We start from the raw sequence: 57,671 nt of genomic DNA, 5'->3' as shown, positions 1-57,671 counted from the left end.
AATAGCATACGCCAAAAAGAAAGCTGTAAAAATCCATTTTTGTTCGTTTATGTCTAATTTTAATTTATATAAATCTTCAATCAGGAAGCTTCCCGCTTTTTGATACATATAAACAAATGCAACTAGCATAAATAAAGAACCCGCAAGTGTATAGATAAAGAATTTAACGACAGCTTTTTTGCGTTCTTCGGCATCTCCATTACCCCAAATTAATGCGATAAAGTAAATAGGAATCAATGATAATTCCCAAAAAATGTAATATAAAAGACCGTCGCTGGCAAGGAAAGTCCCTGTCATTGCAAATGACATAAACAATATAAGAGCATAAATTGCTTTTGCATTTTTGAATTCATTATCAAATGATGATAAAATGATAATAGCAGTCAAGACAGTTGTCAATAAAATCATAGCCAATGACAATCCATCAGCCTGCAATGCGAAAGAAACCTTAGGCAATGTTATCCATTGGCTGCTATAGCTAATGTTTTCGCCCAAATTAAAATGATTTAACAAAACTATTGTGCAACCCGTAGCTGCTAACCCGAAAAATAATGCCACTTTTGAAGCGAGCTTGTCGCCAGCTAGATAAGTTGCAAATGAGCCAACTAAAAGGATGATTAATATTAGAGATATATTCATAATATAGTAAAATTATTGAGCTAGAAATAAATAAGAAATGATGGCACACATACCTAAAACAAAACCAAAGAGATAAAGTCCAACACTTCCATTCTGTAATTTTTTACCTTGGTAACTAAGTTCATTGGCTGCTTTTCCTAATCCAAAAACTAGGGAAGAAATTCCTGTTTCTACATAGTCCCTAAATAATTTCGACAAACTGTTTATTGGTGCAACAAACAATGAATCATAAAGTTCATCAATATAGTATTTGTTGTAAAGTACTTTTGAAACGCCTGTAATTTCGGCATCTTCGCTTGGTACAGTGTTTTGTTTGATGTATTTGGCGTAAGCAATTCCTATTCCAATAAATCCTCCAACAACGGCAATAGCCATCAGCATATATTCAGTAGTTCCCAAATGGTGTTCTTCTGTTCCCGCTTTCGCGAAAAGAGGAGCCAAGTATTCGTTCAGCCAGCTATTTCCAGGTAAACTAATTAATCCTCCGACAGCAGCCAAAATTGCCAAAACAATCAAAGGGAATGTGATTAAAGCTGGACTTTCGTGTAAATGATGTTTTTGTTCTTCAGTTCCTCTGAAATCATTAAAGAAAGTCAGGAACATTAATCTAAACATATAGAAAGCAGTCATAATAGAAGCAACAGATCCAACAACCCAAAGAGGAATGTTATGATGGAAAGCGGTCATCAAAATTTCATCTTTAGAAAAGAATCCTGAAAATACAGGAACTCCCGAAATCGCTAATGATGAAATAAGCATTGTCCAAAAAGTAATTGGCATCGCTTTTTTCAATCCGCCCATTTTACGCATATCCTGTTCGCCGTGTAATCCGTGAATAACCGATCCAGATCCTAAGAATAAACAAGCTTTGAAGAAAGCGTGAGTGATTACGTGGAATATAGCCACTTCATAAGCACCAAAACCTAAAGCCAAAAACATTAATCCTAATTGGGAAACGGTAGAGTAGGCAAGTACTTTTTTAATATCGTTTTGAACCAGACCAATAGTTGCGGCAACTAATGAAGTCACACCTCCGATTACGGCAATAATTGTTTGTATTTCGGGTGTTAAGTCAAATAAGAAATGCATTCTGGACACCATAAAAATACCAGCGGTAACCATCGTAGCTGCGTGTATCAATGCAGATACAGGTGTAGGTCCTGCCATCGCATCAGGCAGCCAAGTATATAAAGGAATTTGTGCTGATTTTCCGCAAGCTCCGATAAACAATGCTAAAGCAGCAATACTTAACCAAAAAGTATCAACACCTTTTGCAGCAGCAATAGCGGTTTGTAATGATGCGAAATCCAATGTAGAGAATAAACTTCCTAAGATAAATATCCCGATCAAAAGACCTAGATCCCCAATACGGTTCATGATAAAAGCTTTTTTGGCAGCATCGTTGTAGCTTTGGTTTTTATACCAAAACCCAATTAATAAGTAAGAACAAAGTCCAACTCCTTCCCATCCAATGAACATTACCAATAAGTTGCTTCCAACTACAAGGGTAATCATGAAAAAGATGAAAAGATTTAAATAAGCGAAAAAAGAATGCATTTTCTCGTCATCATGCATATAGCTGATGGAGTATAAATGAATCAGAGAACCGATTCCAGTTACAAACAATAACCACAAAACAGATAACTGATCTAGCAAAAATCCAAAACTCACATTGAATTTGCTGATTTGAATCCAATCAAATAACTGAATGTTTATTGCTTGTTTGGTTTCATTAATCTGAAGAAAAAACGACACGGCAACAATAAACGAAACCACTACAGAAAGTGTTCCGATGATTCCTGAAGCTGATTTTCCTAACGATTTTCCAAAGAAAACATTAATTAAAAACCCTAAAAAAGGAGTTAACAGTAAGACTAAAGCTAAATTGGTATCCATTGCCATTTATCCTTTTAAGTTTTTTAAATTATCGATGCTGATTGATCCAATATTTCTAAATATTGAAACTAATATGGCCAGTCCTACCGCAACTTCCGCCGCTGCTACTGCCATGGAGAAAAATACGAATACTTGTCCTTGCGTGTCTTGGTGGTAAGTAGAGAAAGCCACAAACAATAAGTTAACAGCATTCAGCATGATTTCGATAGACATGAATACAATAATTGCATTTCGTCTGTACAAAACCCCAAAAATCCCGATACAAAAAAGTGTTACACACAGGAAGATATAGTTCTCTATACCAATTTGAGTCAAAATATTATTCATTATTTTTCTAATTTTTCTTTTTTAGACAATAACACCGTTCCAATCATCGCAACCAATAATAGGATAGAAGCAAATTCAAAAGGTACCATATATTCATTCAGCAATGCTTTTCCAAGTACTTTTATCGATTGGTAATCTTCTCCCGTATAATCATACTCTACGATTGGTTTAGAGTTGATAAAGATTTTTATCAAAACCAAACAAACCAAACAAAAGGAAACAATAGCACCCAATCTCGTGAATCGAGGTTTGTGTACTTCATCGGCTTCATTAAGATTCATAAGCATTATCGTGAAGAGTAATAAAATCATAATCGCTCCCGAATAAACAATGATATGTACAATGGCCAAAAACTGGGCATTCAATAATAAATAATGTCCTGCGATAGAGAAAAAACAAATCACTAAATAAATAGCGCTGTGTATTGGATTTCTGCTAAAAATGGTTAAAAATGCTGTTAGCAATGTGATTGCAGACAATACGCAAAATAAAATAAGTACTGTAGACATTAGTTAGCGTTATTAAGTTGAGTGTTTTTCAAAGCCATTTCAAGTGGCATAACCAGTTTGTCTTTTCCGAAAATGAAATCTTCTCTGTTATAACTAGCAGGTACTAGTTCTTTAGAAATAGTCAAGTAAATAGCATCTTTTGGACAAGCTTCCTCGCACAGTCCGCAAAAAATACATCTCAACATATTGATCTCATATATTTCGGCATATTTTTCTTCTCTGTACAAATGTTTTTCATCCGCTTTGCGCTCTCCCGCTTTCATTGTAATCGCTTCAGCAGGACAAGACAAAGCACATAATCCACAAGCGGTACAATTCTCACGTCCTTGTTCGTCACGTTTCAGCATGTGCTGCCCACGATACACAGGACTCATTACACGAACCTGCTCAGGATATTGAATTGTTGCTTTTTTTCTAAAAAAGTGTTTTATCGTAATGGCCAAACCTTTTACAATCGCAATCAGATACATGCGTTCTAAAAAGGTCATCTCTTTATTTGAGACCACTTTTTTTCTTCCCGATAAAGATATAGTTTCTATTGACATTTTATATTTTTTATTTGTAGCTAATCCTGCTATCCGCTGTATCTTTTATTTTTTAAAGAAAAAAATAAAAGGATGCCGCTTCTATCAGGGCTAGTCCCGTTAACTATTGGGATTTGGTGTTATTAGAATCCTAAATAAACAGCAATTTCACTTCTCAAAATAACCACTCCGGTTATCATAATATTTACAATCGCAAGAGGAATTAAAATTCTCCATCCCAAGTGCATCAATTGGTCATATCTAAATCTTGGAATTGTCCATCTGATCCACATGATAAAGAAAATAAAACCACATATCTTAATAAACAAAGCAGCCATTCCAATTACGTTAGCAATATTTACTCCTAAATTCTCTACTGCCCAGCTCATTCCAGGATAATTGTAACCTCCGAAAAATAAAACAGCCATAATAGTTGAGGAAATAAACATATTCGCGTATTCTGCAAATAAATAGAATCCCATTTTCATCGAAGAATATTCTGTATGATAACCACCAATCAATTCCGATTCACATTCTGCTAAGTCGAAAGGAGTTCTGTTTAATTCTGCAAAAGAACATATCAGGAAAATCAGGAAAGTCAATGGCTGGTACAAAACGTTCCAGTGCCATTCTGATTGTTGTATTGAGATTTCTTTTAGACTTAAAGTTCCTGTCATCATAGTCAAAGCGATTATAGATAATCCCATTGCTACTTCATAAGAAACCATTTGTGATGCTGCTCTAATAGCCCCCATTAAAGAGAACTTATTATTTGAAGCCCATCCTCCAATCATGATACCATAAACACCAAGAGAAACTACCCCAAAAACATATAATACAGCGATATTAACGTCTGTTGCCTGCAATAAAATATCTCTTCCAAACAAGTGTAATTTGTCTCCCCAAGGAATAACAGCACTTGTCATCAAGGCAGTACTCATTGCAATTGCTGGTCCTACTACAAATAAAAACCTATTAGGAGTGTTTGGGAAAAATTCTTCTTTTGCAAATAATTTACCTCCGTCAGCAAGTGGCTGTAGTAATCCTCCCCATCCTGCACGGTTTGGTCCAACTCTATCTTGCAGAAAGGCAGCTACTTTACGTTCAGCCCATGTAGAATACATTGCCATCAGCATAGTAAGAGCAAAAATTACTACTATAAAAACACCTTTTTCTATAACAAATGTACTATCCATTTTTAAGAGTTTTGAGTGTTAATGTCCAATGGATTTGAAGCCATACTTATTTTTTTACGATCTTGATCTCTACCCAAAAGAATGTTTTTCTCAGTAGCGATTTCTACTTTTTCAAGTTTTTGAGTATAGTTATTTTGATTAATAACTGAATCTTTTTCAAATTCACGTGGCCCTTCAATTACCCAGTCAGTAAGTTCTTTTTTGTCAAAACGACAAGTGTTGCAAATGAATTCTTCTACTTCATGAAACTCGTCTTTACGACCAGTGACACGTTGAATTTCGTTTCCAAACATCCAAACTGTAGTTTTTCCGCAGCATCCTGGAGTGGTACATTCTCTATGTGCATTGTAAGGTTTGTTGAACCAAACTCTTGATTTGAATCTAAAAGTTTTATCAGTCAAAGCACCAACCGGACATACATCAATCATGTTTCCAGAAAACTCATTGGTTATGGCTTTTGAAATACAAGTCGAAATGTTAGCGTGATCGCCACGATCCATTACTCCATGAACTCTGTCGTCTGTCAATTGATCGGCAACTTGTACACATCTTTGACATAAAATACAACGATTCATGTGCAATTGAATATTTGGACCAATATCTTCTGGCTCAAAAGTTCTTTTTTCTTCAATATAACGAGATGCTGATTTTCCGTGTTCGAAACTTAAATTCTGCAAATCACATTCTCCCGCCTGATCACAAATTGGGCAATCTAATGGGTGATTGATTAACAAAAATTCTGTTACTGATTTTCTTGCTTCCTGAACTCTTGGGGATGCTTTACTTGCGATTTCCATTCCGTCCTGACAGCCTGTAACACATGATGCCATTAATTTTGGCATTGGTCTTGGGTCAGCGTCACTGCCTTTGGTTACATCAACTAAACAACAACGGCATTTACCACCGCTCCCTTTCAGTTTAGAATAATAGCACATCGCTGGCGGAACAACATCTCCACCAATCATACGTGCAGCCTGCAAGATCGTCGTTCCTGCTTCTACTTCAATTTCTTGACCGTCTATCGTTACTTTCATATTATTAGTTGTTAGTTGTTGGTTGTCGGTTGTTCGTTTCTGGAATTCCATCAACTATCAACTATCAACCATCAACTTTTATACTGTTTGTTTTGTTACTAAATGCTTTACTTTTTCAAAAGGTTCAGCAACAAAATGGTCTCTGTTTTTTATTTTTTCAGGGAAACGAATGTGGTATTCAAATTCATCTCTAAAGTGACGAATCGCCGCCGCTACCGGCCAAGCTGCCGCATCACCAAGAGGACAAATTGTGTTTCCTTCGATTTTACTTTGAATGCTCACTAGCAAATCAATATCTTCTTCACGTCCGTGACCGTTTTCAATACGGTGTAATACTTTTTCCATCCATCCTGTACCTTCTCGGCAAGGCGTACATTGACCGCAGCTTTCATGGTGGTAAAAACGGGAGAAATTCCAGGTATTACGAACAATACATGAAGTATCATTATATACGATAAAACCTCCGGAACCTAACATAGATCCGGTAGCAAAGCCACCATCGCTTAAGGATTCGTAAGACATCAAACGATCTTCGCCTGCTGCAGTTTTGTAAATTAAATGTGCTGGTAAAACAGGAACTGAACTTCCTCCAGGTACAAATGCTTTTAATGGACGGTCAGAACTCATTCCGCCAAGATATTCGTCAGAATTCATGAATTCGTAAACGCTTAATCCTAATTCGATTTCATAAACACCTGGATTTTTAATATGTCCCGAAGCTGAAATTAATTTAGTACCTGTAGATCTTCCGATACCGATTTTAGCATAATCTGCTCCCGAATTATTTACAATCCAAGGCACAGCTGCAATAGTTTCTACATTGTTTACAACTGTTGGATTAGCCCAAAGTCCAGAAACAGCAGGGAATGGTGGTTTGATACGAGGATTTCCTCTTTTTCCTTCCAATGATTCAATCAAAGCAGTTTCTTCACCACAAATGTAGGCTCCACCACCGATTTGAACATACAAATCCAAATCAAATCCTGAACCTAATATGTTTTTTCCTAACCAGCCTGCAGCTTTAGCTTCGGCGATGGCTCTTTCTAATATTTTATAAACCCACATATATTCCCCACGAATGTAGATATAGGAACGGTTAGCACCCAATGCATAACTGGAAGTAATCATTCCTTCAATCAATAAGTGAGGGATATATTCCATCAAATAGCGGTCTTTGAATGTTCCTGGCTCAGATTCATCCGCATTACAAACTAAATGTCTTGGCTTTCCAGATTTTTTGTCAATAAAACTCCATTTCATACCTGCTGGGAAACCAGCTCCACCACGACCACGTAATCCAGAAGTTTTAACTTCTTCAACTACTTCATCCGGCGTTAAGGTTTTCAAGGCTTTTTCTACAGAAGCATAACCACCGTTTTGGCGATATACTTCGTAGGTTTTAATTCCTGGAATATTGATTTTGTCTAATAATATTTTTTGTGACATATTATTTATCGTGTAATATTATTTTATCGTCTTTGCAGTCAGCGATTAACTGATCTACTTTTTCTTTTGTCAAATGTTCTTTGTAAAAATCACCCAATTGCATCATCGGAGCATAACCACAAGCACCTAAACATTCAACCCCTCTTACTTCAAAAAGACCGTCAGCGGTTGTTTCTCCAATTCCAACGCCTAGTTTTTCACAGGTGTAATCCATTAAATCCTCTACTCCATTCAAGCAACAAGGTGAAGTCTGACAAAATTCAAACATGTATTTACCAATTGGTCTTTGGTTGAACATCGTGTAAAAAGTTACTACTTCATACACTTCTACAGGTTTAATAAGTAAAATTTCGGCAACTTTATCTTGTAATTCAATACTCAGCCAATTATCGTGAGCATCCTGAACTTCATGTAAAACGGGAAGTAAAGCTGATTTTCTTTTGTCTTCAGGGTAATGACTGATTAATTCATTGATGCGGGACATCAAAGCTTCGGTCATATTTATTTCTTGTTTGTAATGTGTTCTTTCCATTTTAATTATTTTAAATTTTGAATTATAAATTTTAAATGTTTTGAAATAATTTATAATTTAAAATTCATCATTTATAATTTTATTAAGCGTCTAATTCTCCTGCAATAACATTTAAACTTGATAAAATAACAATTGCATCAGATAACATTGCACCTTTAATCATTTCTGGATAAGCCTGATAAAAGATAAAGCAAGGTCTTCTGAAGTGCAGTCTATAAGGAGTTCTGCTTCCATCTGTTACTAAATAGAATCCGATTTCTCCATTTGCTCCTTCTACCGGATGGTAAACTTCGCCAACTGGAACAGGAACTTCGCCCATTACAATTTTGAAATGATAAATCAAGGATTCCATACTGTTGTAAACATCTTCTTTTGGAGGAAGATAATATTCAGGAACGTCAGCATGGTAATCATTTCCTTCCGGCATTTTGTTTAATGCCTGACGGATAATGCTTAAACTTTCCCAAACTTCTGCGTTTCTAACGCAAAAACGGTCATAAGTATCTCCCGATTTTCCTACTGGAACGATGAAATCAAAATCTTCGTAAGAGCTGTATGGCTGTGCAACACGCACATCATAATCTACTCCTGCAGCACGTAAATTAGGACCTGTAAATCCATAAGCCAAAGCTTTTTCAGCAGTTATAGCTCCAACATTAACCGTTCTGTCAATGAAAATTCGGTTTCTAACAAATAGATTTTCAAATTCTTTCCATACAGCTGGAAATTCTTCTAAAAAGGCATCTAGTTTTCTAAAAGCTTCTGGAGACCAGTCCCTTTCAAAACCGCCCATTCTGCCCATATTAGTTGTCAGACGAGCTCCGCAGATTTCTTCGTAGATTTCGTAGATTTTCTCTCTAAACTGCATTACATATAGAAAGCCCGTATATGCACCAGTATCAACCCCAAGTATCGAATTACAGATTAGGTGATCTGAGATTCTGGCCAACTCCATTACAATAACACGAAGATATTGTGCACGTTTTGGCACTTCAATCCCTAAGGTTTTCTCAATTGTCATCCACCATCCCATATTATTGATAGGAGATGAACAATAATTCATACGATCTGTTAAAGGTGTGATTTGATAAAAAGGACGATTCTCGGCAATTTTTTCGAATGCTCTATGAATGTAACCAATTGTTGGTTCAGCTTCAAGAATTCTTTCACCATCCATCAGCAAGATATTTTGGAAAATACCGTGTGTAGCTGGGTGAGTAGGACCTAAATTCAGAATAGAAAGCTCGCTTCCGTCTTCATTGTGTCGCTCTTTGATTATTTTAGCATAGCGATGCTCTGGTGGTAATAATAGTTCTGACATTTATCGAATGTGAAAAATTATATTTATTTTACTATTGGCTGATTGGTTGTTGTTCTTCCAAAATACCTGTCATCCTTATCCGTTCTTCCGCTGTCTTCCATTGGGAATTCTTTGCGCATTGGAAAAGAAATCATTTCATCCATGTTCAGAATACGTTTCAATTGAGGGTGTCCTGTGAAGTTTATTCCGAAAAAATCATAAGTTTCTCTTTCCATCCAATTGGCGGACAGGAAAATGTTTGATAAACTTTTAATTTCCGGGTTGGAACCGTTTAGGAAAGATTTAATTCGGATGCGTTTGTTTTCGTACCAATTGTGTAAATGATAAACGACGGCAAATTGTCTGTTTTCTTCGTTGTCTGGATAATGTATCCCGCATAAATCGGTTAAAAAATGAAAACGAAATATTGAATCATTTTTTAAAAATAAGATAACGGCTGTATTGATGTCCGAATCTACTTCAAAAGTGAAAATATCTTTGGATTGATCAAAATTTGAAATTTTTGATCCAAAATTTTCTATTAATCGCTCTTGAATTTCTGTTGTCTCTAATGCCATTTTTTATTGAATGTTATAAGATGCCAATAATTCTTTGTACTCAGGGGAACTTCTTCTTCTTACAGATTCGTTTTTAACTAATTCCTGCAGTTGCATAACACCATCTACTATTTGTTCTGGACGTGGAGGACAGCCAGGAACATAAACGTCTACAGGGATTACTTTGTCGATTCCCTGCAATACAGAGTAAGTGTCAAAAATTCCTCCAGATGTAGCGCAAGCACCAACGGCAATCACCCATTTGGGTTCTGCCATTTGTTCATATACCTGACGTAAGATTGGAGCCATTTTTTTTGATATGGTTCCCATTACTAATAGCATATCGGCCTGGCGAGGAGAGAAACTCACTCTTTCAGAACCAAAACGTGCCAAATCATAATGTGAAGCCATTGTTGCCATAAATTCAATACCGCAACACGAAGTTGCAAAAGGTAAAGGCCAAAGGGAATTGGCTCGTGCTAATCCCACAACATCATTCAGTTTTGTAGCGAAGAACCCTTCTCCAGTAACACCTTCTGGCGGGGCAACCATATTTACTTTTGAATCACTCATTTTGTGTTTTTATTTTGAATGTTGAGTTTTAAATTTTTGAAATGTTTTACATTAACTTGTAATTCAACATTTATAATTTAAAGTTATTTTATTCCCATTCTAAGGCTTTCTTTTTGATGATGTAGAAAAAGCCAACTAAAAGCAACATCATAAAGATAACCATTTTTATCATTCCTTCAACTCCTAAGTCTTTGAAATTCACTGCCCAAGGATATAAGAATATTACCTCTACATCGAATAATACAAATAAGATGGCTACAATGAAATATTTTACTGAAAAAGGTATCCTTGCGTTTCCTACTGATTCAATTCCGCATTCGAAATTCTTGTCTTTGTTCTCAGACAGTCTTTTCGGTCCCAATTTACCAGAAATAATGATCATACCTACAACAAATCCTACAGCTAAAACGAGCTGCATAAAGACTGGGATATAGTTTATTTGTTCGGATTGCATAATTATCAATTTTTGCTTTATATTAAGTTACAAAGATAGGTTTAGTGTAATTAAAACACAAGTTTTGTGTCAAATTTAGTAGAAACATTAACTCAATACAGTTCTAATTTTTATTGATTATAAATAGCGACTAAAAGCCCAATTTTTGGCATAAGAACAAAAAAAAACGTTCCGATTATATCGGAACGTTTTTTAGACGTTTTTGCAATAAAACAGTAAGCGATTTATATGCTTAAAGTACTGCTACTTTAGCAGCAACTTTACCTTTTCTTCCTTCTTCTTCTTCATAGCTAACTCTGTCACCTTCGCGTAATTCTTCCGCGCTGATGCCTGATGCATGAACAAAAATGTCTTTTCCTGTTTCTTCGTCTGTAATGAATCCGTAACCTTTAGATTCATTGAAAAATTTAACTGTACCTGTACGCATTGTAATAGTAATAATAATTTATAATATCGCAAATGTAATCTTTAATATAATACGAAAATCATTATGACATTATTTTTTTTGTAAAATTATTGATATTCAAGTGTTTTTACCTAATTGTTTGAATTTAATTTAATATGTAATTCGTTTAACTGCGATTCATCAATTACGGATGGAGCATCGATCATTACGTCTCTTCCAGAGTTATTTTTTGGGAAAGCAATAAAATCACGAATTGTCTCCTGGCCTCCTAAAATGGCTACCAAACGATCCAATCCAAAAGCTAATCCTCCGTGTGGCGGAGCTCCAAATTGGAAAGCATCCATTAAGAACCCAAATTGCGCTTTTGCTTCTTCTTCTGTAAAGCCTAAATATTTAAACATTAATTGCTGTGTTGCTTTATCATGGATACGGATTGATCCTCCGCCAATTTCGTTTCCGTTCAAAACCATATCGTAGGCATTGGCACGTACTTTACCAGGATTGGTCTCCAGTAAGTGCATGTCTTCCGGTTTTGGGGAAGTGAACGGGTGGTGCATCGCGTGGTAACGGCCGCTTTCTTCATCAAATTCTAATAATGGGAAATCCACAACCCAAAGCGGTGCAAATTCGGCTGGATTTCTCAATCCAAGACGAGTGGCTAATTCCATACGCAAAGCGCTCAATTGTGCTCTTGTTTTATCGGCTGGTCCAGAAAGTACAAAAATCATGTCGCCTGGTTTTGCTTCAGTTGTTTTTGCCCAATTGGCTAAATCATCCTGATCGTAGAATTTATCTACAGATGATTTGAAAGTTCCGTCTTCGTTGCATTTTGCATAAACCATTCCACTTGCTCCAACCTGAGGGCGTTTTACCCAGTCAATTAAAGCGTCAATTTCTTTTCGGGTGTAATTTCCAGCTCCGGGAACTGCTATTCCCACAACTAATTCGGCTGAATTGAAAACCGGGAACTCTTTGTGCTGAGCAAATTCGTTCAATTCACCAAATTTCATTCCGAAACGAATATCTGGTTTGTCGTTACCGTAAGTTTTCATCGCGTACTCGTAAGTGATACGCGGAAATTTATCAACTTCGATACCTTTTATTTCTTTTAGCAGATGACGGGTCAGACCTTCAAAAACATTCAAAATGTCTTCCTGCTCGACAAAAGCCATTTCGCAGTCAATTTGTGTAAACTCCGGTTGACGGTCTGCACGTAAATCTTCGTCACGGAAACATTTCACGATTTGGAAATATTTATCCATTCCGCCCACCATCAATAATTGTTTGAAAGTCTGCGGTGATTGCGGTAAAGCATAGAATTGTCCTTCGTTCATTCTTGACGGAACAACGAAATCTCTTGCGCCTTCTGGAGTCGATTTTATTAAATAAGGAGTTTCCACTTCGCAGAAATCCAAATCCGAAAGGTATTTACGTACTTCCATTGCCACTTTGTGACGGAAAAGCAAGCTGTTTTTTACAGGATTTCTTCGAATGTCCAAATAACGGTATTTCATTCGGATGTCTTCACCACCGTCGGTTTCGTCTTCGATGGTAAATGGTGGAGTCAAAGCAGAATTTAAAATATTCAGTTCTGAAACTAAAATCTCAATTTCGCCGGTTGGAATGTTTTTGTTTTTGGCTTCACGCTCAATAACGGTTCCTTTTACCTGAATCACGTATTCGCGTCCAAGGGTTTTGGCTAATTCAAAAACTTCTTTTACGGTACGGCTTTCGTCAAAAATCAATTGTGTAATTCCGTAACGGTCGCGTAAATCAACCCAATTCATAAATCCTTTATCGCGTGATTTTTGAACCCAACCCGCTAGTGTAACTTCGGTATTAATATTTGAGGCGTTTAGTTCGCCGCAATTATGACTTCTATACATGATCAAAATTTTAGACTGCAAAAGTAACACAAAATTCAAATTAATATAGAAAAGTATGCAAGTTGATGCATATTAAAATAGAATGTTTTGTTAATGGGTAAGATTTCACATAGAATTTCTTTAGATTTGAACTACTCAAAATGATAAAACTCTAGTTATGAAAAAAATTTTTATTTTAAGCATGCTCAGTCTCTTGGGGTTTAGAGGCATTTCTCAAGGTACTAATCAAATAAAATTTACAGCTAAAATTACCAATAGAAACAGCGATACAATTGTTATTAAAGGAGCTAATAATTTTAAGCAGGTTATTCCAATTAATAAACAGGAAGTTTTTGATACTGCTTTTGAAGCTCAAAAGGGATTTTACCGTTTTTCTGACGGAGTAGAATCATCAACTATATATTTAAAACCAGGTTCTGAGGTAAATCTGACAATGAATGCTAAAGAATTTGATGAAACTATTATTTATAAAGGAAAGGGTACTAATGAGAGTAATTTTTTAGCGCAGCAGGCTTTAAAGGATGAAAAATTTCAAAATGAAGCTTTCACAAAAGATGAGGCTGAGTTCTCATCATTGTTAAAGGAAAAGAATAAATCTGATTTAGCAAATCTGGAAAAAGGAGATTTCGATCCTGAATTTAAGGATGCTCTGAAAAAATCCTTTGAGCAGTTTAATGAATATGCTGTTCAGGAATATAAAAATGCGTCTAAGATGAATAGCTTTGTTGGAAAAGCTTCTCCTGATTTTGATTTTGAAAATTATGCTGGAGGGAAAACGAAACTGTCAGATCTAAAAGGAAAGTATGTTTATATTGATATTTGGGCAACTTGGTGCGGTCCGTGCAGAGCAGAAATTCCTTTTCTGCAAAAGACAGAAGAGAAGTATCATGGGAAAAATATTCATTTTGTGAGTCTTTCTATTGATAAAGCTAATGATCATGAAAAGTGGAAAAAATTTGTTTTGGATAAAAAATTAGGCGGGATTCAATTATTCGCCGATAAGGACTGGCAGTCAGATTTTGTAGTAAATTATGGAGTGACCGGAATTCCTAGGTTTATATTAATTGATCCAAATGGAAATATTTTAGACGCTGATGCAGACAGACCGTCTTCTGCTGAATTACAGGCTAAATTAGATACATTACTAAAGTAATTTTTATATTTTTTGTCATTATCGCAATTTTTGCTGTTTTGGCAAAAACACCAGTAAAACCAATGCTTAAGCGTTGGTTTTTTTGTTTCCAATGTTAAGCTTTTGTCTATGTTACGAAATTGTTACCAAAATGTTTTTTTAATGTAAAATTTGTTTCTAATTTTGATACAAGTAAGGTACAAACAATTAAAAACTAACGATATGAAAAAGATAATGATTTTGGCAGCGGTATTATTTTCTGGAGCAATTTTTGCCCAAGATGCAAAACCTGTTTTGGAGCCATTTGGTAAAAAACTTAAAGCTACCTATTTTTATGAAAATGGGCAAGTGCAGCAAGAAGGATATTTTGAAAACGGTAAATTGGAAGGAATTTGGGTTTCTTACAATGAAGCGGGTGACAAAATTGCCTCAGGCGAATACGTTGCGGGAGTAAAAACTGGTAAATGGTTTTTCTGGTCTCAAAATACTGAGAAAAGCAGCCTTTGCGAAGTAGATTTTTCAAACAATAAAGTTTCTAAAATAAAAAATTGGAGACAGGATGCTTTTGCTACTTCCAATTAAAAGTACAGTTTATAGTTAATTTTGAGAAAAGGAGAAAGTCTGCAGTGATTTTCTCCTTTTTTTATTTCTTTGCTACTTCGAGAGCTTAAAAAAGCAACGGCTTTTAACTATATTTTCTAAAAATTATTTGGTCTAATACAAAAAAAAACCACTCTATTCTAAAATGCTGAAAGAGTGGTTTTATATTTTGATGGGTTTAAATTTATTCTTTGACTGTGATTTGGTCTTTGCTTCTATCCCTCAGCCAATACTTTGTTCTTTTAACGAGGTAGAACATAACTGGTACCATTACTAAGGTCAATACCGTAGCATAAGTCAATCCAAAGATGATGGTCCAAGCCAATGGTCCCCAGAAGATCACGTTGTCACCTCCCATAAAAATATGAGGATTCAAATCGGTTATTAAAGAGAAGAAGTCAAAATTAAGCCCGATTGCCAATGGAATTAATCCCAATACGGCTGTCAAAGCTGTTAGTAATACCGGGCGCAATCTTGATTTTCCAGATTCGATGATAACTTCTTTAATTTCTTCCAGCGTTAAATCGTCATGACTTTCTAGATGATTATCTTCGACTTTTTTGTCCAATAACAAAACAAAGAAATCCATTAACACGATACCATTCTTCACTACAATACCAGCCAGTGAAATGATTCCCATCATCGTCATCAGGATTACAAAATCCATGTTGGCTATGACATAACCATAAAATACTCCGCTAAAGCTAAGAATTACAGTAAACAGAATTACCATTGTTTTCGAAACTGAGTTAAACTGCAATACAATAATAATCGTAATTCCAGCCAATGCTAAAAACAGCGCATACATTAGGAAGCTTTGATTTTTGCCTTGCTCTTCCTGTACACCAGAGAAGGAATACGTAATGGTTTTTGGCAAAACATATCCTTTTAAATCAGCTTCGATCTGCTTGGTGATTTCGTCACCATTATAACCTGTCAAGACGTTTGAATAAACAGTCATGATACGTTTTTGGTTCTTTCTTTTAATTTGGTTATAAGTGGTGGTTTTCTCTGTTTGAGAAACAGCAGAAATAGGCACCTGCATCATCTGCCCGCTTGCCTGATTACGGAAAGTTAATGATTGATTGAATAGAATATTTTCATTCTTGCGCTGATCATCCTGCATACGCATAGTAATGTTGTAATCGTCATCTCCTTCTTTATAAGTAGAAATTTCCTGACCATATACCGAACGGCGAAGATTGAATCCCAATTGTCCTGTCGAAACACCTAAACTACCAGCACTCACACGATCTACTTTTACTTCAAGCTCTGGGCTTTCCTTGTTGACATCAATACTTAATCTTTCAATTCCAGGAATGTTTTTAGTATTAATGAAGGCAATCATTTTATCAGCTTCTTTCAGCATGTCATCATAATCAATTCCTGTTAATTGAATACTGATAGGATAACCAGCCGGCGGACCATTGGCATCTTTTTCTACAGTTACTGTTGCACCTGCAATTGCTTTTACTTTGCTTCTGATTTCCTCTAAAATATCGGCAGTGTTGATTCCTCTTCTAAATTTAAATTCGGAGAAATTTACTGTTACTTTTCCTTTAAAAGGAGTTTCCGATGCTGAACCTGCATCGACATTTGGATTTCCGGCGCCAACACCCACTTGTGACACGATAGATTCGGCCAAGTAGTTTTTATCTGTTTTTGGATCTACATATTTGCTTAAAACTTCGATAACCTGTTTTTCTACAAAAAGCGTTGCTTTGTTAGTCTTTTCGATATCTGTTCCTTGTGGGTATTCGATATAGGTGATTACCTGATTTGGAATATTATCCGGAAAGAATAATACTTTTCTAGGGAATATTTTTAAAAGAATAAATGAGAAAAACAGCATTCCAATGATTCCTACTAAGGCATACCAAGCTCTTCTTTTGGTTAAAATTTTAGCTAAAAAGGATTTGTACCTGTCCTCCATTCTTGGGAAAAAACTGTGCTGGAAATCCTGCGTCCATTGGTATAGTTTCAATTTATATAACCACATTAATCCAAGTGAAATGATGGCTAAGTGTCCAATAGCTTTTGCTAGTTTAGAATCATATATATTTCCCAGAAGGACAAAAATTACAGCAATAACAGTAAAAATTATTGAATAGGTCTTGGCTGATTTTTTGGTAACATTTCTATCTTCAATATCCATTGATCCGCCAGTCATTGCCGCATTGACCACCATCGCAACAAACAATGAAGCGGTAAGTGTCACGGTTAATGTCATTGGGAAATATTTCATGAATTTACCCATGGTTCCAGGCCATAAGGCAAATGGCAGGAAAGCCATTAAGGTTGTTGCTGTGGAGGAAATAACCGGCCAAGCAATTTCACCAATACCTATTTTGGATGCATCTACACGATTCATGCCTTTTTTCATGTTGGCAAATACGTTATCGACTACTACAATACCATCATCAACAAGCATACCTAATCCCATAACCAGTCCAAAAAGCACCATAGTATTTAGTGTCAGTCCAAAAGCGGAAAGAATACTAAACGCCATAAGCATTGATAATGGAATCGCTGCTCCTACAAATAGTGAATTTCGCAATCCCATTGTAAACATAAGTACAATCATTACCAGCACAATTCCGAAGATGATGTGATTTGAAAGTTCGTCGACCTGATGTTCAACACGGGATGACTGATCGTTGGTCAATTCAATTTTTAAATTGGAGGGCAAATAGGAAGTTTTGGCTTCCTCAATTTTTTCCTTTACTTGTTCAATGGCCGAAATCATGTTTTGATTGGAACGCTTTTTTACGTTTAGCATCACAACTTCAGTTCCTTTCTCACGGGCATAGGTTGTTTTTTCTTTTTCTTTAAAGCTGACTACAGCAATGTCTTTTAAATAAACAGTTCCTCCATTGTGTTTTACAATGATATCTTCAAGTTCTTTTGGATCAGTTATTTCTCCAACAATTCGGATGTTGTTTCTAGAACCCTGTGAAATCAAATTTCCTCCAGACAAAGTCATGTTTTCATATTTGACAGCATTTTGAATGTCATCAAATGATACTTGCGCAGCTGTCATTTTGAAGATGTCGACTGCGATTTCTACTTCTTTGTCATCAACTCCAAGGATGTCTACTTTTTTTACTTCTGGGATTTCTTCGATATCATCCTGAAGCAGTTCTCCATATTTTTTAAGCTGCTGTGTGGTATAATTCCCTTGCAGATTGATGTTCAGGATAGGCACTTCTTCCGAAATATTCAATTCAAATACGCTTGGTTCCACTTTGCTGCCGTTGTCAAGATTAGGCCAATCGGTATCTGCTTTTACAACATCAACTTTGTCTTTTATCTTCGTTTTGGCCTGATCAATTGTAACCTCGTCAGCAAATTCGACAATGATCATTCCGTAATCCTGAAAGGAGCTGGAAGTGATTTTGTCGACACCGCTAATGTTCTTGATTTCTTTTTCGAGCGGTTTAATAATTAACTTTTCTACATCTTCTGCTGAGTTCCCTGGGAATACAGAAGAAATGTAAACTTTGTTTTCTATGATTTCTGGAAAATCTTCGCGGGGCATTGTAACATAAGCAATAACGCCAGTGATTACAATCAATAAAGTCAAGATATATACTGTAACGCGATTTTTGACAGCCCAACTTGATATTCCGAATTCTTTACTTTGATGTGACATATTTTTAAAAGTTTATTGTTGATGGTTGTTGGTTGATAGTTCTTAGATTACCATAAACTATCAACCACAAACCATCAACTTTTTTTAGAAGTTAAGTTTCATCCCGTCCGAAATTGTATTGGCTCCTTCGGTAACTATTATAGCATCGGAATCTAAACCGCTTAAAATTTCGGTTACATTATCAGAGGATTTCCCCAATTGAACAATTGATTTTTTAGCAATACCGGTTTTCCCATTTGAGTTGGCTACCGTATACACAAAATTGTTTTTCTGAGCGTCCTGCTGGATTACATTCGACGGAACTACTACAGCATTTTTGCTGACATAATCAATTACTTTTAACTTAGCTACCTGGTTTGGACGCAGTAAATTATCAGGATTAGGAACACTCACTTCAATCCCGAAACTTCTGTTGTTTGGATTGATGAAGTTACCAATCTGGCGAACTTTTCCTTTGTATGTTTTGTCTAATGAAGTTAGATAAACATCTACTTCAGTTCCTATTTTTAGTTTTCCGATATAGGTTTCCGGAATAGAGGTAGAAACGTACATGTTTCCTAAATTAACTATTCGCATTAATCCCTTTGGACTGGCAGAAACGACTTCTCCTTTTTCTACATACACTTCGTCAATAGTTCCTGAAAATGGTGCTTTGATTACTGTTTTGGCTATTTGGGCTTTGATTTGCGCAACGCCTTTTTGAGCCGAAATCATTTGAGTCTGTGCCTGAAGATATTGTATTTCGGAACCAATTTTTTGACTCCATAGATTCTTTTGACGTTCGAAAGTTGTTTTAGCCAAAGCGTATTGATTTTCGGCACTTGCCAGCTGCTGGCTCATACCGCCATCGTCTGTGCGTCCCAATACTTGCCCTTTGGATACTTTTTGGCCGGCTTTTACATTCAATGCAACTAAGTTTCCTGGGAATTCCGGCTGTACCAATACATTTTCATTTGTGTTGATGCTTCCCTGTATTTCAAGATAGTGATTGAAGGTAGTGTCTTTTAATTTTACTGCGGTTACCAAGGCTACAACTTCTTTGTTTACATCCAAAGCGGCTAAGGCTTCATCGATTTGAGTAAGCTGTGACTGCAGTTCTGTTTTTTTTGCAGTTATTGCTTTAATATCTTTGGATGCTATGATTGAATCAACTGACTGATTTTTATCTGATGAGCCACAGGCTGTCAAAAGAATGGAAAGGGTTGTTATTAAAAGTGCTTTTTTCATAAGAAGTTATTTTATTGTTTTTTATTGGTCATATGTAATTCGCATAACAATTTTGCTCGTTATAATCAAATTATACATAATGCTCATTTCATGTCTTTATAGTTATATTGAGATCGTTAATTAGTTGTGATTTTTTCTAAACTGGCTTTTTTATTGATGATGTTAACCATTGTCTGCAGGTATTTTTGCTGTGCAGTGTACAGTTGGCGCTGTGCATCATTGAAATCGAAACTGGTTGAAAGTCCTTCGGTGAATTTGATCTGCTGTTTTTTCTCAATTCTTTCGGATAGATTCAAATTGCTTTTGGCAGTTTCATAATCGGCGATGCTGTATTCATATTCGGTTTTTGCGGTAGCATACTGCAGTTTTAATTTTTGTTCCGTTTCACTCAGCTGAGTTTTGGCTTGATCCAAAGCGATTTTGGCTTGCTGTGTTCTGGAACTTCTGGCCAAACTGCTAAAGATGGGAACATTTAAACTAACCCCAATATTGGAATAATTAAACCAGTTTTGATTTTGTGAAAAGAAATCGAACTGATCCTTAAATGCTGTGTACCCAAAATTAAAATTGGCTGATAACGAAGGCAGTGCTTTACTTTTTTGCAGTTTGTATTCAAGAGTTCTTTGCTCTTCAAAATTGGTTGCTATCTTGTAACTGATATTGCTATTGATATCAAATTCAGTTTTTGAAAATGCTAAATCCATGTTTTGAATGGTCAGATCGTCTAATTTGTCGGTTAGAGTGATTTCATCATTGATGTCGATGCCAAGATTGATTTTCAGCATTTTATAAGTAATATCCAGTAAGCGTATGTTGTAGTTTAAAGTGCTTTCCAGCGAAGCCAATGTAATTTCCAGCTGTTCAACGCTTTCTTCTTCGATCAAACCGTTTTTATAAGTGGCTCTTGTGTCGTTCAATGTTTTTTGCAGTGAAGCGATGTTTTTTTCAAGGATTGCAATGTTTTCTTTGGCAAGCAGTACGTTTCCATAGGAGTTGATAACCATCTCTTTGACGTCTATATCCGTTTTGCGTTTTGCATTTTCGTAATATTTCAAATACGTTTTGGATGCCTGAAGCGCTACAATATAAGATCCGTCAAAGATCAGCTGGCTCAGAGTAGACCTGGCGACCATATTGTATTTGGTTCCAAAAGCAACTTCGGCGTACTCGCCTGGATTTCCTCCAAAGAATTCTGCAGGTACAACCGATTTCTGCAATACAAAATTATCGGTAAAATCGACTCCCGCATTTATTTGAGGGAGCCCCATTGCTGTTGTTTCCCATTTTTTTTCTTTAGCGGCTTCTATATCGCGTCCTGAATTAATCGCAGTATAGTTGTTTTCCAAAGCATGGTCTATGGCCTGCTGTAAGGTAAATGAATAGCTTTTCTTTTGCTCACTTGTGCTCGTGTCTTGAGCAAAACCACTCATTGTAAATAGAGAAAGTGTTAGTATAAATAAATTCTTCATTATATGTTAGTTTTAAGTAATTGTTTTTCGAGTTCGGCTATTCCTTTAGGCGTAGCCATAGCTCTTGTATGATATTCCAGTGCTTCTAATTCTAATTTTATGGAATCCTTCTCGGATATTGTATTCTCTTTAATGCTAAAAATTAATGTATAATAGAATTGTACATAAATATCAATGTCCAGATTATCTCTATATAAATCCTGCGCAATACCCTTTTCTATATTTTGTTTAAAACACGTATTACATTGATTAATCTCCCGAGACATTACTTTTTGATAGATTTCCGGATAATGTTTTTTTAATTGGTAAAGAGGAGAGGTGTCTGTTGCTTTAAACATCTCTTTGAACATTTTCCGAATCTCGAAATTCTCTTCGATTGCATTGTAGTTTTTGGCAACAATGGTGTCAATCACATGGTGAACAGTTTTGTGTACCACCTCTGTGCTTTCTTCAATCAATATTTCCTTGTTGCAGAAATACTTGTAAATGGTTTTTTTGGATATGCACATTTCACCAGCAATATCATCCATAGTAACGCTTTTAAAACCGAGTTTTAAAAACAGATCACTAGCCTTGGATATAATTTTGTCTTTCATTATTTAGTTACTGGTTGTTAATTAATAGTCTGCTGTAAATTCATTATATATTAAAAGGCTTTATTGATTTTTAAATTCCAGATTGGCAATAAGTTTAATATCGGAGCCAACGGCGTAGCCATTATGACTGGAATAGGAATTGTAATAGAGTCCAAAATCTTTCGGGTTAATGTTTCCAATAATTTCAAATGAAGCATTTTTTGTTCCGTTGTAGTCGCGGTAGCCAATAAACTCGGCATCGAGCTCTACTACTTTGGTAATATTCTGAATTGTCAGATTGCCTTTTAGAAAATTGATGCTTTTGTTCACTTTTTGAAAAGAAGTCGATTTAAACTGAATTACCGGCGTTTCATCATTCTCGAAAAAGTCAATTAATTTTAGATCCGAATTACTGTCTTTATCATTTACTTTCAAAGAAAATTCGATAGAGGCATTTTCCACTTCGTTGTTTTGTATGGCGATGTGTCCTTTGAAATTATTTTTGCTTCCAGACATATAGTCAATCAAAGAGCGTCTTGATTTTATCAATACGTCCGATTCACTAGCATCAATTTTCCATTCGTTTTCCATGATTTCTAAAGTTTTGTAATATTTTTGTAATGCAAATATAGCAATGGAAACTTTAAAAACAAATAAAGTTTCCGATGTTTTAATTCTATTGTATTATAAATTAGGTAATTATACTGTGGTTCCTGCTCGAATTAGTAATCTGAAGCCTTTTAAATCCATCAGCCGAAGAAATTAGGAATAAATAATTTCTTCATACAATTCGGATAATCTTTTTCGCAAATGCAAAACAGCATACCGCTTTCGCGAAAGCAATGTGTTGACTGAAACACCGGTTTCTTCGGATATTTCTTTGAATGACAAACCATCTAATTCGGTTTTTTCAAAAACTTCTCTTTGTTCCAGCGGCAGTTCTGATAATGCATTTTCGAGTTCAACCCACATTAATGAGCGCAAATATTCTGTTTCGGGAGATGGTGACGTTTGTTTGCTGAAAAGCATTTCGGAAATATCTTTTAGCATCTCGTCATCGTCATTTAGGTAGGAAGGTAATTCTTCTTCATGTTTCTTTATTTGTTTATTGATTATCATGTTGCGGGCTACGCGATACAGCCATGCAGTTACCTGCTCAATAGGGTTCATCGCAGTATCCACTTTTGCCAGCTGGTAAAAAACGTCCTGCAGAATATCTTCGGCATCTTCCTTGTTTGAAACGCGTTTACGAATAAACGCGTCCAATCGAGGTTTGTAAGCTGTTACCAGCTTTCCGACATCCTGCTGTGGCTTGTTACTCATTATCCTTTTTGTCGAAGTCAGTACTGTCGAAATCAAAATCTTTGTTGCCAAAGAAACGTCTTCGGCCAAATCTTCCGCCACACATGTTTTCTTTGCGCTTTTCAACAAATTCTTTACGTTCTTCGGGAGTCATGCTCATCCACTTTTCGCGGATGCCATTTTTATCACGCATACCGCCAAATTTGCGACCGCCGTGATGTCCGTGACCTCCAAACAGAAGACGCGAAAGAACAAGTAATCCTAATGCCTGCCAAAAACCGATAATTCCTAATCCGAATATGCTTGGCATAAGCGCATTCCATAACAGCATGACTGCAAAACTAAATCCGGTGCCTGCCGCAATGACGAGCAATATTATTCCTGCTATTTTAAAACCTTTTCTTTTCATGGTATTATATATTTTTTGTTTTTAAATTCATTTTAAGAAGCCTTCTATTTATGTAGACAAATGAACTTGATAAATATTTTACGGAAATGGCTTTTTTTTTAATTTTTTTTTGATCGTACAAATTGGCTGGGATAAAATTACTTGAATATCTCTTTTAAAAAAGGAGTTAAGTGTGCTATTTTCAGAGTAGTGACTGAAAGAAACAAATTTACACTTTGTAAGTTTGTGACTATTATTTTTTATATTTGATAAACCGTACTTCGAGTCATTTATCAGTCCAAACTCACGGAATTGGGTAAATGGAAATGATTTTTTCAGACAAATAAATGAGAGGGACAAAATTTATCTGGAAGTAACCAATCAAGTCAAGCAAATTATTAACTAAACTAACACATATTATGGGAAGAATTGGAACATTAGAATTACTGCTGCTTATAATTCCATTATTAGCGATTTATTTTTTGCCTTCTATTATTGCATTGAGGCGAAATAAAATGAATCGCAATGCGATTGTATTATTGAATTTCTTTCTGGGCTGGACGCTGATTGGCTGGGTAGTTTCATTCGTTTGGGCTTGTGCATCAAATAATGAGACTCAAAATGTAAACAGCAGTAATTATTCGAAAGAAGAAAATTTATCACCCGCTGCAAATAATGATTTTGATAATAAATTAGATAATTTACAAAAACTTAAAGGTTTATTGGATTCGGGTATTTTATCTCCCGAAGAATTTGAGCAACAAAAATCTAAAGTACTGGCATCATAACTTGGATAATCCGAGTTAAAAAAAAAGCAGTTAGATATTTAAATTCAAAAACTAAATAAATCAAAATGAAAAAAATTAGTATTACATTATTGGCAATTCTATCAGTAATTTTAGTTGGCTGTAGTGGTTCAGATACCTATCGCGGTTCTTGGAAAGCCACAGATTCTAAGGGTGGAAAATTTGAAATATTTTTTGATGCCAAAAATTTCACGGTTAAAAATAGTTCGGGGAAAAGTGAAAAATATGATTACACTCAAAATTCTGTGGAAATTGAAAATTCTGTTACAACTTACGGAATTCAATTAGGAGACGGAAGAGGTTATCAAATTAATTTTCCTAATGCAGACAATGAAACTTTGGGATTGATTAAAGATGAAAACGGTAATCCAATATATACTATAAGCCGAAAAGATTACATAAAGTATGAGGATGTTTATAAATTGTAATATAATTTGAAATTATATTGAATGTACGATTGGCAATTCGTGTTCGCTAAGAACAAGTTTTTAATCCGTGTACGTTATTCAATAAATTTTAAATAAAAAAATAGCTGCTAACAGCTGTAACGGTAAAAAATAAAGCCAACCCTTTCAAAAAAAATGAAACACAAACTAATATTTATTTTGCTTACAATTGTTTTTATTGGCTGTACAGCAAAACAGCCTGTAAAAAAAGACGCTATTATACAAGTTAATAATCCTTTTAATGACAAAGAGGTCAGTTGGTTTAAAAATAAAGGAACTGGAAATATAAAAGGGAATGCAAAATTTAAATCTAAGAATGGCGAGCTGCGTTATGGAGAACTATTTAGGGTTGAGCTCATGCCTTATTCCCTTTATGCAGAAGAACGTCTAAGTAAAATATATGTTAATAAAAATTCTGATTATATTTATTTGGAAGATGGCGTTCCTAAATTCACGCCTGATCCAGAAGGATATCACGAAACTATAAAAACATTCTGCAACAAAGATGGAGATTTTGAATTTAATAATCTGCCTTCTGGAAAATATTATATAATCGCCTTTATGTTTTGGGAAAATAAAGAAGTAAAAACCGGAGGTGGAATAATGCAAAAATTAACACTTTCCGAAAGAGAGTCTAAAATCATAAAAATGGTGAATTATTAAGTCGAAACGATATCATAAAACATTCCACCCTGCTAGCGCGAGTGTCCCACTCGTGAACACACAGATGTCTCGTCCTAAAAAAAGTTTGCATATTTAAAACATTGACAATATAATTCAAATTAAGATGATTAATAATTCATAAAAAAGGGCTTTCAAGTTAATTGAAAGCCCTTTTTTTGAATTATTAAAAACCTATTTTAAACTGTATGTTTCGGATTGAAACCATCCTCGCTTAATTCTTTGTGATCATAATCGGCAACCATTTCGGCTTCGTAATCGATTTTTTCATCTTTAGTCAATCTAGCTTTGATTTTCTCCATGATTTCATAAATCACAGGGACAATAATCAAGGTTAGGAATAATGACGAAATCAATCCTCCGATAATTACCCAAGCCAAACCATTTTTCCATTCGGCACCAGCTCCAGAAGCCAATGCAATTGGGAACATACCAAAAACCATCGCAATTGTGGTCATCAAGATCGGACGCAAACGAGCGTGATTCGCCTGGATTAATGCTCTTCTGATGGTTTCGCCTGCAGCTCTTCGCTGGTTGGTATAATCCACAAGCATGATCGCATTTTTACACACCAGACCAATTAACATAATGATACCCAAAATGGTAAATATATTCAGTGTATTATTCGTTAACGCTAAAGCCAGCATCGCCCCAATAAACGAAAGCGGAATCGCAAACAATACCACAAACGGGTGCATAAAACTGTCATACAAACCAACCATTACAAGGTAAACCAAAATAATAGCAGCCAATAAAGCGATTCCCAAAGTACCAAAACCTTCGCTTTGGTTTTCCTGATCACCTCCCCAGATATAGTTTACACCAACTGGTTTTTTAAGTTTGTCCAGTTTTGCCTGCCATTGGGTTACAATTGTTCCCGTTGGAACCCCAACGTTTTGCCCTTGAACAGTAACCGAAGCCGATTTGTCACGGCGTTCCAATTGGCTAGGTCCAGAACCTTCGGTAATAGAAGCAAACTGAGATAATTTAATCTGCTGTCCAGCGCTGTTAACGAAAATCAGATTGCTCACATCGGTAATGTTTTTTCTGTCAAAAGCATTGTATTTAATGTTGATATCATACTCGTATTCACCAGCTCTGAATTTTCCGTCAGTGTTACCGCTGTAAGCAGTCTGCATAGTCATACCTACAGTCTGAAGTGTAAGACCTAATGCAGCCATTTTATCACGATCCACCTGTACGTTGATTTCAGGATTTCCATCTTCAACAGTCAATTTAATTTCTGTTGTTCCAGGAATGCTGCGTAATTCAGCTTCGGCTAATTTGGCGAAAGCCATAGCAGCTTCGGTAGAAGGTCCTGTAACAATTAATCCCAATTTTGCATTTTCTGCAGTACCCAAAATACCAACAGGTACTGTTTTTACTTTGGCACCAACCAATACTTTTTCCAGTTTACGTTTGATTTTTGCAGCGTAAACCGAAGCATCATCCGAACGTTCTGACTGGTCAATCATTTTTACATCAATCTCCGCTTTGTAAGCAGTAGCTTGTGAAGCACCCATACCTTCGGAGGTTTGACCTACTGTAGTAATTTGGCTTTTTACATATTCTTCGCTTTTCAAAAAGGCTTCTGCTTTCTGAGTCATAAAGTTTGACTGTTCCAATGAAGCATCTTTCGGCATTTCGATCTGAACTAAAAACTCACCACTGTCAGAAGAAGCAAAGAATTCACCTCCAATAAAACCACCGCCCATTAATCCGATAGTCGAACCAAAAAACAAGACTACAACAACAGCAATGGTTTTGATATAATGATCCAAACACCAGTTTAATAATTCAGTTACCCAGTTTGTAAAACGAGTTAAAAGACTTTCGAATCCAAGAATGGTTCTTCCAAAAATATTTTTACCTTCAATATGTTCCAATTTTCCAAAACGGGAAGACAGCCAAGGGATAATAGTAAATGAAGCCAATAATGATAATAAGGTAGATATAATTACGGTAACACAGAATTGTGTAATAATGTTTGATACCAATCCGGAACTCATGGCAATTGGTAAAAATACCACCACAATTACTAAAGTAATCGAAGTTACTGTTCCTCCAATTTCGGCGGTACCGTCATACGATGCACGGATTCGGCTTTTGCCCATTTCCATGTGCCTGTAGATGTTTTCCAAAACCACGATCGCATCATCCACCAGAATACCAACTACGAGAGAAAGTCCAAGTAAACTCATCAAGTTCAAAGTATATCCTAAAAGATAAATTCCGATAAAAGTTGCAATCAGCGAAGCCGGAATCGAAACCATTACAATTAATGAGTTACGAATACTGTGCAGGAAGAACAACATTACAAAAGCTACCAAGATTACTGCAATCAATAAATCGTGTATTACAGAATCTGCTGCTTCTAGTGTATAATCAGTACTGTCTTTTGCAATTTCTAAAGCCAGCTGAGATGTTTTATAATCCTTCTCCAGTTTAGTGATGGCGCTTTTTAGATCGGCACTTACAGCAACCGCATTAGCATCTGATTGCTTGATTACTTGTAAAATAATAGCGCTTTTTTGATCTACTCTTGAGATTTTTTCTGCGATTTTTTGAGCATCCTGAACATCAGCAATATCTTGTAAACGAATTTCTATTCCGTTTTTAGAAGAAACAACTAAGTTTCTTAATTCATCTACATTTTTGTATTTACCCGCTAAACGGATTAATATTTTTTGATTTCTGGTTTGAATATTACCCGTCGGGAAATCCAGATTCGAAGTCAGAATTATTTGCTGTACCTGAGGAACTGAAAGTCCGTAACCCTGCATTTTTACAGCGTCAAGATTCACCTGAATTTCACGTTCCTGACCACCAATAATATTTACCTGAGCCACACCCTGCACACGAGACAAAACCGGAGCAATCTTTTTATCGATCAAATCATAAAAAGTAGCTTCGTCCATTTTTCCGTTGGCACCAATTGTCATAATCGGTAAATCACTCAAAGAGAATTTGGTTAAAGCCGGAGTTTCGGCATCATCTGGCAAATCACTCACCAACGCATTAATTTTACGCTGAGCATCATTCATCGAAATGTCAATTTTTGCATTTGATGTCAATGTAACCGATACGATAGATAAACTTTCGTATGATTTGGAATCAATTTTTTTGATGTTTTCCAAAGAGGCGATTCCGTCCTCAATTTTTTTAGTTACCGTATTTTCGACCTCACTCGGAGAAGCTCCAGGGTAAATAGTAGAAATTGTAATAACATTTTGCTCGAATTTAGGAATCAGTTCGTAGCCCAATTGACTGTAACTGAACAGTCCTCCAAGAGTTAGTATCGTGAAGAGAACGATAACTAACGAAGGACGTTTTATAGATATTTCTGCTAATTTCATTTTTTTAATTTTAGTTATTAGCCATTAGGCAAAAGGCATTAGTGAAAAGAGGCTTTATGCTTTTTTATTTTAATGGTTTAATTTTTTTTTCTTATGGCTTTTGCCTAATGACTTTTGCCTATTTAATAACTTCTACTGCGTTACCATCCTGTAAGTTGATCTGCCCAGTTACAATAACAGTATCACCATCAGCTAATCCGTTGATTATTTCAACTTGGTCACCTAAAATTCTGCCTGCTGTTACTTTTTTCAGTTTCGCAATTCCATTTTCAACCACAAAAATCTGATTACTGCTCACACTTCCAACGAAAGCATTTCTAGGAACTACTTTTAATTCTTGTTTTTGTTTTGTTCCAAAGTTGGCAGTTCCGTACATACCCGCTTTAATGCTGTTATTTGCATTGTTTGTGATTTCAATTTCAACTGGGAAGTTTAAGCTTTCGTCTGCTTTTGGAGCGATAAAAGTAATTTTGCCAGTCACAGATTTATCAGGAAAAACACTTGAAGTTACAGGTATGGTATTTCCAATTTTTAAACCAGCAACCTGGCTTTCGTTCACGCTCACTTTTAATTTTAATTTAGAAACATCCACAATGTCAAACATTTGTGTTGGAGGCATTCCAGCTAGAATTGTTCCTGGTTCAATGAATCTTTTGTTAATAAATCCTTTGATTGGCGCTTTTACCTTAGTGTCGCCTACATTGATGTTTGCCTGCGTTAAGTTTGCCTGAGCATTTGTTAACTGCAGTTTTGCCTGATCTAATTGCTGTTTAGTAACACCACCAGTTTGGTAGGCATTCTCATATCTTGCGTAATCACTTTTAGCATTGTCATAAGCCGCTTTTGCAGTGCTAGCATTCACATTAATTACATCGCTTCTAACGATTACTAATGTTTGTCCAACATTTACATAGTCTCCTTCATCAACCAAAACTTTAATTACTTTTCCTGATTTTTCAGCAGAGAAAGTAAGTTCCTGCGTAGGCGCAAAGTTTCCATTTGCAACGAAATCTAATGAAACACTTTCTGTTTTTACTTGTGCTGTTTTTACTGAAACGGCCGCGTTTTTTTCGGCAACAATATCAGTTTTAGCTTTATTTTCTGCCTTGTTTTTAGTCAAAACATAACCCATTACTCCTAAGGAAGCAACTATTGCGATTATTGTAAGTACTGTCTTTTTCATTTTAGTTATTTATTAGTGTTTTAAGTTGTCCTTTTGATTTGATTAAAGCTACTTCAGCTATTTTATAATTTAAGATTGCTCTTGTGTAATTGTTCTGTGCTTCCAATGATGCATTTTGAGCATCCAATAAATCGGTTAAAGAGGCTAATCCCTGCAGATAATTGTTGTTAGTGTTTTTCAGAATCTCCTGAGCCAGTCTCATATTTTCTTTTTGATTGGTGATTGTCACAGAGTTGTTTTCAATTTGTGCTTTTGCATTTCTGTAATCCAAATCAAGTGAAAGCTGTGTGTCTTTGATGTCTTCCTGAAGTGATTTGATATCTATATCAGCCTGTCTAACTCTTGAACGTGTTCCAAAACCATTAAAAATTGGCACTTTCAAATTCAGTCCGATTGCTGAGTAATCAGACCAGTATACACCGTCAGCTGGTTTAGCAAAAAGAGGTACTTCTGGCCCTTGACCTATATAATTATATCCTGCTACTAATGAAAGTGTTGGGTAGTACTCTGCTTTAATGGCTGTTTTTTGAAACTCTAACAGTTCTTCCTGTTTTTTCAAAAGCAAAAATTCGGTTCTGTTAGCTGTATTCGGAGCTTCTGTCAATGCTTCTGGTGTAATTTCAAATTCAGTCTGAGGGATGTCAAATTTAGTTTCAATCGGCATTCCCATATAGAATTTCAATGCGTTTTCCTGTAACTCTATCTGATTTTTAACCTGCTGGCGCTCTGTATCAATGTTTGACATTTTTACGATAATACGGTCTAAATCTGTTTTTTTTGCTAATCCATTGTCAAACTGGCCTTTTACAATATTGCGTACTTTTGTAGTATTCACATAATTACTGTCTAGCAATGTCAGTCTTTCGCGCTGCACATATACAGAGTAGTAACTGTTTGCAACTCTCTCGATAACTTGTTCCTCAGTTAATTGATTGTTGATTTGGTAAAATTCACGAGTAGAATTTGCAGCTCTTAATCCAGTGAAAACGGATTGGTCAAAAAGCGCCTGGCTTAACGAAACTCCGGCTCCTGATGTCCATTTTTGTCCAAATGAAGCCTGAATTGTTGTTCCCGGCGCGCCAAAAGCGGCTCCGTCAATTACATTGGTCTGTAAAATAGGGTTATAGGTTAAACTTCCGTTTGCCGTAATCTGAGGCAAAGCTCTGGAACGGATTTCCTGAATTTTATATTCGCTGTTTTCTACTTCTAATCTTGATTTTTTTGCATCAGCCTTATTCTGCAGCGCATAGTTTATTGCGTCTTTTAAAGTCAGCGTTTTTACCTGTGCACTGGATGTCAGGCCAATTGTGCACAAAAGCAGTAGGGTTATTCTTTTCATTGATTGTTTATATATAAGTGTTTTGTAATTGTTTCTCTAGTTCGATAATCCCTTTTGGTGTTGCCATGGCTCTAGTGTGATATTCTAAAGCTTCCAGTTCTAGTCTTTGGGCTTCTTTCTCAGAACTAGTGGTACCATGAATGCTGAAAATGAGTGTGTAATAAAAATTAACGTAAATGTTAATATCTAAACCTTCTCTATAAAGTCCCTCTCGGATTCCTTTTTCAATATTGTGTTTGAAGGCTTCGCTGCATTCGTTTAATTCCCTTGATATTACTTTGTTATAGATTTCGGGATAATGTTTTTTTAACTGATAGGCGGGTGAAGCTTCTCCAGATTTAAACATTTCCTTGAACATTTTTCTGATTTCAAAGTTTTCTTTTATTGCATTGTATTGTTTTACCGCGATACTGTCGATGCTTTCATGAATTGTTTTATGAACCGTCTCGGTACTTTCGGCGATAAGGATTTCTTTGTTGCAGAAATATTTGTAAATCGTTTTTTTTGAAATGCACATTTCTCCAGCAATATCATCCATAGTAACACTTTTAAAACCAAGTTTTAAAAAGAGTTCCGTAGCTTTTGATATTATTTTTTCTTTCATTTTTATGATAACTTATTGTAGTTAAATTTTAATAGTACAGTAAAAGTTAGTTACTAAATGAGTTTTGGTTTTTTGTCTTTTGAGGACTGGTCATTCTTAATGTGTGAATTCTAAATTGGCAATGAGTTTTATGTCTTTGCTTATCGGAAGGCTTTTGTTTTGTTTAAGGACATTGTAATTAAGTCCAAAATCTTTACGACTGATGTTTCCTGTAATTTCGAAAGATGCTTTTTGAACACCGTTATAATTTTTGAATCCAATAAATTCAGTGTCAAGTTCAACAACTTTGGTGACGTTTTTGATCGTCAGAAAACCTTTCAGGAAATTAATGTTCTTGTTGATTTTTTGAAAAGAAGTCGATTTGAATTTTATCAGCGGCGCTTCATCTTCATCAAAAAGATCAGTGAATTTCGCTTCTTTATTCTTTTCAGCCGAAACGTTTTTTTTGTCATTTACATTCAGGGAGAATTCTATTGATGCATCTTCAACTTCGTCGTTTTGTATGGCAACATGTCCCTTTAAGTTGTTCTTGTCTCCAGGCAGGTAGCCTATTAAAGAATGTCTAGATTTTATTATAACGTCTGATTCGTTTGAATCAATTGCCCATGCATTTTCCATGATTCGTATTTTTTAGTAAAGTTGTTCCTTATTTTTTTGGTTTTGGAAACTTTGGATACTGATAAAGTTTCTTTGTGTTTTGCAAATGTAATAAGGAAACTTTAAAAACCAACAAAGTTTCCGATGTTTTTTTCGATGCATACCATAAATAAAAATTATAGTTCCATTTTACAGTAATTTACAATCCGATATTTAACATATGAATTGTATCTTTGGGGTTTGAAATCCAAGCCAAATCGGCTCTGGAAAAGTAAACAAGACTTTATTTATGCACGCTATTCATCAGTATCAAGAATTTTTTATTACCTATTTAGAAAATCAAAAAATCAATAAAGAGCCTAAGAATCTATACGAACCAATTGATTATATATTGAGTTTAGGGGGCAAAAGAATGAGACCTGTTTTGACTTTATTGGCAGCAGAAATATTTGATACCGATTATAAAAAGGCACTTCCAGCTGCGATGGCAGTCGAGGTTTTTCATAATTTTTCGCTGGTTCACGACGATATTATGGATGATGCTCCCTTGAGAAGAGGAAAAGAAACGGTTCACGAAAAATGGAATATTAATACTGGAATTCTTTCTGGTGATGCAATGCTGATTTTGGCTTACCAGTATTTTGAGCAATACGAGCCAGCAGTTTTTAGGGATCTGGCCAAATTGTTCAGTAAAACAGCTCTTGAAGTTTGTGAAGGCCAGCAGTGGGATGTTGATTTTGAAACACGCAAAGATGTTACTATTCCGGAATACCTAAAAATGATAGAATATAAAACCGCAGTTTTAGTGGCGGCTGCCATGAAAATGGGTGCAATTATAGCTAATACTTCTGTAGAGAATGCCAATTTAATTTATGATTTTGGTCTTCATTTAGGTTTAGCTTTCCAATTGCAGGATGATTATCTGGATGCATTTGGTGATCCGGAAACTTTCGGGAAACAAGTAGGCGGGGATATTATCGAAAATAAAAAAACATATTTATATTTAAAAGCTTTGGATTTTTCGAGTGCTGAAGAAAAAGAGCAATTGATAGAATTATTTTCGATTCCATCTGATGACAGTGCTGCTAAAATTGTGCAAGCAAAAACAGTTTTCAATACCACGGGAGCATCAGAAGCTACACAAAAAGCGATTGAACAATATACATTTAAAGCTTTCGAAACTTTAGATAAAATGAATATTGCCGAAGATAAAAAAACAATATTAAAATCTTTTGGCGAAAACTTGATGGGACGAAAGGTTTAATGTTTATGGATTCAGCAATACAATCTGTTTTTTTTAATGATAAAAACAGGAGTGCCAAAATGAAGCTTTTTTTTGCAGCTTTATTTCCTCTTTTTACACTTTTGGCTTTAGGAATTGACAGTGTTTCGTTCAAAGAAATATATTTTGATGGGCGGGAGGTTACTAATATTTTAGCGATAATCTATTTCTCTTTTTTCTTTTGGTTTTCCGATTCGTATTTGAGAAAATTGATGTTTGTAATGGTCTTTTTGTCCTATATAGGAGAATTGATTTTTTGCACTTTGCTTGAGATGTATCATTATAGAACAGCAGTTATTCCGCTTTATGTTCCTTTTGGTCATGCCATTGTATATGCTTCCGGATATGTTTATGCTCATACAAAATGGGCTGTCAGCAATGATAATCTTCTGAAAAAATATTTTGCTGCTGGATTCGCATTATTGTTTTTGTCAGTTGGTATTTTTCTAAACGATATGTTTTCTTTAATTTTCGGAGTTTTTTTCTTTTTGCTTCTAAAGAGGAAAAAATGGCAAAACCTATATTATTTTATCGCTGTTTGTGTTATATTTATTGAGCTGGCGGGTACTTTTTTTCAATGCTGGAAATGGGTTCCAAAAACGTTTGGATTAATCGCTGCAACTAATCCTCCAATGGGGGCAGTTTTTTTCTACGCAGGCGGTGATGTGCTATTGGTAAAAATTGTAGGTTTTTGGGAGAAAAGAAATCATCAATCTTTAAATAATTAAGGAGAAAAATTAATAAATGTTACTATGTATATCACGCCTTTAAGTAGTGATTTGCTGTTTGAAGAGGCCCAAAAGGAATCTTTGTACTTGAAATTAATTCAGCAAATTAATAAGGATTTTAATTTGGCTAATGAAGCTGTGGATTTTCCTTTGAGTATTTCTCCCGACGAATTAAAAATACAGCTGCACGAAAAAATCTACCGGATGATTCAGTATAAGTTTGCCGAATATTTGAATCTGCTTTATATTATAGATGTTCCAGAAGATCAAATCAAAAAACTAGATGGAACTGATTTAGTAATCCTAGCAGAACAGGTTTCTTTTTTAATCCTAAAAAGAGAATGGCAGAAGGTTTGGTTCAGAAATAAATATAAGTAAGAGCGCCGTTATAATAATACCTTGACTAATGTTTCGTTTTTTGGGCTGCAGAACTTAATGAAAACCTTTAAAAATTCAAAGAATTAGAATTGATTTTGCTTTTTATTTTGACAAAATCATTTTAAGTTTTCTGTTTGTATATTACTCCAAAATAAAATAGATATTATATTTCTCCTATTAATTTACAAGGTATATATTTGTTAAAAAATATAAATCAAGTTTAATTATGAAGAAAATATTACTTTTTATTTTATTCCCTATTTTAAATTTCGGACAAACAAAAATCGGAGCCAATATAGATGGAGAACCGATCGCAAGTTATAATGGACGAAGTGTATCTCTTTCGAGTAATGGTAATACCCTAGCTGTTGGAGCTCCTGGAAATGATCAAAGAGGAAATGAAACCGGATATGTTCATGTGTTTCAAAATGTTTCAGGAGAATGGACAAGATTAGGATTTTTTGTATTTGGTGAAGCTGCAGGAGATAATAGCGGTTATAGTACTTCCCTTTCTGCTGATGGTGTTATGCTGGCTGTTGGCTCTCCTTATAATGATGGAAACGGAACTAATGCCGGATCTGTTCGAGTATATATTTATTCTGGGAATTCTTGGGATAAAATAGGAAACGATATCGACGGAGAAGCTGCTGGAGATAATAGCGGTACTAGTATTTCTCTTTCTGGAGATGGCTCTACTGTGGCTGTAGGCTCTCCTTATAATGACGGAAACGGAACTGATGCCGGATCTGTTCGGGTGTATCAGCGAAATGTATCAGGTATCTGGACAAAAATAGGAGCTGACATAGATGGAGAAGCAGCTGGAGACAATAGCGGTACTAGTGTTTCTCTTTCTACTGACGGTACTACCTTGGCTGTAGGATCTCCTAGAAATGATGGAAGTGGAATTGATGCTGGATCTGTTCGAATATACAAATATATTTCGGGTACTTGGACACAGATTGGAACTGATATAGATGGAGAAGCGGCTGGAGATAATAGTGGCACAAGTATTTCTCTTTCTAGCGATGGTGATGCTTTGGCCATAGGTGCAAATGGAAATGATGGAAATGGGTCTGATGCAGGGTCAGTTCGGGTGTACAAAAATGTTTCAGGTACTTGGACAAAAACAGGGGCTGATCTAGATGGAGAAGCCGCTGGAGATAATAGTGGTGCCAGTGTTTCCCTTTCGAGTGACGGTAATACCTTAGCGATTGGAGTTCCTCTAAATGATGGAAGCGGTGCTGAAGCAGGATCTGCTCGAATATATAAATATATTTCGGACACCTGGACACAAATAGGAACCGATATAGATGGAGAAGCAGCAGGAGATAATAGCGGTACAAGCATTTCTCTTTCTGGTGATGGTACTACCCTGGCTATTGGTGCTCCGCTAAATGACGGAAGCGGCACTGATGCTGGATGTGTTCGAGGGTATAAAAATGTTTCGGGGACATGGACAAAAATAGGAGTTGATATAAACAAAGAATTTGGAGGAGGTTTTAGCGGTAAGAGTGTTTCTGTTTCCGGCGATGGTAGTACAGTAGCTATCGGAGCTGTTTTAAGTGAGGCAAATGGATTTGGATACCAAACGGGATCTGTTCGGGTTTATAAAAATGTATCAGGAATCTGGACAAAAATTGGGGATGATCTAGACGGCGAAGCAAGTATAGATTATTGCGGTTGGAGTGTTTCACTTTCTTACGATGGTACTATACTGGCTATTGGATCATATGCAAATGATACATCGGGAGATGAAGCTGGATCTGTTCGGGTTTATCAAAATATCTCGGGTATTTGGACGCAAATAGGAGCCTCTATAGGCGGGGAAGCACTTTATGATGATAGCGGCTGGAGTGTTTCTCTATCAGATGATGGTACTGTTGTAGCTATTGGAGCACCATATAATGATGCAAAAGGAAATGCTACAGGATCTGTTCGGGTTTATAAAAATATTTTGGGTACTTGGACAAAAATTGGAGCCGATATCGATGGGGAAGAAGCTGGAGATAATAGTGGTGCGAGTATTTCACTTTCTGGCGATGGCACTATCCTGGCTATTGGAGCTTCCTATAATAGTGGAAGCGGAAGATTTGCAGGTTCAGTCCGTGTTTATAAAAATGTATCTGATACTTGGACACAAATAGGAGCCGATATAGATGGGGAAGCGGCTGAAGATAGAAGCGGTTACAGCGTTTCTCTTTCGCGTGATGGTACTACCGTTGCTATTGGAGCTCCTTATAACAGAGGGGGTACAAATGAAGGCGGATCTGTTCGGGTATATAAAAATGTTTTGGGTACTTGGACAAAAATCGGAGCCGATATAGATGGAGAAACATACAATGATAACAGTGGCTGGAGTGTTTCCCTTTCAAGTGATGGTACTGTTCTAGCTATTGGAACTCCTCATAATGCCGGAAACGGAGTTCAGTCAGGATCTGTTCGGGTTTATCAAAATATTTCGGGGACATGGACAAAAATAGGAACTGATATAGATGGGGAAAGAGCCGGAGATTATAGCGGTATTAGTATTTCTATTTCCGGAAATGGTACTACATTAGCTATCGGATCTCCAGCAAATGATGATAGTGGAGATACTGTAGGATCCGTTAGAGTATTTGATTTGTCTGCTTTATTGGAGACTGCTTTGAGTTCAGATAGTTTTGTATTGGCGAATTTTTCGGTGTATCCCAATCCAGCTTCAGAGCTGGTAAACATAAGTTTGCAAGAAGATTTAATATTAGAAAAAGTAAATGTTTATAACATTATAGGGAAATTAGTAAAAACGGAAAAAAAGAGTGTTATTTCGGTAAGCTCTCTGGCAAAAGGAAATTACTTTTTTGAAGTTATTACTAATAAAGGAAAAGCTGTTAAAAAGATTATAGTACAATAAATAATCTAAAGTTATATAAAAAAACCGCTTTATAGATCCCGAAAAAAAGTGTCTAACTTTTTGGGAGCAGTCTATAAGGCGGTTTTTTTATTTACAGCATTTTTAAAAAAGTTTAAAAACTTTGCTGCTCTGAAACTTAGAAACTTCAATTAAAAATAAGCCCTCACAAAAGGCATGAGTGCATCGCCATACACATTATCATTTTCATCAAACAACACATTATAGGCTAGTCCTACAGTTACATTTCCGGTTCGATAACCAGCTCCAAGAAACAAAGCTGTATTCCAAAAACTGTCAGTATAGCTTTTATAACCATTATAAGCTTCATAATGGTTATTGACATATGATTCATTTAGGTTTATGGAAAATTGAATTTCGGGAATTGGATTGATGAAGGTTAGTAAGCTCACACCGTAAATTCCAGAATCATAATATCCTTTGGAAGCAACATAGCTTGCCTGAAGCCCCAAACCAGTTGCTAAATATGGATTTATATTGTAAATCGCACTCGGCGCTACAGTAATATCGGTATAACCGCTTCCAAAACTCAATCCTAAACCGCCTCCAAATTGCACTTTTTCCCAAAAAGGATTTCTCGCTGTAGGCATTTGCTGGTATTGAGCTATTACGTTTTCGTAAAAGAAAACTGCAATAACTATTAAAATGGACTTTGTAAGATTAGAAAACGTGAATTTTTTCATACCTAAGGCTTTTTTTAACAAATTTTTACGTAAAAGTACGTAAAAAAATAGATTTAAATAAATTGCTTTATCGTATTTTTGCCGGACTATTTAACAAAAAGTATATTCAATAACGATATTATGGATAGGTTTTCATTTTTAAACGCAGCTCATACCGAATTTTTTGCTCAATTATACGATCAATATTTAGAAAATCCAGATAGTGTAGAACCAAGCTGGAGAAGTTTTTTCCAAGGTTTCGATTTTGGGATGACTACTTATAATGATGAAAATCCAGTTCAGCGAATTGTTGAATATGTGGAAACAGGTACTGATTGCAGTCTGGTTTCGGATAAACTGCAAAAAGAATTTAATGTTTTAAAATTAATTGATGGATACCGCACCCGCGGTCATTTATTCACGAAAACGAATCCAGTTCGTGACCGTAGAACATACAGTCCGACTTTGGACATTGAAAACTTTGGACTAACAGCTGCAGATCTTTCAACTGTTTTTGATGCTGCTCAGGTAATTGGTGTTCCGCCTTGTTCATTGCAGGATATTGTAACGCGTCTTAAAGCGATTTACTGTCAATATATTGGAGTAGAGTATATGTACATCAGAAATCCTGGTGTTGTAAAATGGATTCAGGACAAATTGGGAGTAAACAACAATCAGCCTAATTTCTCTGTTGAAGAAAAGAAAACAATCTTAAATAAATTAAATCAAGCAGTTTCTTTTGAAAACTTCCTGCATACCAAATACGTGGGACAAAAACGTTTCTCATTAGAAGGAGGAGAGTCTGTAATTCCAGCTCTTGATGCCTTGATTGAAAAAGCGGCCGAAAAAGGAGTAGAACAGTTTGTAATGGGAATGGCTCACCGCGGGCGTTTGAACGTTTTGGCAAATATTTTTGGCAAATCGACTCAAGACATCTTTGGTGAATTTGACGGAAAAGATTACGATCAGGAATACTTTGACGGTGATGTAAAATACCATTTAGGTCTTACTGCCGATAAAGTGACTAAATCGGGTAAAAAAATCAATATCAATTTAGCTCCAAATCCTTCGCACCTTGAAACAGTAGGAGCAGTAATCGAGGGAATTACAAGGGCAAAACAGGACAAATACTTTGCTGATGATTTTTCTAAAGTTTTGCCTATTGCCGTTCACGGTGATGCTGCAATCGCAGGACAAGGTATCCTTTATGAAATCATTCAAATGTCATTGCTTGACGGATACAAAACAGGCGGTACAATTCACATTGTAATTAATAATCAGGTTGGTTTTACAACTAACTATCTGGATGCCCGTTCTTCTACTTATTGTACAGATGTTGCCAAAGTAACGCTTTCACCAGTATTACACGTAAATGCTGATGATGCCGAAGCTGTTGTACATGCAGTATCTTTTGCATTAGATTACAGAATGAAGTATGGACGTGATGTGTTTATTGATTTATTAGGTTATAGAAAATACGGACATAACGAAGGTGACGAACCTCGTTTTACACAGCCGGTTTTATATAAAATCATTGCAAAACATCATAATCCAAGAGATATTTATGCCGAAAAATTATTAGCGGAAGGCGTTATTGATGCCAGTTATGTAAATGCTTTAGAAAAAGAATACAAATCGGATCTTGAAGAAAATTTAGAAGCTTCCCGTAAAAAAGATTTGACTATCATTACACCGTTTATGCAGAATGAATGGAAAGGATTTAATCAGGTTTCTGATGATGTGATGCTGCAGAAAGTAGATACTTCTTTCGCTAAAAAATCATTGGATTCTATCATAAATACAATATCAACTTTACCATCAGATAAGAAATTCATAAACAAAATATCTAAAATTGTTTCGGATAGAAAAGCTGGATACGATAATAATACTATCGATTGGGGAACTGCTGAAGCTTTAGCTTACGGTTCACTTTTATCTGAAGGATTTGATGTTCGCATTTCTGGACAGGACGTTGAGCGTGGTACTTTCTCACACCGTCATGCCGTAGTAAAAGTAGAAGATTCTGAAGAAGAAGTAATTTTATTAAATGCAATCGAAAACAAAAAAGGGAACTTTAATATTTTCAATTCACATTTGTCAGAATATGGTGTTCTTGGTTTTGATTATGGTTACGCCTTGGCAAATCCAAATGCATTAACTATTTGGGAAGCACAATTTGGAGATTTCAGTAATGGAGCGCAGATTATGATTGACCAGTATATTTCATGTGGTGAAGACAAATGGAACAATCAAAACGGATTGGTAATGTTACTGCCGCACGGATACGAAGGACAAGGAGCAGAGCATTCTTCTGCAAGAATGGAACGTTACTTACAGCTTTGTGCAAGACATAATATGTATGTTGCCGATTGTACAACGCCAGCTAACTTCTTCCACTTATTGAGAAGACAAATGAAAACGACTTTCCGTAAGCCTCTTGTAGTTTTCTCTCCAAAGAGTTTACTGCGTGATCCAAGATGCGTATCTTCAGCAGAAGAATTAGCAAATGGAAGCTTCCAGGAAACTATCGATGACAATACAGTAAACAAGAAAGATGTGAAAACATTGGTTTTCTGTACAGGTAAATTCTATTATGATATCGCTGCCGAAAGAGAAAACAACGGAAGAAAAGATGTTGCGATAGTTCGTATCGAGCAGTTATTCCCTTTCCCAGCAGAGCAGATCAAAGCAATTATAGCTTCATATCCTAATGCTGATGATTATGTTTGGGCACAGGAAGAGCCTAAAAACATGGGAGCTTACAGCTTTATGTTAATGAATTTCGATCTTGTAAAATGGAGATTAGCCTCATTAAAAGCATATTCAGCACCAGCATCTGGAAGTTATACCAGAGCAAAACGCCGTCATGCTGATGCTATCAGAATGGTATTTGATAAAAATTTATTTAGATAATAAGGAGCTATTTAGCTTCGCTGAATCTTCGATGTCCTGCTGTCCACTGTATCTTTTTATTTTTAAAGGAAAAATAAAAAGGTAATTGCGAAAGTAATTTGGCCATCAGGGCTAAAAAATAAAATGAACAAGTGTTCTTTCAAGAACAATTTAGAATATAAAATTCATAATTTAAAATAATAAGACATGATTTTAGAAATGAAAGTCCCATCACCAGGGGAATCAATCAAGGAAGTAGAAATTGCAACATGGTTAGTAAAAGACGGAGATTATGTAGAAAAAGACCAAGCTATTGCTGAGGTTGATTCTGACAAAGCAACACTTGAATTGCCAGCTGAAATGAGTGGAGTTATCACGCTAAAAGCAGAAGAAGGTGATACAGTAGCAGTTGGGGCAGTTGTTTGTCTTATTGATACTGATGCAGCGAAACCAGCAGGTTCTGCACCTGCAGCGGCTCCAGCAGCTGAAGCTCCAAAAGCAGCACCAGCACCAGTGGCTCCGGCTCCAGTAGCAGCGGCACCAGCGCCAGCAGCATCTTATGCAGCAGGAACACCGTCTCCAGCAGCTAAAAAAATATTAGACGAAAAAAATATCGCTCCAGCAACAGTTTCAGGAACTGGTAAAGGCGGAAGAATAACTAAAGATGATGCTGTAAATGCAGTGCCTTCTATGGGAACTCCAACTGGCGGAAACCGTGGACAAGAACGTACAAAATTATCAATGCTTCGTCGTAAAGTAGCTGAAAGATTAGTAGCTGCTAAAAACGAAACAGCAATGTTGACTACTTTCAACGAAGTTAACATGACGCCAATCAACTTGATCCGTAATGAATACAAAGATGCTTTCAAAGCAAAACATGGCGGACTTGGTTTAGGATACATGTCTTTCTTTACTAAAGCAGTTACAAGAGCTTTAGAATTGTATCCAGACGTAAACTCTATGATGGACGGTGATCACAAAATCGCTTTCGATTTTGCTGATATTTCTATCGCAGTTTCCGGGCCAAAAGGACTTATGGTTCCTGTAGTTCGCAATGCTGAAAACTTAACTTTCCGTGGTGTTGAAGCTGAAATCAAAAGATTAGCTTTAAGAGCTCGTGACGGACAAATTACTGTTGATGATATGACAGGAGGAACTTTTACAATCACTAATGGTGGTGTTTTTGGTTCTATGCTGTCTACGCCAATTATCAATCCTCCACAATCTGGAATCCTTGGAATGCACAACATTATTGAGCGTCCGATTGCTGTAAACGGTAAAGTGGAAATTCACCCAATGATGTATGTAGCTCTTTCTTATGACCACAGAATCATTGATGGACGTGAGTCTGTTGGTTTCTTGGTTGCTGTAAAAGAAGCATTGGAAAACCCATTAGAATTATTGATGGGAGGAAATGCTAAAAAAGCATTGGAATTGTAATCAAGCAAATTTCTTAAAATAAAGAAATCCGTTTAGAGTTTTTTCTAAACGGATTTTTTGTTTATTTGTCTCACTAACTAAATACTATGGCATCAAGCAAAAAACAAGCTGCTATCGGCTTCATTTTCATCACAATGTTAATCGATATTACGGGCTGGGGAATTATCATTCCGGTTATACCAAAACTGATTGAGGAATTAATACAGGGTGATGTCAGTGAAGCGGCAAAATACGGTGGCTGGCTGACGTTTGCTTATGCGATAACCCAATTTATGTTTGCACCTCTAATAGGTAATTTAAGTGACAAATTTGGACGAAGACCTGTAATTCTAATTTCACTTTTTGCCTTTTCACTCGATTATATGCTGCTGGCATTTGCACCAACGATTACATGGCTGTTTGTGGGAAGAATAATCGCTGGATTAACCGGAGCAAGTATCTCGACCGCTTCGGCGTATATAGCTGATGTCAGTACACCTGAGAACAGAGCCAAAAACTTTGGAATGATTGGTGTGGCTTTTGGGCTTGGGTTTATAATTGGACCTGTTATTGGAGGTGTCTTGGGACATTATGGATCTAGAATTCCTTTTTATGCGGCGGCAGTTTTGTGCATGCTGAATTTCTTATATGGCTATTTTATTCTGCCAGAATCCTTATCCAAAGAAAATAGACGGGCAGTGAATTTAAAACGAGCCAATCCAATTGGAACCTTTTTAAATCTAAAGAAATATCCGTCACTTTATGGATTGTTATTTGCCTTGTTTTTGATTTATGTTGCAGCTCATGCAGTAGACAGCAATTGGAGTTATTTCACGATGTACAAATTTAGCTGGAACGAAAAAATGGTTGGAATTTCGCTGGGTGTTGCAGGAGTTTTGGTAAGTCTTGTGCAGGGCGGACTGATACGATGGACAAGCAGAAAATTAGGAAATGAGAAAAGCATTTATATCGGAATTACATTATATGCTATCGGAATGTTTTTGTTCGCTTTTGCTTCGCAAAGCTGGATGATGTTTGTCTTTTTGATTCCGTACTGTATCGCAGGTATTGCCGGTCCATCCTTGCGCGCTATAATTTCGACTCATGTTCTGCCGACTGAACAAGGGGAGATTCAAGGTACAATTGCTAGTTTAATGAGTGCGGCAACCATTATTGGACCGCCGGTAATGTCCGGTCTTTTTTATTATTTTACGCATAAAGGCTCTCCATTCGAATTCCCAGGAATGCCATTTATTCTGGGTGGTTTATTAATGATCATCAGCGGTATTGTCGCGTATTTTTCATTGAAAAAATATGCTATTTCAAATACAAAAAATGATTAAAATAATCAATAATCCCTTTGCCTTTCAGAAGGACATCGGCGCCTATGATGCCGTGAACTGGTTTTACTTTATACTGGCCTAAAGCTTCGTTAACGTGTGATAAATCGAAGATTACAAGATCCAGTTTAGATGTTTTCCATTTGGACAATTTGAGTTTATTGCCCGAAGCCATCTGCGTAAGCATGCCTGTCGCTCCAGCACCCGAAGCTTTGGTTTTGGAATTTTTAGCTTCCAATGCAAAATGTTCAATGCCTTCAAATCCCACACAGCTGTTCGAAGCTCCCGTGTCCAGTATGAAATTTCCTTTTACGCCGTTGATTTTTGCCTTAATTAAAAGGTGCTGGGTTTTGGTAATTGTAAATTTTACTTTTTTGTAATCTGCTTTCTTGAGTTTTTCGTGTAGATTTTTCATGTTGGAAACTGCTGTTTTGCATCGTAAAAATAGTATTAGCCGCTGGATTATTGGTTTTTGAATTTGATTTTTTCTTTTTTTATTCTTTTAAAGGTAAGTCTGTATATTATAAAACAGCTGATTACTACTGCAGTAATTACAAAACCTATCAGCAGATAGTTATTTTTTTCTTTGTTTTCGATATCACCGTAATATACAAATGAAGCCCAGTAATAAGGTGATTTTTTGGCATTTGAAATGTTTTTATTTTTTAAAAAACCAAGTTTTGCATTAGCATTAGCTTCAAAATAAGATTCATTTTTTTTGATGTGTTTATAAAAATCCCCCATAAACACTGAGGTTGTATAGTCATTTACTTTCCATAAAGAGAATAATAAATTTTGAGCTCCCGCAAACTGAAAGCCTCTGGCAATACTCATCGCTCCTTCGGATTTGTAGAGTTTGCCAATCCCTGTTTCGCAGGCACTCAAAACAACCAGATTGGGATGTATATTCAGATGATATAATTCGGAATACATGACTTCCCGATCATAAAATTTTATGCTGGCTGGTGTTTCAATGTCGCCAGCCGACGCATGAGTTGATAAATGCAGTATAGAATATTTAGCGGCGTTATTTTTAAAATTTTGAAAAGCAGCATCGCTGTTTTCAAAAAAACGGCCTTTAAAACTGTTTCTGATCGATTGCAGTTCTTTTTTAGAATAAGTGAGAGTGTAATTTGTTTTTTCAAAAACAGGAAAAATACCCAAAACGGTTTTCTCTTTTTGGGAAAAGGGTTTGGTATCCAAATAAAAACTGGCTGAATTGTTGTACGCAATATTGAAGTCATTTAGCAGATAGTGCATTTTTTCAAAATTGGTAGTATTGGATTCTTTGGTTATCAGCGCTTCAAATGGTAGGAAATTTAAAATTCCATCAGGAATGATGATGAGATTTTTATTACTTGATTTAGTTGGCAGCAATAGATTTTTATAAGCCAAAGCAGCAGTTTTATTGTAAAAGCTAATGTCGTTTGTAATACTGTTTGCATTATTAAAAAGACTTACATAAGTGACTATTGGTTCACCGCACATTTGTCCTGTGCAGAAACTCTGCAGTGTAATTTTTTTGTTTTGCACAGTAAAAACATAAACCGTTTGTGAACCCCAAAAGTATTCGACCATAACGGCATCGTCAGATTCAAGTTTGGAGTATAATGCATTGACATTAATAACTGTATTGCTTTGCTTTGTGCGGGAAGGCTGGTACTCTTTTAGAATGAGCATTGCCACATTCTGCTTTTTAATGGCTTCGTTTATTTTATTGATATTGGCCAATTCTCCTTTTTGCTGTTCTTTCAGAATTTCATTGTTCCAAAATCGTAAATCTTCAACTTTTTGCTTTTCGTTTTTTGAAGCAGTTTGGTTTCTGAAAATTTCATTTTTTAAAACGCACGATTTAGTATGTTCTACCAGCTGAAAGGCTTTTTCTATATAAATAGGATTGCCTTCTTTTTTAAATAACGACTGGTAAATCTGGATGCATTTTTCGATCCGTTTTCTGTTTTTGATTTGGGTAATTATTTTTGAATTTTCATAGACGATGAGCAGCTGAAATAATTTCTCTATGCGAAATGCAAGATCATAGCTTTTTAATGCTTTCTCGGGCTGTTTTTGTGCTGTGAATAAGTCTGCTTGAAGGTCTAGGGCATCGAGCAAAACGGATTCGGCATAAAGGGAATTTTCCTCGGGAAGTTTTTTTTCTTTGGAATAATTAGAAATTAATATTTTAAAAACTTTTTGAAGTACAGTTTGGGCTTCGGCTAAATTATTTTGTTTTAACAACAGAATAACTTCTTCCAAATAAAATTGGGCTTTTTTTCTAGGTTCTTTATCTGGTAAGCTTTCAAAAATATTTTTGGCTTTTGCAAAATAATTTAGAGCCTCATTCTTTTGGCTGTTCATTTTAATCCTATACAGATTAATGTAGATGTTGAATAAAGCTTCTGTTTGGGTTTTGTCTTGTTTTAATAAAGGGATTGCTTTTGAAAAAGCCACTTCAGCATTAAATGTATCTTCATTTATTGATCTTAAAAGGTAATTTGCCCCTAAATTATTTAATAAAAGCCCTTTTTGAACCGATGTCAATTTTTCGGTTTGAATTGTATTTTCAATTAAATCAATAGCTTCGGTAATCCTGCCTGAGTTTTGGTACGTATTTGATAAATTAAGAATTGCAGCGATTTTCTGCGGTTCATTTTTTTGCACATTGGCAATAAAATAATAGTGCTTTATAGTGTTTTCGGCATTAGTATAATCTCCAATTATGGTGTATAAATTCCCGAGCGGTTTTAGACAGTATTCAATTATGTCATAATCGGTGAGCTGATAAGTCTGGTACGTTTTCCATGCTTTTTCATAACTGGCAATGGCTTGGTTGGTTCGTCCAAATTTATTTTCGTAATATCCTTTATTGCAGTTAAGAACAACAATTGACAGTAATCCTTCCTTTGTTTTTTTGTCCTGACTCTTCCAGAAAAGAGTTTCAACGCTATTAAGTTTTTTAATGCCTTCCAAAGACGGGCTGGCGACAAAATAATCGATGGCATCATAAGTTAGGTCTTCAGGGAGCTTTTTTTGCCCATAAAGATTTATAATTGTAAAAAGGTAAAGAAAGATGCTTTTTTTGATCATGCCATTTGGTTGTCTGATATTTAGTAAAATGTTGAGTTTTTTCTTTGTGTTTAAATTAAAATTTCCAGATAGCATATAACTGACAATAACTGAAATTATTGTCAAAGTTAAGCACATAACGTGCTCCGAAACTAGGACCGATTCGGGCAAAACCTGCAGTGAAGTCAAACAGAAGTCCTGATTTTAATTGAGTAAAAGAGTCAGTTGCTGTTTCGGTCGAATAAACTGTACGCAATAATAATTTATCTGATGGTCCTTCATAGATATCAGTTTGAATATTTTGAGTCTGTTTTTCCGAAATATTCATGTTTATCTGAGCACCAGCTCCTATCCCAAAATAAGTAGAAATATTATATCGGAACAATACGGGGATTTCCCAATTGATGTTTTTGTTTTCAGTGGATGCTGTAATGCGGTTTAACTGTACTTTTCCTGTATCCTGATTGAATTCTTGGGTGACAGTCGTAGTGCCGTCGTAGGAAGTTACGTTATTCAAAAATTCGGCCTGCAGGTAATAGCGGTATGATTTAAAAGGAGAGATTGTGGCTCCGACAAAATAACTTTTTGGATTTTCCAAGTTTGTGTATATGTTATAGCCGGCTTTCGCTCCAATGGATATTCCGGGAGTGAATCGGGTAGTGGCATAATTGGTTATAATAGGTTCGTTTTTGTCGAATATGATAGCCGTTCTGCTTTTCGTCTTTATTTTATGAAAATCCTCGTTGAACTTCATTGAGTATTTCACAAATCCTTTGGTGCTGTCTATTTCTTTTACATTTTTCTGATTGCTTCCCGGCAGATAAATATTTTTGAAAACAAAAAAGATCTGAGTGCTTCTCACAATGGTATCCAGACAGCTTATCGTTGGAGCTTCTCCTTTTGGACAAATAGGACATTCAGGATACATGCTTTCTATTTTCAGGGTACTTTTATCAAACATATCCGGAATATCGGTTTCGAGCTGTATTTTTCTTGCCGGACCTTCGCCGTTATTTTGAAAACTGGTTTTGAATTTGACTCTTTTGTAACGTACAAATCTATAATTCATGAAACTTCCGTTGGAACCCATTTTGTTGGGATCATGAGAAGTAACGATTTCCATCTCGAGGTTTTTTATTTTATGGTTTTTAAAGCTTCGGTTTGGGACATAAATGGAGCGCATGGTAATTGTGGCACTCGTGTCTTTAATCATTTCGGGTGTAGTCTTGAAAGTATAAAAAACGTTTCGGGTTTCCCCTGGATTATGGTCGTCTATTTCTAAAGCTGCAACATCTTTATAGCTGTTTTTGGCAGCTAATAATGTTGAATCCAAATCGGTTTCATTAGTAGTTTCTTTATATTTTTTGGCGAAAGCCAAAGTTTCGCTGGATGCTAAATAGCGGTTCGAATTATCAATGTCATCTGCCGTTGCGATGCTGTTTTCTTTTATGATTCTTTCACTGGCATAAGGACGCACTTCCTGTAAATCGAAATTGTTGTTTTTGAATTGCTTTTCGTTGAAAAAAAGATAGAGCTTTCCATTGGTTACATAGTTTTCAAGATTTTCATAACTCACAATTACCTGCATTTCCTGATCCGGAATAGGATCACAGTTTTTTTGAATTGCTAATCCATTTTGAGGTGCAATAGAAGCAATGTCTTTGTAACTGCTGTCTTCAATGTCATTAACCACGACTTTTTTGGGACGTGTAGCGGGCGGTTTTCCATTGTCGTAATTATTGGTTACAGTAAGTCTGGCCGTATAAGTTCCTTTGTTTTTATAGACATGTTTGGGTTCGGCTTCTTTACTGTAATGCCCGTCGCCCATTTCCCATAGATAGGAATAACTGGGTTTTGGCGCACCTGCAATAGGAATCAATGGCGGTGTTTCGGGTTTGAAACTAACTAAATTTCCTTTTTGATCGTATCCAATAACAGCTCTTCGGGTAATGGTGTCTTTTACTTTTGTCTGAGCGCATATAGTGAAAGATGCAATTAGAAAAAAAACGAATAGCGATTTGTTCATGTTTGGTTATTTTGGTCGGTCTGTATAGCTTTTTGCGTATTTTGAAATAAAATTCAAATAATTTTTAAAAGTAAAAAAAAGCGGTGAGCAATCACCACTTTTCTTATTAATTTGAATCTGCAACCTATTGAATAGCATTGATTGCTGCTATTAATTGGGCTTCGGTGCCTACGGTAGTTTCGGCCAATGTGAAAGTGTAAACAGCATCTGCGCTTACAGTAACGGCTTTGATTGCATATCTCCATTGTCCGTTGTCTTCGGTGGCAAAGATTATATGGCATGCTAGTCCAATTGGAATTTGACCGTAATGCTCGCTGAATAATCCTGCGGCAGTGTAAGTGTCTAATTTAGCTAATGCGTTTTGGCCTTCACCATCGTAAGATAAATAAATAGCACTGTTTGTATTGTCATACCCATCAGGAGCATCAGCAAGGATGGTTGTTTTTGGTCTTGGATCGCTGTAGAATTTATCTACGTTTGTCCATCCAAAGTTTCCAAAAGTAACATAATAGTTGTTTCCTTCTTCTTGAACTCCTCCTTTACCGCCATTGGTTCCAGGGTCGGCAACATTTTTCCAAACTAAGTTTTCTGGATCTTCCTGATTGCCTATCCAAAGCTGCATTCCGGTTTTTAATCCGTCCGTTAAGATTGTCGGGACAATAAGAGCCATTGTTCCTATGGTTTCCAGAGCAACCCCGTCGTTCGTGGCTTTGATGTAAAATTCACCGCCGGAGATTAGTAGATTTTTCTTTCCGTCTGTTGTTAATCCCATCGTTGGTTTATTGGCTGTAAGCATGTGCCCTTTGTCAAATATTTCTACATATTCGATGCTGACAGGACCGGTAAATGCTAATCCGTTTTTTCTAAGATTGTCTCTGATGATCATGAGTTTTACGCCACTGGCGGATGTAAGGGTTACTGTCCCAGAAGATTCTGTTATCGTAAAAGTTTGTTTTAGTTTTGCTAATGCTTCAGTACGGACTGCTTTGAATTCAGCTGCAGTTGCTGGAATATTTGGGACTTCAGTATTTGGAGTATCCTCGTTTGTACAGCTTGTCATTGCGATTGCTGTTAAAAATAAAAATGCGATTGATTTTAAATTTCTGTTCATGATTTCTAATTTTTTTGAATCTGTCCTGAAATATTCAAGAGTTGTTTTGATTCTGGTTGTTAATTATAGTTTCTTTTGCTTTATATCAATTAAGGTTTGATATTGTTACCTTTTTTCCTCACCCCAACCCTCTCCAAAGGAGAGGGAGATCGAATTGATTTTTTTTCAGAAGTATATCAATTGAATGATTTAATTGTTACCCTTTCTATTTTATCGGGTAATCAATGCCCAAAGTTTACTGAAGAAACTGGTTCCGATTTTTTTAATATTTTCCATAATCTAAAAGTTTTTAAAAGTTCTAATTATCGATTTATACTGCTATATCCATTTGGTTTTATAATTGTTACCCCTGTTTTTGAAATTTTTTATTTTTTGGCAGTAAACTTTTGATTTTGCAGTTTGCGTAAGGGATAGAAGCAGGCTACCGAAGTAGCGCGGATAGCCCGACCGCATTATGGAAAGAGGCCGTATGAGTGCAAAGATGAGCTGGCCTCTTTTCATAATGGGGTTACGCCCAGATTATTATTGGTGTTGATATATACGGATCTGAAGCAGGTTTTTTCTCTTTTTTTAGTATTTTCGATGAAAAGTTTTTTTATGGCTGCAACGACTGTTCATTCCGACCAAATATATATTGAAGGACTTGCGAATAATGATTCGGAGGTTATTCATGCTATTTATAAAAAGTTTGTGCCAAAGGTGGTTCACTATATAAAAAGCAATTCTGGCGATGCCGATAAGGCGCAGGATGTGGTTCAGGAAGTGCTGATTTTGCTTTTTAATCAGGCCAAAGCACAGCAATTGCAATTAACCTGTCCCTTTGATGCGTACTTTTTTTTGTTGTGCAAACGGAAATGGCTCAATGAACTGAAAAAACATTCGAATAAAGGGGTAACAATTAAAGACGAGCAGCCATCTATACACGATGCTGCTGATGAGATGGTTGTGCAGACCGAGCATTTTGATGAAAAACAGCAGCTGTATGATGCGATGTTTCAAAAACTGGGGGAGAAATGCCAAGAGCTGATAAAGCTTAGTTTTGAGCTCCCGTCGATGGAACAGGTGGCCGAAAAACTGGCAGTTACGTATGGTTATGTCCGCAAAAAGAAATCGCTCTGCATTGGCCAGCTGACACAGCTGATTCAGGAAAACAATCGTTTTAAATCTATAAAAAATACCTAGCCATGAACGAAGAACACTTTTTGGAATTTGACGAATATCTTCAAGGCGAAATGCCTGATGCAGATAAATTGGCTTTTGAAGAACAATTGAAGCAGGAGCCGGAACTGGCAATGGCTTTTGAAACGTATAAGGAACTGCATCTTCATTTGGAAAATAAGTTTGGCAAAGCCGATGAACTGCAGGCGTTCAAGAAGAATTTGAAAGGTATTTCTAAGAAACATTTTAAAAAATCCAAATCCAATGTTATTGGTTTTAAACCGTGGCATTATGCTGTTGCAGCATCGGTAGCGGTTTTACTAGGGATTTTTATTTTGAATCAAAAATCAGATCCGGTTTTTGAGGACTACAATCAGACAGAAACTGTTTTTTTTACTGAGAGGGGAGAGGCAGACGATAATTTGAAATTGGCTCAGGATGCATTTAATGCTAAGCAGTATAAAAAGGCGATTCCGCTTTTTGAAACTATTTTAAAGACTGATAAAAGTGCAGAGATTCAGTATTTTTATGGAGTTTCTTTATTGGAAGATAATAGAATGCTTGAAGCTGAGGCTGTTTTTAACGAGTTGAAATCGGGTAATTCTATTTATAAAAACAAAGCAATCTGGAGTTTGGCTTTGAGTAAGTTAAAACAAAAAGACTATAAATCCTGTCAAGAACTATTGCTGACCATTCCTGAGGATTATGAAGGCAATGATCAGGTTGATGCTTTGCTGGAGGAACTGGATTAATTTTAACAATAACAAGAAAAATAATCGGATTTAGAGTTTTTTATTCTAAATTCGATTTTTTTATACGAATTACCCTGGCCTTAATTTAACCCCTTTGCTTCATGAAAAAAATTACCTTGCTGATTCTTCTGGTTTTTTCTCAAACCTTATTTGCAAACCCTAAACTTACCGAAAACCAAAAACTTGCCGCAACCTGTAAAGTCTGGGGTTTTCTGAAATATTATCATCCTCAGGTGGCAGGCGGAAAAACAGACTGGGATAAACAACTGACTGAGATTTTGCCAAAAATTGAGCAGGTGCAAACACAGGAAGAGTTTTCTTTGGTACTGGAAAAATGGATTGATGCTTTGGGCGAAGTCCCAAAAATTGCACCGATTCCACCTCCAAAAGACATTGAATATTTTGATAAAAACTTTGATTTAAGCTGGTTTAAGAATGATAAGTTGTTTTCGAAAAGTCTTTCGATGAAGTTGAAGTTTATTGAGGATAATAGATTTCAAAGTAATGAAGAATTTGAAAATGGATTTGATGGACTTAAGAATATAAAAAATTATTTCGATCTAGATTATAATTTGAAAGGTTCTAGAATTCTAATGTTGTTTGCCTATTGGAATTTAGTAGAATATTATTTTCCGTATAAATATGTTATGGATCAAAAATGGGATAAAACTTTAGAACAAATACTTCCGCTTGTTATTGCCGCAAAAGATCAAAATGATTTTTATTTAACGATGAAAAAATTAGCTGCGAAGCTTAATGACAGCCACGTAGATTTTTTTATTTATGAGTCTTCAAAATCAAAAAGAATAGTGGTCTATTTCCCTGCAAAATGTAAAATTATTGATGACAAAATGGTTGTTACAGAGATTACAGGAGATAGTTTGGCTGTAGCGGATCATATTAAAGTTGGTGATGTAATAACAAAAATAAATGATAAAACTATTAAAGAACTGATTGAAGAAAACAGAGACATTGTCGCAGCATCAAATGAGGCTTATTATTTAAATAAAGCCGTAGAATTATTTTTACGTTCGGATTCTGAACAAGTAAAAGTTGAGTTTTTGAAGAACGGTAAGCATGAAACAAAATTAATGACTTGGTTTGAATATCATGAATCCCACAGAAATGAATTCAAAAAGGGAGCTATGAAGAAGAAGGAAAAGTTTAAACTTTTAGATAGCAATGTTGGGTATGTCGATATGGGTGTTTTAAAAAACAAAGATATTCCAGCAATGATTGAAGTATTAGGGTCTGCAAAAGCAATTGTTTTTGATATGAGAAATTATCCAAACGAAACGTTCGATGGTATTATTAATTTTTTGAGTCCACATAAAAAGGAATTTGCAATTTACACCTATCCATATTTAAATTATCCAGGGCGGTTTTTTTGGAGAGAAGGAACTATTTGCGGATCTGAAAATAAAGGTAATTATAAAGGAAAAGTGATTGTGCTTCTTAATGAAGATTCTATAAGTCAATCAGAATGGACGGCAATGTGTTTTCAAACAGCTGGGAATACAACTATAATAGGGAGTCAGACCGCTGGTGCGGATGGGAATGTATTTACTCTAGATTTTTCAGGATTCTTTACCAGATATTCTGGAATTGGTGTTTATTATCCTGATAAAAGAGAAACTCAAAGAATCGGAATCATTCCAGACATTGAAGTCAAACCGACAATCAAAGGTATTCAGGAAGGGAAAGACGAGGTTTGGGATAGAGCATTATTGTTTATAGAAACTGGAAAATAGGAATTTAAATAAAAAATTAGTCTGTTGAACTTTAGCCCCGATCGAAGTGAAAATCCTTGTGTGCCGGGGTTCGGCACACAAGATTGCAACGAAGAGCGGGACGATGCTTGCTGAAAATGCCACCCGAGCGAAAGCGAACAGGCGAAGCAAATCTTTCTGCTCCAAAAAATAATAGAATTTAATTTTTTATGAAACTCCATTCTTGGTAAAGCCCCGTTTTTAGAGTAATTTTGCAATATTAAAATATACACTTGGAAACAAAAGCAATACTTACCGATACCCATACCCATTTATATTCAGAGGAATTTGATCTGGACCGAAGCGAAATGATGCGGCGTGCCATAGATAATGGCGTTTCCCGTTTTTTTATCCCGGCCATAGATTCTTCCTGCACCCAAAGCATGTATGATCTGGAGCGCGATTACCCTGATAATGTATTCCTGATGATGGGACTGCACCCAACTTACGTAAAGGATAATTATCTGGATGAACTGCAGCATGTGGAAACTGAATTAGCTAAAAGAAAATTCATTGCTATTGGTGAAATTGGTATCGATTTATATTGGGACAAAACACATCTGGCCGAACAGCAAATCGCTTTCAGAAAGCAAATTCAGCTGGCTAAACAGTACAAACTTCCTATTGTAATTCACTGCCGTGAAGCTTTTGATGAAATTTTTGAAATTTTGGAAGAAGAAAAATCACCTGAGTTATTTGGGATTTTTCATTGTTTTACGGGTACTTATCAACAGGCATTACAAGCTATATCGTATAATATGAAATTGGGAATCGGCGGTGTGGTTACTTTCAAAAACGGAAAAATTGATCAGTTTTTGAGTAAAATTGATTTAAAGCATATTGTTTTGGAAACAGATTCACCATACTTGGCTCCGATACCGTATCGCGGCAAACGCAACGAAAGCAGCTATTTAATAAATGTAGCTGATAAATTGGCTCAAATATATGATCTTTCGGCCAACGAGATAGCGGTTGTAACAACCGATAATTCTACAAAAATATTCGGTATTTAATATAGAATTTCTTTAACTTTAATATTTTTTTTGTTCTTTTGTCCAACTAAATTGAAAACAAAAATGAATAAATTTGATGCGATCCGGTCTTTTTATGATTCCGAAATAAATGAAGGAATAATAAAAGTAATTGATCATCCAATGATGAAAGCTTTGATGAACTTTTGTTTTCCAGGTGTAGATGACGAAGTTTGGAAAGAACAGCTTCGTAAAACACACTCTATTCGTGATTTTCAATGCAACTTTATTTATCATGGAGTGCAGCAGGTTTTGGAGAAAAGCTCAGAAGGGCTCACTACTTCAGGTTTTGAGAAATTAGAAAAAAACACCGCTTATCTATTTGTCTCTAATCATAGAGATATTGTCTTAGATACCACATTATTGAATGCTTCTTTGTTTGAATATGGTTTGGATATGACTTCATCAGCTATTGGTGATAATTTAGTCAAAAAGTCATTTTTAAAAACATTATCAAAATTAAACAGAAACTTTTTGGTACAGCGAGGGCTGTCTCCAAGAGAATTATTGGTGAGTTCCAAATTACTGTCCGAATATATGGCACAGCTGCTGCTGCATGAAAATCGTTCGGTATGGATTGCCCAGCGCGAAGGAAGAACTAAAGATGGGAATGATGAAACCAATCCTGGTGTTTTAAAAATGATAGCCATGGGATCTGATGAGCCCAATATAATGGATTATTTTAAAAAAATTAAAATTGTTCCTGTTTCTATATCCTATGAATATGATCCGACTGATGCTTTAAAAATGCCACAATTATTGGCTGAAGCAAATAATGAAGTTTATATTAAAGAGAAAAATGAAGATTTTAAGACTTTATTAAGCGGTATCATCGGTCAGAAGAAGAGAATACATATTCACATAGGTGATGTACTTGATACTGAAATTGATGATATTATCAAAAATGTAGATACAACTAACAAGCAGGTACAGGCTTTGGCACAAACAATAGATGATTCTATTTTGGTCAATTACAAGTTGTGGACTACAAACTTTATAGCATATGATATTGTAAATAATTCTACAAGATTTACACATTTATATACCGAAAATGAGAAATTGCTTTTCGAAAGGAGATTAGAATTGAGAATTGATCATGAACATCCGGTTGCAAAACAAGGCTTTTTGGATATGTATGCAAATCCAGTTGTCAATAAATTGAAATATGTTGATGCACTTACACTCTAAACCAAAAATTCTTTTAATTTATACTGGTGGAACCATTGGTATGAGTAAAGATTTTGAAACAGGAGCTCTTAAAGCTTTTAATTTTAGCAAACTCCTGCATAATATTCCGGAATTAAAATTATTGGATTGTGAGATAGATACTTTTTCTTTTGAAAATCCAATAGATTCATCCAATATGAATCCCGAACATTGGACTGAAATTGCCCGTTCAATCGAAAGTAATTATCAGAATTTTGACGGGTTTGTGGTTCTTCACGGATCGGATACAATGTCTTATTCCGCTTCGGCATTGAGTTTCATGTTCGAAAATCTTTCTAAACCTATCATATTTACCGGATCTCAGCTGCCAATCGGGGATTTGCGTACAGACGCTAAAGAAAATTTAATCACTGCAATTCAGATTGCTTCTTTGCAGGAAAATGGCAAACCATTAATCAAGGAAGTCTGTCTATATTTTGAATATAAATTATACCGAGGCAATAGAACGACTAAGATAAATGCTGAACATTTCAGAGCTTTTATTTCGCCAAATTATTCCTTTTTGGTGGAATCTGGAGTGCATTTAAATATAAATTCAGAGTTGTTTTTGCCTGTAAATGAACAAACTTCTTTGAAAGTGCATACTCATTTTGATAATAATGTGGCAATAATCAAAATGTTCCCTGGAATAAACGAAAAGGTATTAACCGCCATTTTAAATATTGAAGGACTAAAAGGCATTGTTCTAGAAACCTATGGAGCAGGAAATGCCCCGACCGAAGATTGGTTTTTAAATCTTTTGCAGCATGCTATTCATAGAGGATTGCAAATAGTTAATGTAACACAATGTGCTGTCGGAAGCGTTAGTATGGGGCATTATGAAACCAGTACAACAATGAAAGAACTGGGAATTATTTCTGGAAAAGATATTACTACCGAAGCGGCCATTACCAAATTGATGTATTTACTAGGTCAAAACATACCACAAAAAGACTTTAAAAAAGCTTTCGAAACTTCTTTGAGAGGAGAAATGCAATAATATTGAATTTTTACTTTTTAAATTCATTTTTTTTAGTGTTCTTTGCACACCAAAATAATAGAGAGGTGTCCGAGTGGTTGAAGGAGCTAGCCTGGAAAGCTAGTATATGGGTAACTGTATCGAGGGTTCGAATCCCTTCCTCTCTGCAAAAAAAATGAAAACCTAGAAGTCTTATGATTTCTAGGTTTTTTGTTTTTATTGGTCTCAGATTCGGGTTTAAAACCCTGCAATTTATTGCAGTACTTTAGTAATGCGAAAAAATCTTTACCTTTAGATTATGAGCACAGATTTAAGAAAAGGTTCGCAT

The 57,671-nt window shown here is 35.7% G+C and carries 50 protein-coding genes and 1 tRNA gene (1 of these 51 running past the window's edge); 19 read left to right on the top strand and 32 right to left on the bottom strand.

Annotated elements, in window-relative coordinates; genetic code table 11:
• The 15 genes from C8P67_RS15145 to aspS all read right to left on the bottom strand — a co-directional run.
• Positions 1 to 639, bottom strand: the 5' portion of a protein-coding gene (locus C8P67_RS15145; RefSeq protein WP_115814014.1) for a complex I subunit 4 family protein. The gene continues 804 nt to the left of window position 1, outside the view; the window shows 639 of its 1,443 coding nt (coding positions 1–639); its start codon is at positions 637 to 639; its stop codon lies off the left edge, out of view.
• Positions 640 to 651: 12 nt separating this feature from the next.
• Complete coding sequence (gene nuoL / locus C8P67_RS15140) at positions 652 to 2,535, bottom strand: NADH-quinone oxidoreductase subunit L (RefSeq protein ID WP_115814100.1); 1,884 nt, start codon at positions 2,533 to 2,535, stop codon at positions 652 to 654.
• Positions 2,536 to 2,541: 6 nt separating this feature from the next.
• Positions 2,542 to 2,862, bottom strand: coding sequence for an NADH-quinone oxidoreductase subunit NuoK (gene nuoK / locus C8P67_RS15135; RefSeq protein WP_100432422.1), 321 nt, complete (start codon positions 2,860 to 2,862; stop codon positions 2,542 to 2,544).
• The gene (locus tag C8P67_RS15130; RefSeq protein ID WP_111409550.1) at positions 2,862 to 3,371 is read right to left on the bottom strand and encodes an NADH-quinone oxidoreductase subunit J family protein; all 510 of its coding nucleotides are present in this window, start codon (positions 3,369 to 3,371) and stop codon (positions 2,862 to 2,864) included. Before C8P67_RS15130 ends, nuoK begins: the two co-directional genes overlap by 1 nt.
• Positions 3,371 to 3,916 carry a NuoI/complex I 23 kDa subunit family protein gene (locus C8P67_RS15125; RefSeq protein WP_115814013.1) on the bottom strand — a complete coding sequence of 182 codons (546 nt, stop codon included), beginning with the start codon at positions 3,914 to 3,916 and terminating at the stop codon, positions 3,371 to 3,373. Before C8P67_RS15125 ends, C8P67_RS15130 begins: the two co-directional genes overlap by 1 nt.
• A gap of 122 nt (positions 3,917 to 4,038) precedes the next feature.
• Positions 4,039 to 5,091, bottom strand: coding sequence for an NADH-quinone oxidoreductase subunit NuoH (gene nuoH / locus C8P67_RS15120; RefSeq protein ID WP_115814012.1), 1,053 nt, complete (start codon positions 5,089 to 5,091; stop codon positions 4,039 to 4,041).
• A 2-nt stretch (positions 5,092 to 5,093) separates the two neighbouring features.
• Positions 5,094 to 6,125, bottom strand: coding sequence for a 2Fe-2S iron-sulfur cluster-binding protein (locus tag C8P67_RS15115; protein WP_115814099.1), 1,032 nt, complete (start codon positions 6,123 to 6,125; stop codon positions 5,094 to 5,096).
• Between the two features lie 78 nt (positions 6,126 to 6,203).
• The gene (gene nuoF / locus C8P67_RS15110; protein ID WP_115814011.1) at positions 6,204 to 7,571 is read right to left on the bottom strand and encodes an NADH-quinone oxidoreductase subunit NuoF; all 1,368 of its coding nucleotides are present in this window, start codon (positions 7,569 to 7,571) and stop codon (positions 6,204 to 6,206) included.
• A gap of 1 nt (position 7,572) precedes the next feature.
• Positions 7,573 to 8,103: an NADH-quinone oxidoreductase subunit NuoE family protein gene (locus C8P67_RS15105; protein ID WP_115814010.1), complete on the bottom strand. Its 531-nt coding sequence runs from the start codon at positions 8,101 to 8,103 to the stop codon at positions 7,573 to 7,575.
• A gap of 82 nt (positions 8,104 to 8,185) precedes the next feature.
• Positions 8,186 to 9,424, bottom strand: a complete 1,239-nt coding sequence (locus C8P67_RS15100; protein WP_115814009.1) for an NADH-quinone oxidoreductase subunit D — start codon at positions 9,422 to 9,424, stop codon at positions 8,186 to 8,188.
• 23 nt (positions 9,425 to 9,447) lie between these two features.
• Positions 9,448 to 9,981, bottom strand: a complete 534-nt coding sequence (locus tag C8P67_RS15095) for an NADH-quinone oxidoreductase subunit C (RefSeq protein ID WP_115814008.1) — start codon at positions 9,979 to 9,981, stop codon at positions 9,448 to 9,450.
• A 3-nt stretch (positions 9,982 to 9,984) separates the two neighbouring features.
• Positions 9,985 to 10,533, bottom strand: a complete 549-nt coding sequence (locus tag C8P67_RS15090) for an NADH-quinone oxidoreductase subunit B (protein ID WP_115814007.1) — start codon at positions 10,531 to 10,533, stop codon at positions 9,985 to 9,987.
• Between the two features lie 88 nt (positions 10,534 to 10,621).
• Complete coding sequence (locus C8P67_RS15085; protein WP_115814006.1) at positions 10,622 to 10,987, bottom strand: NADH-quinone oxidoreductase subunit A; 366 nt, start codon at positions 10,985 to 10,987, stop codon at positions 10,622 to 10,624.
• Positions 10,988 to 11,219: 232 nt separating this feature from the next.
• Positions 11,220 to 11,414 carry a cold-shock protein gene (locus C8P67_RS15080; protein ID WP_115814005.1) on the bottom strand — a complete coding sequence of 65 codons (195 nt, stop codon included), beginning with the start codon at positions 11,412 to 11,414 and terminating at the stop codon, positions 11,220 to 11,222.
• 110 nt (positions 11,415 to 11,524) lie between these two features.
• Positions 11,525 to 13,279: an aspartate--tRNA ligase gene (aspS, locus tag C8P67_RS15075; protein WP_115814004.1), complete on the bottom strand. Its 1,755-nt coding sequence runs from the start codon at positions 13,277 to 13,279 to the stop codon at positions 11,525 to 11,527.
• Between the two features lie 157 nt (positions 13,280 to 13,436).
• Between aspS and C8P67_RS15070 the strand changes: the two genes are divergently transcribed.
• Positions 13,437 to 14,432, top strand: coding sequence for a TlpA family protein disulfide reductase (locus C8P67_RS15070; RefSeq protein ID WP_115814003.1), 996 nt, complete (start codon positions 13,437 to 13,439; stop codon positions 14,430 to 14,432).
• A 201-nt stretch (positions 14,433 to 14,633) separates the two neighbouring features.
• Positions 14,634 to 14,993, top strand: coding sequence for a toxin-antitoxin system YwqK family antitoxin (locus tag C8P67_RS15065; RefSeq protein ID WP_115814002.1), 360 nt, complete (start codon positions 14,634 to 14,636; stop codon positions 14,991 to 14,993).
• A gap of 202 nt (positions 14,994 to 15,195) precedes the next feature.
• On the opposite strand, the gene C8P67_RS15060 is transcribed toward C8P67_RS15065, so the two are convergent.
• The 7 genes from C8P67_RS15060 to C8P67_RS15030 all read right to left on the bottom strand — a co-directional run bounded on the left by C8P67_RS15060 (position 15,196) and on the right by C8P67_RS15030 (position 23,546).
• Positions 15,196 to 18,663 (bottom strand): efflux RND transporter permease subunit, encoded by a 3,468-nt coding sequence (locus C8P67_RS15060; RefSeq protein WP_115814001.1) that lies wholly within the window; start codon positions 18,661 to 18,663, stop codon positions 15,196 to 15,198.
• Between the two features lie 84 nt (positions 18,664 to 18,747).
• Positions 18,748 to 19,890 carry an efflux RND transporter periplasmic adaptor subunit gene (locus C8P67_RS15055; RefSeq protein WP_115814000.1) on the bottom strand — a complete coding sequence of 381 codons (1,143 nt, stop codon included), beginning with the start codon at positions 19,888 to 19,890 and terminating at the stop codon, positions 18,748 to 18,750.
• A gap of 116 nt (positions 19,891 to 20,006) precedes the next feature.
• Positions 20,007 to 21,359 (bottom strand): TolC family protein, encoded by a 1,353-nt coding sequence (locus C8P67_RS15050; RefSeq protein WP_115813999.1) that lies wholly within the window; start codon positions 21,357 to 21,359, stop codon positions 20,007 to 20,009.
• The gene (locus C8P67_RS15045; RefSeq protein WP_115813998.1) at positions 21,359 to 21,955 is read right to left on the bottom strand and encodes a TetR/AcrR family transcriptional regulator; all 597 of its coding nucleotides are present in this window, start codon (positions 21,953 to 21,955) and stop codon (positions 21,359 to 21,361) included. The genes C8P67_RS15050 and C8P67_RS15045 overlap by 1 nt, the downstream gene beginning before the upstream one ends.
• Positions 21,956 to 22,015: 60 nt before the next feature.
• Entirely contained in the window at positions 22,016 to 22,525 is a 510-nt protein-coding gene (locus tag C8P67_RS15040) for a YceI family protein (protein WP_115813997.1), read from the bottom strand.
• A 171-nt stretch (positions 22,526 to 22,696) separates the two neighbouring features.
• A complete protein-coding gene (locus tag C8P67_RS15035) occupies positions 22,697 to 23,257 on the bottom strand; it encodes an RNA polymerase sigma factor (RefSeq protein ID WP_115813996.1) in 561 nt (186 codons plus the stop codon).
• On the bottom strand, positions 23,250 to 23,546 hold the full coding sequence (locus C8P67_RS15030; protein WP_170141477.1) for a hypothetical protein: 297 nt from the start codon (positions 23,544 to 23,546) through the stop codon (positions 23,250 to 23,252). The genes C8P67_RS15035 and C8P67_RS15030 overlap by 8 nt, the downstream gene beginning before the upstream one ends.
• Positions 23,547 to 24,043: 497 nt before the next feature.
• On the opposite strand from C8P67_RS15030, the gene C8P67_RS15025 reads away from it, so the two are divergent.
• From C8P67_RS15025 to C8P67_RS15015, 3 genes are all read left to right on the top strand, one after another.
• The gene (locus C8P67_RS15025; protein WP_115814098.1) at positions 24,044 to 24,412 is read left to right on the top strand and encodes a superinfection immunity protein; all 369 of its coding nucleotides are present in this window, start codon (positions 24,044 to 24,046) and stop codon (positions 24,410 to 24,412) included.
• 65 nt (positions 24,413 to 24,477) lie between these two features.
• On the top strand, positions 24,478 to 24,858 hold the full coding sequence (locus C8P67_RS15020; RefSeq protein WP_115813994.1) for a hypothetical protein: 381 nt from the start codon (positions 24,478 to 24,480) through the stop codon (positions 24,856 to 24,858).
• A 153-nt stretch (positions 24,859 to 25,011) separates the two neighbouring features.
• Positions 25,012 to 25,539, top strand: a complete 528-nt coding sequence (locus C8P67_RS15015; protein ID WP_115813993.1) for a hypothetical protein — start codon at positions 25,012 to 25,014, stop codon at positions 25,537 to 25,539.
• A 197-nt stretch (positions 25,540 to 25,736) separates the two neighbouring features.
• On the opposite strand, the gene C8P67_RS15010 is transcribed toward C8P67_RS15015, so the two are convergent.
• From C8P67_RS15010 to C8P67_RS14990, 5 genes are all read right to left on the bottom strand, one after another.
• Positions 25,737 to 28,913, bottom strand: coding sequence for an efflux RND transporter permease subunit (locus tag C8P67_RS15010; protein ID WP_115813992.1), 3,177 nt, complete (start codon positions 28,911 to 28,913; stop codon positions 25,737 to 25,739).
• Positions 28,914 to 29,031: 118 nt separating this feature from the next.
• Positions 29,032 to 30,096 carry an efflux RND transporter periplasmic adaptor subunit gene (locus C8P67_RS15005; RefSeq protein WP_115813991.1) on the bottom strand — a complete coding sequence of 355 codons (1,065 nt, stop codon included), beginning with the start codon at positions 30,094 to 30,096 and terminating at the stop codon, positions 29,032 to 29,034.
• 1 nt (position 30,097) lies between these two features.
• Entirely contained in the window at positions 30,098 to 31,435 is a 1,338-nt protein-coding gene (locus C8P67_RS15000) for a TolC family protein (protein WP_115813990.1), read from the bottom strand.
• A 7-nt stretch (positions 31,436 to 31,442) separates the two neighbouring features.
• Positions 31,443 to 32,039, bottom strand: coding sequence for a TetR/AcrR family transcriptional regulator (locus tag C8P67_RS14995; RefSeq protein WP_115813989.1), 597 nt, complete (start codon positions 32,037 to 32,039; stop codon positions 31,443 to 31,445).
• Between the two features lie 96 nt (positions 32,040 to 32,135).
• A complete protein-coding gene (locus tag C8P67_RS14990; protein WP_115813988.1) occupies positions 32,136 to 32,657 on the bottom strand; it encodes a YceI family protein in 522 nt (173 codons plus the stop codon).
• Between the two features lie 268 nt (positions 32,658 to 32,925).
• On the opposite strand from C8P67_RS14990, the gene C8P67_RS14985 reads away from it, so the two are divergent.
• The 4 genes from C8P67_RS14985 (at position 32,926) to C8P67_RS14970 (ending at position 37,914) form a co-directional block, all read left to right on the top strand.
• Entirely contained in the window at positions 32,926 to 33,900 is a 975-nt protein-coding gene (locus C8P67_RS14985; protein WP_115813987.1) for a polyprenyl synthetase family protein, read from the top strand.
• 5 nt (positions 33,901 to 33,905) lie between these two features.
• A complete protein-coding gene (locus C8P67_RS14980) occupies positions 33,906 to 34,646 on the top strand; it encodes a hypothetical protein (RefSeq protein WP_147298242.1) in 741 nt (246 codons plus the stop codon).
• 24 nt (positions 34,647 to 34,670) lie between these two features.
• Complete coding sequence (locus tag C8P67_RS14975; RefSeq protein ID WP_115813985.1) at positions 34,671 to 35,024, top strand: hypothetical protein; 354 nt, start codon at positions 34,671 to 34,673, stop codon at positions 35,022 to 35,024.
• 226 nt (positions 35,025 to 35,250) lie between these two features.
• Positions 35,251 to 37,914, top strand: a complete 2,664-nt coding sequence (locus C8P67_RS14970; RefSeq protein ID WP_115813984.1) for a T9SS type A sorting domain-containing protein — start codon at positions 35,251 to 35,253, stop codon at positions 37,912 to 37,914.
• Between the two features lie 149 nt (positions 37,915 to 38,063).
• Here C8P67_RS14970 and C8P67_RS14965 read toward each other — a convergent pair whose 3' ends face one another.
• Complete coding sequence (locus tag C8P67_RS14965) at positions 38,064 to 38,615, bottom strand: hypothetical protein (RefSeq protein WP_115814097.1); 552 nt, start codon at positions 38,613 to 38,615, stop codon at positions 38,064 to 38,066.
• A gap of 120 nt (positions 38,616 to 38,735) precedes the next feature.
• On the opposite strand from C8P67_RS14965, the gene C8P67_RS14960 reads away from it, so the two are divergent.
• From C8P67_RS14960 to C8P67_RS14950, 3 genes are all read left to right on the top strand, one after another.
• Entirely contained in the window at positions 38,736 to 41,507 is a 2,772-nt protein-coding gene (locus C8P67_RS14960) for a 2-oxoglutarate dehydrogenase E1 component (RefSeq protein WP_115813983.1), read from the top strand.
• 186 nt (positions 41,508 to 41,693) lie between these two features.
• Positions 41,694 to 42,926: a 2-oxoglutarate dehydrogenase complex dihydrolipoyllysine-residue succinyltransferase gene (odhB, locus tag C8P67_RS14955; RefSeq protein ID WP_115813982.1), complete on the top strand. Its 1,233-nt coding sequence runs from the start codon at positions 41,694 to 41,696 to the stop codon at positions 42,924 to 42,926.
• A gap of 86 nt (positions 42,927 to 43,012) precedes the next feature.
• Positions 43,013 to 44,248 (top strand): TCR/Tet family MFS transporter, encoded by a 1,236-nt coding sequence (locus C8P67_RS14950; protein ID WP_115813981.1) that lies wholly within the window; start codon positions 43,013 to 43,015, stop codon positions 44,246 to 44,248.
• Here C8P67_RS14950 and C8P67_RS14945 read toward each other — a convergent pair.
• The 4 genes from C8P67_RS14945 to C8P67_RS14930 all read right to left on the bottom strand — a co-directional run bounded on the left by C8P67_RS14945 (position 44,223) and on the right by C8P67_RS14930 (position 50,448).
• Positions 44,223 to 44,660, bottom strand: a complete 438-nt coding sequence (locus tag C8P67_RS14945; RefSeq protein ID WP_115813980.1) for a retropepsin-like aspartic protease — start codon at positions 44,658 to 44,660, stop codon at positions 44,223 to 44,225. The two genes, C8P67_RS14950 and C8P67_RS14945, sit on opposite strands and share 26 nt — an antisense overlap.
• A 47-nt stretch (positions 44,661 to 44,707) precedes the next feature.
• Positions 44,708 to 47,332 (bottom strand): CHAT domain-containing protein, encoded by a 2,625-nt coding sequence (locus C8P67_RS14940; protein ID WP_115814096.1) that lies wholly within the window; start codon positions 47,330 to 47,332, stop codon positions 44,708 to 44,710.
• 55 nt (positions 47,333 to 47,387) lie between these two features.
• Positions 47,388 to 49,337: a DUF7849 domain-containing protein gene (locus tag C8P67_RS22450; RefSeq protein WP_115813979.1), complete on the bottom strand. Its 1,950-nt coding sequence runs from the start codon at positions 49,335 to 49,337 to the stop codon at positions 47,388 to 47,390.
• 124 nt (positions 49,338 to 49,461) lie between these two features.
• Entirely contained in the window at positions 49,462 to 50,448 is a 987-nt protein-coding gene (locus C8P67_RS14930; RefSeq protein WP_115813978.1) for a hypothetical protein, read from the bottom strand.
• Between the two features lie 597 nt (positions 50,449 to 51,045).
• Between C8P67_RS14930 and C8P67_RS14920 the strand changes: the two genes are divergently transcribed.
• The 7 genes from C8P67_RS14920 (at position 51,046) to C8P67_RS14890 (ending at position 57,510) form a co-directional block, all read left to right on the top strand.
• Positions 51,046 to 51,630: an RNA polymerase sigma factor gene (locus C8P67_RS14920; RefSeq protein ID WP_115814095.1), complete on the top strand. Its 585-nt coding sequence runs from the start codon at positions 51,046 to 51,048 to the stop codon at positions 51,628 to 51,630.
• Positions 51,631 to 51,632: 2 nt separating this feature from the next.
• Positions 51,633 to 52,358, top strand: a complete 726-nt coding sequence (locus tag C8P67_RS14915) for a tetratricopeptide repeat protein (RefSeq protein WP_115813976.1) — start codon at positions 51,633 to 51,635, stop codon at positions 52,356 to 52,358.
• A 101-nt stretch (positions 52,359 to 52,459) separates the two neighbouring features.
• A complete protein-coding gene (locus tag C8P67_RS14910; RefSeq protein WP_115813975.1) occupies positions 52,460 to 54,109 on the top strand; it encodes a S41 family peptidase in 1,650 nt (549 codons plus the stop codon).
• A 251-nt stretch (positions 54,110 to 54,360) separates the two neighbouring features.
• Complete coding sequence (locus tag C8P67_RS14905) at positions 54,361 to 55,140, top strand: TatD family hydrolase (RefSeq protein ID WP_115813974.1); 780 nt, start codon at positions 54,361 to 54,363, stop codon at positions 55,138 to 55,140.
• 63 nt (positions 55,141 to 55,203) lie between these two features.
• Positions 55,204 to 56,346 carry a 1-acyl-sn-glycerol-3-phosphate acyltransferase gene (locus tag C8P67_RS14900; RefSeq protein WP_115813973.1) on the top strand — a complete coding sequence of 381 codons (1,143 nt, stop codon included), beginning with the start codon at positions 55,204 to 55,206 and terminating at the stop codon, positions 56,344 to 56,346.
• Entirely contained in the window at positions 56,324 to 57,364 is a 1,041-nt protein-coding gene (locus C8P67_RS14895; protein WP_394338659.1) for an asparaginase, read from the top strand. The genes C8P67_RS14900 and C8P67_RS14895 overlap by 23 nt, the downstream gene beginning before the upstream one ends.
• A gap of 59 nt (positions 57,365 to 57,423) precedes the next feature.
• Positions 57,424 to 57,510: transfer RNA gene (locus C8P67_RS14890), tRNA-Ser, on the top strand.
• The last annotated feature ends 161 nt before the right edge of the window (positions 57,511 to 57,671 follow it).

The organism is Flavobacterium aquicola (assembly GCF_003385115.1).
GTDB lineage: Bacteria > Bacteroidota > Bacteroidia > Flavobacteriales > Flavobacteriaceae > Flavobacterium > Flavobacterium aquicola.
Note: the sequence above shows the minus strand (reverse complement) of the source record. Positions and strands in the feature narration are given on the sequence as shown.

What these genes read in the sequence shown, in the direction of transcription:
- C8P67_RS14915 (WP_115813976.1), top strand. Translation starts at nt 51,633, where the DNA reads ATGAACGAAGAACACTTTTTGGAATTTGACGAATATCTTCAAGGCGAA.
- C8P67_RS14980 (WP_147298242.1), top strand. Translation starts at nt 33,906, where the DNA reads ATGGATTCAGCAATACAATCTGTTTTTTTTAATGATAAAAACAGGAGT.
- aspS (WP_115814004.1), bottom strand. Translation starts at nt 13,279, where the DNA reads ATGTATAGAAGTCATAATTGCGGCGAACTAAACGCCTCAAATATTAAT.
- C8P67_RS15020 (WP_115813994.1), top strand. Translation starts at nt 24,478, where the DNA reads ATGAAAAAAATTAGTATTACATTATTGGCAATTCTATCAGTAATTTTA.
- C8P67_RS15040 (WP_115813997.1), bottom strand. Translation starts at nt 22,525, where the DNA reads ATGGAAAACGAATGGAAAATTGATGCTAGTGAATCGGACGTATTGATA.
- C8P67_RS15050 (WP_115813999.1), bottom strand. Translation starts at nt 21,359, where the DNA reads ATGAAGAATTTATTTATACTAACACTTTCTCTATTTACAATGAGTGGT.
- C8P67_RS15000 (WP_115813990.1), bottom strand. Translation starts at nt 31,435, where the DNA reads ATGAAAAGAATAACCCTACTGCTTTTGTGCACAATTGGCCTGACATCC.
- C8P67_RS15045 (WP_115813998.1), bottom strand. Translation starts at nt 21,955, where the DNA reads ATGAAAGACAAAATTATATCCAAGGCTAGTGATCTGTTTTTAAAACTC.
- C8P67_RS14975 (WP_115813985.1), top strand. Translation starts at nt 34,671, where the DNA reads ATGTATATCACGCCTTTAAGTAGTGATTTGCTGTTTGAAGAGGCCCAA.
- C8P67_RS15065 (WP_115814002.1), top strand. Translation starts at nt 14,634, where the DNA reads ATGAAAAAGATAATGATTTTGGCAGCGGTATTATTTTCTGGAGCAATT.
- C8P67_RS15005 (WP_115813991.1), bottom strand. Translation starts at nt 30,096, where the DNA reads ATGAAAAAGACAGTACTTACAATAATCGCAATAGTTGCTTCCTTAGGA.
- odhB (WP_115813982.1), top strand. Translation starts at nt 41,694, where the DNA reads ATGATTTTAGAAATGAAAGTCCCATCACCAGGGGAATCAATCAAGGAA.
- C8P67_RS15025 (WP_115814098.1), top strand. Translation starts at nt 24,044, where the DNA reads ATGGGAAGAATTGGAACATTAGAATTACTGCTGCTTATAATTCCATTA.
- C8P67_RS15015 (WP_115813993.1), top strand. Translation starts at nt 25,012, where the DNA reads ATGAAACACAAACTAATATTTATTTTGCTTACAATTGTTTTTATTGGC.
- C8P67_RS14995 (WP_115813989.1), bottom strand. Translation starts at nt 32,039, where the DNA reads ATGAAAGAAAAAATAATATCAAAAGCTACGGAACTCTTTTTAAAACTT.
- C8P67_RS15070 (WP_115814003.1), top strand. Translation starts at nt 13,437, where the DNA reads ATGAAAAAAATTTTTATTTTAAGCATGCTCAGTCTCTTGGGGTTTAGA.
- C8P67_RS14910 (WP_115813975.1), top strand. Translation starts at nt 52,460, where the DNA reads ATGAAAAAAATTACCTTGCTGATTCTTCTGGTTTTTTCTCAAACCTTA.
- C8P67_RS14895 (WP_394338659.1), top strand. Translation starts at nt 56,324, where the DNA reads ATGTTGATGCACTTACACTCTAAACCAAAAATTCTTTTAATTTATACT.
- nuoF (WP_115814011.1), bottom strand. Translation starts at nt 7,571, where the DNA reads ATGTCACAAAAAATATTATTAGACAAAATCAATATTCCAGGAATTAAA.
- C8P67_RS14930 (WP_115813978.1), bottom strand. Translation starts at nt 50,448, where the DNA reads ATGAACAGAAATTTAAAATCAATCGCATTTTTATTTTTAACAGCAATC.
- C8P67_RS14920 (WP_115814095.1), top strand. Translation starts at nt 51,046, where the DNA reads ATGGCTGCAACGACTGTTCATTCCGACCAAATATATATTGAAGGACTT.
- C8P67_RS15125 (WP_115814013.1), bottom strand. Translation starts at nt 3,916, where the DNA reads ATGTCAATAGAAACTATATCTTTATCGGGAAGAAAAAAAGTGGTCTCA.
- C8P67_RS14970 (WP_115813984.1), top strand. Translation starts at nt 35,251, where the DNA reads ATGAAGAAAATATTACTTTTTATTTTATTCCCTATTTTAAATTTCGGA.
- C8P67_RS15060 (WP_115814001.1), bottom strand. Translation starts at nt 18,663, where the DNA reads ATGTCACATCAAAGTAAAGAATTCGGAATATCAAGTTGGGCTGTCAAA.
- nuoH (WP_115814012.1), bottom strand. Translation starts at nt 5,091, where the DNA reads ATGGATAGTACATTTGTTATAGAAAAAGGTGTTTTTATAGTAGTAATT.
- C8P67_RS15030 (WP_170141477.1), bottom strand. Translation starts at nt 23,546, where the DNA reads ATGCCAAGCATATTCGGATTAGGAATTATCGGTTTTTGGCAGGCATTA.
- C8P67_RS14945 (WP_115813980.1), bottom strand. Translation starts at nt 44,660, where the DNA reads ATGAAAAATCTACACGAAAAACTCAAGAAAGCAGATTACAAAAAAGTA.
- nuoL (WP_115814100.1), bottom strand. Translation starts at nt 2,535, where the DNA reads ATGGATACCAATTTAGCTTTAGTCTTACTGTTAACTCCTTTTTTAGGG.
- C8P67_RS14950 (WP_115813981.1), top strand. Translation starts at nt 43,013, where the DNA reads ATGGCATCAAGCAAAAAACAAGCTGCTATCGGCTTCATTTTCATCACA.
- C8P67_RS14940 (WP_115814096.1), bottom strand. Translation starts at nt 47,332, where the DNA reads ATGATCAAAAAAAGCATCTTTCTTTACCTTTTTACAATTATAAATCTT.
- C8P67_RS15085 (WP_115814006.1), bottom strand. Translation starts at nt 10,987, where the DNA reads ATGCAATCCGAACAAATAAACTATATCCCAGTCTTTATGCAGCTCGTT.
- C8P67_RS14990 (WP_115813988.1), bottom strand. Translation starts at nt 32,657, where the DNA reads ATGGAAAATGCATGGGCAATTGATTCAAACGAATCAGACGTTATAATA.
- C8P67_RS14960 (WP_115813983.1), top strand. Translation starts at nt 38,736, where the DNA reads ATGGATAGGTTTTCATTTTTAAACGCAGCTCATACCGAATTTTTTGCT.
- C8P67_RS15095 (WP_115814008.1), bottom strand. Translation starts at nt 9,981, where the DNA reads ATGGCATTAGAGACAACAGAAATTCAAGAGCGATTAATAGAAAATTTT.
- C8P67_RS15055 (WP_115814000.1), bottom strand. Translation starts at nt 19,890, where the DNA reads ATGAAAAAAGCACTTTTAATAACAACCCTTTCCATTCTTTTGACAGCC.
- C8P67_RS14985 (WP_115813987.1), top strand. Translation starts at nt 32,926, where the DNA reads ATGCACGCTATTCATCAGTATCAAGAATTTTTTATTACCTATTTAGAA.
- C8P67_RS22450 (WP_115813979.1), bottom strand. Translation starts at nt 49,337, where the DNA reads ATGAACAAATCGCTATTCGTTTTTTTTCTAATTGCATCTTTCACTATA.
- C8P67_RS14900 (WP_115813973.1), top strand. Translation starts at nt 55,204, where the DNA reads ATGAATAAATTTGATGCGATCCGGTCTTTTTATGATTCCGAAATAAAT.
- C8P67_RS15090 (WP_115814007.1), bottom strand. Translation starts at nt 10,533, where the DNA reads ATGAGTGATTCAAAAGTAAATATGGTTGCCCCGCCAGAAGGTGTTACT.
- C8P67_RS15130 (WP_111409550.1), bottom strand. Translation starts at nt 3,371, where the DNA reads ATGTCTACAGTACTTATTTTATTTTGCGTATTGTCTGCAATCACATTG.
- C8P67_RS15010 (WP_115813992.1), bottom strand. Translation starts at nt 28,913, where the DNA reads ATGAAATTAGCAGAAATATCTATAAAACGTCCTTCGTTAGTTATCGTT.
- nuoK (WP_100432422.1), bottom strand. Translation starts at nt 2,862, where the DNA reads ATGAATAATATTTTGACTCAAATTGGTATAGAGAACTATATCTTCCTG.
- C8P67_RS15100 (WP_115814009.1), bottom strand. Translation starts at nt 9,424, where the DNA reads ATGTCAGAACTATTATTACCACCAGAGCATCGCTATGCTAAAATAATC.
- C8P67_RS15080 (WP_115814005.1), bottom strand. Translation starts at nt 11,414, where the DNA reads ATGCGTACAGGTACAGTTAAATTTTTCAATGAATCTAAAGGTTACGGA.
- C8P67_RS15115 (WP_115814099.1), bottom strand. Translation starts at nt 6,125, where the DNA reads ATGAAAGTAACGATAGACGGTCAAGAAATTGAAGTAGAAGCAGGAACG.
- C8P67_RS14965 (WP_115814097.1), bottom strand. Translation starts at nt 38,615, where the DNA reads ATGAAAAAATTCACGTTTTCTAATCTTACAAAGTCCATTTTAATAGTT.
- C8P67_RS15105 (WP_115814010.1), bottom strand. Translation starts at nt 8,103, where the DNA reads ATGGAAAGAACACATTACAAACAAGAAATAAATATGACCGAAGCTTTG.
- C8P67_RS15035 (WP_115813996.1), bottom strand. Translation starts at nt 23,257, where the DNA reads ATGAGTAACAAGCCACAGCAGGATGTCGGAAAGCTGGTAACAGCTTAC.